This window comes from Erwinia sp. B116 (assembly GCF_002865965.1).
Classification (GTDB): Bacteria; Pseudomonadota; Gammaproteobacteria; order Enterobacterales; family Enterobacteriaceae; genus Erwinia.
Genome location: NZ_JRZZ01000013.1, coordinates 1 through 45,281, shown reverse-complemented (window position 1 = coordinate 45,281; position 45,281 = coordinate 1). Strand labels below are relative to the sequence as shown.

The following is a 45,281-nucleotide window of genomic DNA, read 5'->3' as shown; positions in this document are numbered from 1 at the left end:
GCTGGAACACCTGCCGATCGGCTGCCGGCTGGGGCCGCGCTGCCCCTATGCGCAGAAAACCTGCATCGCCACGCCGCGGCTCAGCGGGCCGAAGGCCCACCTGTTTGCCTGCCACTTCCCGCTGAATATGGAGAGCCAGCCATGAGTGAAACGCTGCTGGAAGTGCGCGGGCTGAGTAAAACCTGGCGCTACCGCACCGGCCTGTTCCATCGTCAGCACGTTGAGGCGGTGAAGGCGGTCAGCTTTACGCTGCGCGAGCGGCAAACGCTGGCGATTATCGGCGAAAACGGCTCCGGTAAGTCGACGCTGGCGAAGATGCTCAGCGGCATGGTCGCCCCGAGCACCGGACAGATCCTGATCGACGGGCACCCGCTGGAGTTCGGCGACTATGGCTATCGCAGCCAGCGCATCCGCATGATTTTTCAGGACCCGTCCACCTCGCTGAACCCGCGTCAGCGCATCAGTCAGATCCTTGACTTACCCCTGCGGCTGAACACCGAGCTGGACGCCGACGCGCGGGAGAAACGCATTATCGCCACCCTGCGCCAGGTCGGGCTGCTGCGCGACCACGCCGCCTATTATCCGCATATGCTGGCACCGGGTCAGCAGCAACGCGTTGGCCTGGCGCGTGCGCTGATCCTGCAGCCGCAGGTGATCGTGGCCGATGAGGCGCTGGCGTCGCTGGATATGTCGATGCGCTCACAGCTGATTAACCTGATGCTTGAGCTGCAGCAGAAACACGGCATCGCCTATATCTACGTTACCCAGCATCTGGGGATGATGAAGCATATCAGCGACCAGCTGCTGGTGATGCATCAGGGGGAGGTGGTGGAGCGCGGCAGCACCGCCGACGTGCTGGCCTGCCCGATGCACGAACAAACCAAACGCCTGATCTCCAGCCACTTTGGTGAAGCGTTAACCGCTGACGCCTGGCGTAAAGACCGCTGATCTGACGGGCGGTCGCCGCTGGCTGCCCGACTTACTGTACCGCCTGTACCTCGCCTTCCCCACTTTCCGTCCTTCTGTCTGCCTGCATGCGTCTGCCTTATAGCTATCCGCTATTTGTTAGCACCGATCATTATTTCGTTCGCCAGCCGGCTTAGGTCAGGATACTGAAGCCATTCAGACCCGCCGCCGCGTCGTGCCCTTCACCACCACGGCAGCGGGTCAGTTAACTCAACAAGGACTGATCATGGAACAACGCCGCCTTCCCGGCAACAGCCAGTGGTATCATGAAACCCAGACCAGCCTGCCCACACAGCGCGCGCCGCTGGTGCCTGAAGCTGCCAACGTTGAAGACCGTTTTCTGCTTGGTCTTGGGCAGCAGGCGAACGGCGAACTGCATACCCTTCTGCAACGGGCAGAACCGGTGATGCACGCCTCACGGGATCTTTACCCGCTGCTGTTCCCCGACCAGCTGAACACCAGCCTGACCCATACGCTCACCCTCTATGACCGGTTATGTACCGCGCTGACCGTGGCGCAGGTTGCCGGTGTGCAGCGTTTGTGCAACCACTATGCGGCGCGGCTGAACCCACTGCCGGGCCCGGACTCCTCACGCGAAAGCAACCGCCGTCTGACACAGATCACCGAGTATGCCCGCCAGCTGGCCGGGCAGCCGACGCTGATCGATGTCGCCGCGCTGCAGCGGCTGGACGACGCGGGGCTGACCGCGCCGGATATCGTTACCTTCAACCAGATTATCGGCTTTGTCTGCTGGCAGGCGCGGGTGGTGGCTGGCATTCATGCATTCATGGCGCTGCCGGTGCGCTGGATCCCGGGCGTTGCCGTGCCGCCAGATGCCGATGCGTCCTGCCTGCAACCCGGCGACTGGCAGCCTGCCCTGCCGCCGCTGGAGCCACGCTATGCGGCGGCGGATCAGCTGGTGGCCATTAACAGCAGCGTGCCGCTGGGGCTGCCGGAGGCCGCCTGCTGGCTGTTTGCACATGACGGCAGGGTGCTTTCCGGCTGGAGCGCGCTGCTGGCGGCGCTGGCGGCGTCACAGCAAACGGCAGAAACACGGTTGGCGGCAGCCGTGGCCTCACGCATCAACGGCAGCGCCGGCTGCTTTTACCGCTACCCTGAAGGCGCGTTGCGCGATGCGCTGGCCGAAGGCGTGGATCGGGCGCTGCACTTAGCCACACCGGTTGAACAGGCGGTGATTAACCTGGCCGCCCAGCTAACACGTTCCCCGGAGCGCTTCAGCGCTGCACATTTGCAGCCGCTGCGCGACGCCGGATTAAGCGATGATCTGGTGTTAGCGGCGGTATTAAGCGCGGCGGCAGCCAGCTGGGGCAACCGGCTGATGCAGGGGTTAGGGGCGCTGACTTCGCATTAACAACTTTCAGCGGGTCGGAGAATAAGCCGCCCGCACCACCAGCACCAGCACCAGCACCAGAGGTTCCTGCCTGCTGAGGGCTGCGCGCCAGCCCTTACCGCGGTGTATCAACAGATTCGTTCAATTCATTCCCTTCGAACGCCACAGATCTTACGGCCAGCGCGCGTAGCGCAGGAAGATCGGCCTCTTCAGGCGTGATATTTTCAGATCAAAGACAGCACCCATCTCTCCGGGATTTTATATAATATCGCAAATAATAAATCTGCGAGTTTTAATTTCAAAATGAAGATACTTTATTCATTTAACATCGCAAAAAACACAAATAAAACAGTTAACTTCAAAAACCGTTCATCTATTCCGTCCCTGTCAGACTTTCGTTAAAATACGCTATCCCAGTACGATATGTTCAGATGGTCAAAAAAACAAAGCTGAAGCCCCTTTAACGACTGAAAAGTGGAAAATCCCAATGCATTACCGAGCATACAAAAAATCTAAATTTCTTTTTAGTGTTTTTATACTGGGCATGCTGTTAGCCAGCTATACTGCTAACAGCACAGATTTGACATCAGAATACAATGTAAGTTTACAAATAACAGCGAACAGTGACGACACCTACAACATAAAAATAACTTCCGCTACAAACCCCAGGCAAATGCCCATAAGGAACTGTTACGGTGGCTGTTACATCAACCTCCGGGAGGACACTTTAGGCGTTATTGGTAAAGAGAAGATAAAGGGTACATTCCTGAATTCGTTATTCCCCTACGAAATAGCTAAAAAATAACCGGAAAAACGTTTAGTAAAATAAACTTCAAAGGCGAATCCAGATATAATCTTCACGTCGAGTTCTTATCAGACGAAGATACTGACATCCTGAAAAACGCCACGGGCCTTCTTCCTCCCCTGACCGCCAGATGCACACTGGATCAAGGCAGCTATCTGCTTCAGCATAATTAACTGGTCGCCAATGCGCTCAATGGCAACGTCAGTTCACTGCCGGTTAACATCAGCTGTAACCGGCCTTCAACGGTTAAGGTGACCGCCCTTAATGGCCTGGGTACCAGCAGTGATATTTCACTCGACCAGGGATTGATATCCTCACTTAAGATTGATGGCAGCGATGGTAAAACGGGTGTCACCATAAATAATCAAAAGAAAATAAGTTTCAACCTCTCCTCCACTTTGAAAAGTCAGGGTCTGGTTAAAACAGGAGACTATCAGGGTTCCGGTATTCTGAAAATAGATTTTCAGTAAAGCGTTATTGATACCAGGGGTATCCCGATTGCGGACTGCCGCGATATCGGCGACACGATGAGTATTAAATCTGATTAAGCTGCCACCCGCACCGCATCAAAAAAGTGCTGCGCCAGCGGCGTAGCGCGTCCGGGTTCAGCAATAACAATGGCGGCCTGCCGTGACATCGGCGGTACGTTTATAACCCGGCGCTGCAGTTCTCCGGTCATACCTGGCAGCAATTGCCCCACCGGAGAGAGCAGGCAGCCCAACCCGACCTGGGTTGCCTGCAACAGCTGAAACACCGAGGTGGTTTCCAGTACCACCCTTGGCGTTACACCGGCCTCGCGGAAGTGTCCATCAAGATAGCGGCGGAAATAGCGCGTAGGTTCGGCCAGGCACAGCGGTACACCAGCCAGTTCACCCAGCGTCAGCGGCTCGTTCCCCATCAGCTGTGGAAACTGCTGTGGGTGGTACAGCAACTCTACGCCCTTATCCGCCACCCGCTCCGCCTGAAAATGCAGTTCACGTAACGTCGCCAGCTCGAAGAAACCGATGCCTGCATCTACGGTGTGGCTGTTCAGCGCTTCCAGCAGCTGATCGGCGCTGAGCACCGCCACGCGATAATCCAGCTGCGGGTAGCGGCCGCTGACCGCCTTCAGCAGTTCCGGCAGCGAAATGCTGCACTGCGGCACCACGCCAATGCGCAGCGTGCCGCTGACGCCGTGCTTCAGTGATTCCACCTCCAGCTTCAGCCCCTGATAGACGGAAACCATCTCACGCGCCCAGGCCAGCACCCGCTCCCCCTCCGGCGTAAATCCGTCAAAGTTGTTGCTGCGGTTAATCAGCGACAGCCCCAGCTCGCGCTCCAGATTTTTCAGGCGCATGGAGAGCGTAGGCTGGCTGACAAAGCTGGCCTCGGCGGCGCGGCCAAAGTGGCGCTCGCGCTCAAGATTGACAAGGTAGGTTAATTGCTTGATGTCCAATGCGTCGGGCTTCCTGAATAATTCATCGGGCTTACGGACTTTAACGGCTGGTGGGCGAAGTTATCGCCAGCTGACGACAATTTTGCGGGACGGATAAATACGTTGCTATAGTTAACCAACATTTTATCGGTTTTTTAAGGAGAGAGACATGTTTAAAGCGGGTGATTTCGTTCAAGGCAAAACCGGCGGCCCGAAAATGGTGGTGCTGGCCGTTCACGGCGACACGCTTAGCTGCGCGCGCGCCGGCGACGCAGAAAAAAAACCGTTCGATGTCGCGGTGGATAGCGTTAATCTTTACCACGAAGACGGCGATTTCGGCGTTTGCTGATCGCCAGACCAGTCGGCGCAGGCCCCACAGACCGGCGCACTCAGTGAACTGCCTGTGAGTCGCGTTCGATAACCGCCGATAGCCGATAGCGTAAAGACCTCTACCGACAGGCGGTGTAATGGATCAGCCGATCCCCAGCGCCGCCTTCACCTCCGCCGCAATTTTCTCCACCTGTGGGCCATAAATCACCTGCACATCGTGCTCACTGACATGCCTGACGCCGTTGGCCCCGGTTGTCATCAGCGTTTCATCAGCCACCTGCTGCATATCGTTTACCCTAACCCGTAGCCGGGTGAAGCAGCAGTCCACGTCACTAATGTTCTCCGCACCGCCCAGCCCGCTGATAATGGTTTTAATCCGCTCGTCGGCTGACACCGTTGCCGCCGGCTCCTGATCCGCTGACTCTCGCCCCGGTGTCTCTACCCGCATACGCCTGATGATAAAGGTAAAGCTGTAGTAATAGACCGGCAGGTAGACCAGCCCCAGAACAATGCTCCACCACCAGGCGGTCTTACTGCCACCGAGAATACCGAACACCACCAGGTCGATCGCCCCGCCCTGTATGTTGCCGATCATCAGGTGCATCAGCGACATCAGCATAAACGACAGGCCACTCAGCACGGCATGCAGGATGTAGAGCACCGGCGAAACGAAGATAAAACAGAACTCCAGCGGTTCGGTAATGCCGGTGGTGAAAGAGGTCAGCGCCCCGGCCAGCATGAGTGCCTTGACCCGCTGCTTTTCTGCAGGGCGTGCGCAGCGGTAAATCGCCAGTGCGGCGGCGGGCAGGCCAAACATCATCACCGGAATTTTTCCCTGCGCCAGAAAACGTGTGGCCTCACGCACCGTGTCATCCGGCACGCTGCCCGGGTGGGTCAGCGAGGCATTGAAGATATTCAGTGCGCCGACCAGCGTTTGTCCGTCTACCGTGGCCACACCACCAATAGGGGTAAAGCGCACGGTTTCATTGAGGATATGATGCAGGCCGGTGGGGATCAGCAGCCGCTCGCTGCTGCCATAAAGAAAGGCACCATACTGGCCGCTTTTGCCAATCAGTTCGCCGACCCAGGCAATGCCGTTGCCGATGGTCGGCCAGATCAGCGCCAGCAGAACGCCGGCCAGCGGCAGCACCAGCACGGTAACGATCGGTACAAAGCGACGCCCGCCGAAGAAGGCGATCGCCGTTGGCAACTGCACGGTGTAGCAATGGTTGTGAATGGCCACGGTCAGCAGGCCAGCTATCACCCCACCCAGCACACTCATGTTATAGGTAAAGATACCAAGCATCTGGATATATTCCGCCGCCTGCATCATTGCGGCAGTTTGCTCCATCCCCTGCTGCTGCTGCAGCGCCGCCGGGGTGGTGGTGGCTGCGGTCAGCCCCTGTGCTGCCAGAGTGGCGCTTACGCCGACGTGCATAACGATAAAACCAATCGCCGCAGCAAAAGCGGCGGTGGGCTTTTCCGCCTTTGCCAGACCAATGGCACTGGCCACGGCGAAGAACAGTGGCAGATTGGCAAACAGTGCGCCAGCCACCTTGCGAATAAAGCCAATAATCAGCTGCGGCAGCGGCAGGCCAGCAAAGGCTTCGCCGGTAATGGCCGGGTTTTGTAGCGCGGCGGCCACACCAAGAAAGATACCGGCGGCGGCGATCACCGAAATCGGCATCATAAGTGCTTTTCCAAAGGCATGAACGTTACTGGCGAACTGTTTCATCTGGCCCCCTGCGCTGACGTTGAGCGTTAAGTATTAGCCTGGGTGGCGCTTCTGGCGCGTTTCCGGCGGCTAAACGGCAGCCATTTTTTGAGGAGCATCACATTTTTAGCCTATGACGATAAACATCAGCTATCGCTTCATCGCCCTAATCAATTAGACAAGCCGGTTACCGGCTCGCAAAATTCAGGCAAACAAACCATAACTTCATAACAACTATTCAACAAAAGCCTGCCATCATGAAATTTAAAGAAGCGATTAAGCCCTATCAGGCCGCAGCCGGCGGCTGGGGTTCACTGGAAGCCACCACCCGTTTTGTCTTTGACAGTAAGCAGGTGATCAAGAACATGCGTAACCTGATGCGCATGAACAAAGCCAAAGGTTTTGACTGCCCGGGCTGTGCCTGGGGCGATGACAATAAAAGCACCTTCAGCTTCTGCGAAAACGGCGCCAAGGCGGTGACCTGGGAAGCAACCCGCCGCCATATCGGTGCAGAGTTCTTCGCCCGTTACAGCGTCAGCCAGCTCTCTCAGCAGAGTGACTATTTTCTTGAGTACCAGGGGCGTCTGACCGAACCGCTGCGCTACAACCGTGAAACCGACCATTACGAGCCCATCAGCTGGGATAACGCCTTCGCGCTGATCGCCCGCCATGTCCACGCGATGGATAATCCCCATCAGATGGAGCTGTACACTTCCGGCCGCGCCAGTAACGAAGCCTCCTGGCTCTATCAGCTGTTTGGTCGCCTGAACGGCAGCAATAACTTCCCCGACTGTTCGAACATGTGCCATGAGGCCAGCGGCACCGGTCTGAAGCGCAGCATCGGCGTCGGTAAGGGCACCATTCGTCTGGATGATTTTGACCACGCCAGTGCGATCTTCGTTTTCGGACAGAACCCGGGCACCAACCACCCGCGTATGCTGCACAGCCTGCGCCACGCCGCCGACAACGGCGCGACCATCGTCACCTTCAATACCCTGCGCGAACGCGGCCTTGAGCGCTTTGCCGACCCGCAGAAGCCGCTGGAAGTGGTCACCAGCATGGCCGGCCAGATCAGCTCCAGCTACTATCAGCCCAACCTCGGCGGTGATATGGCCGCGGTGCGCGGCATGGTCAAGGTGCTGGCCGAGACCCATCGCGCCCGCCTCGCCGCAGGGGAAAGCGGCCTGTTTGACCAGGCCTTTATCAGCGCCAATACCGAGGGCGTGGAGGCATACCTGGCCACCGTTGATGCCACTCCGTGGTCGCATATTGTGAGCCAGTCCGGCCTGAGCGAGCAGCAGATCCGCGAAGCGGCCACCCTCTACCAGAACGCCGAACGGGTGATCTGTACCTGGGCGATGGGCATCACCCAGCATAAGCATTCGGTAGATACGGTCCGCGAAATCGTTAACCTGCAGCTGCTGTTTGGTCAGCTGGGCAAAAAAGGTGCCGGCCTGTGCCCGGTGCGCGGCCACAGCAACGTGCAGGGCAACCGTACCATGGGCATCGATGAGAAGCCCTCAAAGGCATTCCTTGACAGCCTCGGCAGCCATTTTGACTTTGAGCCGCCGCGCGAACCCGGCCACAACACCGTTGAAGCGCTGGAAGCGATGCTGCGCGATGAGATTAAGGTGCTGATCGCCCTCGGCGGCAATCTGGCGGCAGCCGCGCCGGACAGTCCGCGTACCGAGCAGGCGCTGAAGCGCTGCGGTTTAACGGTGCAGATCAGTACCAAGCTGAACCGCAGCCACCTGTGCCCCGGCGCGGTGGACGCGCTGATCCTGCCGACCCTTGGCCGTACCGAGCAGGATCTGCAGGCCAGCGGCCCGCAGTTTATTACCGTCGAGGACTCGTTCAGCATGGTGCACGCCTCGGAAGGGGTGGGTAAACCGATCGCCGACACCCAGCGCTCGGAAACCTGGATCGTCGCTGGTATCGCCAACGCGGTGCTGGGCAGTGCGAAGGTCGACTGGCAGGGGCTGGCCGATGATTATGGCAGGATCCGTGAACATATTGCGGCGACCATTCCCGGCTTCAGCGACTTTAACGCCAAATGCGATCTGAAGGGCGGCTTCTACCTTGGCAACGCCGCCGCCGAACTGCGCTTTAATACCCTGCATGAGAAGGCGCAGTTTAGCGCCGCCGCCCTGCCCGACTCGCTGTTCCCGCCGCTGGCCGAGGCGGTGCCTTATACGCTGCAGACGTTACGCTCCCACGATCAGTACAATACCACTATCTATGGACTCGATGACCGTTACCGCGGCGTGTATGGCCAGCGCGAGGTGCTGTTTATCAACGCGGAAGATATGCAGCGCCAGGGGCTGGCCGCAGGCGACCTGGTGGATATTGAAACGCTGTGGAATGACGGCATTACCCGTAAAGTCAGCGGCTTTAAGCTGGTGCCTTACGCCATCCCGCGCGGCAACCTCGCCGCCTACTATCCGGAAACCAATCCGCTGGTGCCGCTCTCAAGCTTTGGCGACGGTAGCGGTACGCCAACCTCTAAGTCGGTGCCGGTGAAAATCAGCCTGTCGCCGCAGGTGCCGGGGCTGCGCATCGCCTGACGTAAAGCCGGGATTTCCCGGCTTTTTACTTGCCGCTGCGCGGTTAATCGCGTAAAACTGTCTGCCGCACTTAGGCCACGAAAACTGTTGAGATTATGTTCCAGGATAACCCGCTGCTCGCGCAGCTCAAAGAGAAACTCCACTCCCAGACGCCGCGTGTTGAGGGTGTGGTAAAAGGCACTGAGAAAGGCTTTGGCTTCCTGGAAGTCGACGCACAGAAAAGCTACTTTATTCCGCCGCCGTTTATGAAAAAAGTCATGCACGGTGACCGCGTCTCCGCGGTGCTGCAGACCGATAAGGATCGTGAAGTTGCCGATCCGGAAACGCTGATTGAGCCGTTCCTGACGCGCTTTGTTGGCCGGGTGCAGAAGAAAGATGACCGCCTGTCGATCGTTCCCGATCATCCGCTGCTGAAAGATGCCATCCAGTGCCGCGCCGAGCGTGACGTGAAGCATGACTTCCAGACCGGTGACTGGGCGGTGGCCGAGATGCGCCGCCATCCGCTGAAGGGCGACCGCACCTTCTACGCTGAACTGACCGAATTTATCACCACCGGTGACGATCACCTGGCACCGTGGTGGGTGACACTGTCACGCCATACGCTGGAGCGTGAAGCTCCGGACGTCGCTACCCCGGAAGAGATGCTTGACGAGGGCCTGCCGCGCGAAGACCTTACCGGCCTGGACTTCGTAACCATCGACAGCGCCAGCACCGAAGATATGGACGATGCGCTGTATGTGGAAGAAACGGCAGAAGGCAACCTGCTGCTGACCATCGCCATTGCCGACCCGACCGCCTATGTGCCGGTGGGCAGCAAGCTGGATGCGATCGCCGCCGGACGCGCCTTTACCAACTATCTGCCGGGCTTCAATATCCCGATGCTGCCGCGCCAGCTGTCTGACGACATCTGCTCGCTGCGCCCGAACGTGCGCCGCCCGGTGCTGGCCTGCCGCGTGACGCTGGCCGCCGACGGTACGCCGCAGGGTGAACCACACTTCTTCGCCGCCTGGATCGAATCGAAAGCCAAACTGGCCTATGACAACGTCTCAGACTGGCTGGAGAACAGCGGCGACTGGCAGCCGGAATCAGAAGCCATCGCGCAGCAGATCCGCCTGCTGCATAAGGTGTGCCTGGCACGCTGCGAATGGCGCCAGACCCACGCGCTGGTGTTCAAGGACCGCCCTGACTTCCGCTTCCTGCTGGGCGAAAAAGGCGAAGTGCTGGACATCATTGCCGAGCACCGCCGCATCGCCAACCGCATCGTGGAAGAGTCGATGATCCTTGCCAACGTCTGCGCCGCCAGCGTGCTGCGCGACAAGCTGGGCTTCGGCATCTACAACGTTCACCTCGGCTTTGACGCGCTGAACGCCGAACAGGCCGCCGCCGTGCTGGCCAACCACGGCGTCACCGCTGACCCGCAGGCGATCGCCACGCTGGAAGGCTTCCGCGTACTGCGCCGCGAGCTGGACACCCATCCGACCCAGTTCCTCGACAGCCGCATCCGTCGTTTCCAGTCGTTTGCCGAAGTCAGCACCACGCCGGGTCCGCACTTTGGCCTTGGTCTGGACGCGTACGCCACCTGGACCTCACCGATCCGTAAGTATGGCGATATGGTCAACCATCGTCTGTTGAAAGCCATAATCAAAGGCGAGCCGGCGGAAAAACCTGCCGACGAGCTGACGGTGAAGATGGCTGAGCGCCGCCGCCAGAACCGCATGGCCGAGCGTGACGTGGGCGACTGGCTCTACTCGCGCTTCCTGCAGAATGCGGCCGGCAGCGACCAGCGTTTCAGCGCCGAAGTGATCGACGTTTCACGCGGTGGCATGCGCGTGCGCCTGCAGGATAACGGCGCGGTGGCCTTTATCCCGGCGCCGTTCATTCACGCGGTGCGTGATGAGCTGGTGTGCAGCAACGAAAACGGTACGGTGATGGTGAAAGGTGAAGTCGCCTACCGCGTTACCGACCTGATTGAGGTCACCATCGCCGAAGTGCGTATGGAGACCCGCAGCATCGTGGCCCGCCCGGCTGCCTGATGACGTTTAGCAGCGGGCCGGCTCTGGCTGGCCCGCTGCCTTTCATGCCGTGATGTTGTCATCCACTTCTGCTGCCGTGTCATCCTGCTCTGCTCTCCCGGATTCATTCCCTCCTTCTTAGTACGCGGCCCGAACCTGCGACCCTGACCGATGCACCTTTAGCCATTGTCGGTTGCGCGCAGCGCGAGAAAAATTGCAGATAACTGTCATAAACTATTAAGCTATTCCGATGTTAACAGTGCTGTTATCGGACCAGCACCACGCTGGCCGCTGGCGTCCGGCCACCCCGACATAAAATAATTGCTGTTCCCTGCCCCCTCGACAGAAAGCCTGGAGTGAATAAGGCTAATAGGTTCTGATGAGTCGGGCCAGCGGCATGCTGATGAAATATTCTTGTTAACCTATTGAATAAAAAGAACACTAACGGTATTTTCAGTTAACTGAATTCAGACACACCCCGTGGCGACCTTCCTTAATGATTGATCCGGTGCCTTATCCGCGCGATCTCCCTCCCGATCGTTGTCGCGATCGGAAAGTTTTATTTCAGTATAAAATTGAGTATGGCGGCAACGGACGCAGCCGCTTTCGGCAGAATAATGTCGTTAATCCAGTATGATATCCGTTGCTACCTAGCACGAAGGAGAATCTGAATGACCGATGAACAGGGGCAGTCGCTGATGTATGCCTGGTTTGGCACCCACAGCCCTCATTGGCGTTTAACTTCTGACAGCGATGCCCTGCAGTTTGCCAAAGATGAAGGCGGCGTCACCAGTATCGCCGTGGCGCTGAGCCCCGGTCAGGCCAGCATGCTGCGCGCGATGACGGTGATCACCTCCAGCGTTAACCTCAGCCTGGCGATCTACGGCAACGACCTGTCGCTGCACCTGGTTGGCCGCAAGGTCAGCCAGTCGGCGTGGGCCGGTTCGGCGTCTGCCTGGGGCGATACCTCATCGGTCGCGCGTGACCTGGTGCACGGCCTCTCCTTTGCCGAGCAGGTGGTATCCGAAGCCAACTCGGTGATCGTCATCCTCGATCAGCACGGGCATATCCAGCGTTTTAACCGTCTGAGCGAAGAGTACACCGGTCTGAAGGAGCAGGAGGTGATCGGGCGCAACGTGTTCAAACTGTTTATGACCCGCGAAGAAGCGATCGCCTCGCGCCGCAACGTGGCGCACTTTTTTCGTGAAGGCAGCTCGTATGAGGTAGAGCGCTGGGTCAAAACCAAAAAAGGCCAGCGCCTGTTCCTGTTCCGCAATAAATTTGTCCACAGCGGCAGCGGCAAAAACGAAATCTTCCTGATCTGCTCCGGCACCGATATTACCGAAGAGCGCCGTGCTCAGGAACGGCTGCGGGTGATGGCCAATACGGACACGGTGACCGGCCTGCCGAACCGCAACTCGATCAACCAGGATATCAGCGCCGCACTGGAAAAACGTGTTAATGGCCAGGTCGGGGTGGTGTATCTCGATCTCGACAACTTCAAGAAGGTGAACGACGCCTACGGCCATATGTTTGGCGACCGGCTGCTGCAGGCGGTGTCGCTGGCGATCCTTAGTTGTCTTGAAGAACAGCAGACCCTCGCCCGCCTCGGCGGCGATGAGTTTATTATCCTGGCGGAGCAGACCAGCCAGCTGGCGCTGGAGGCGCTGGCGTCACGCATTCTCGACCGCCTGAAGCAGCCGTTCCGCATTGGCCTGATCGAGGTCTACTCCGGCTGCTCGATCGGCATCGCCTTCGCCCCGCAGCACGGTGAGGATCGCGACAGCCTGATCCGCAATGCCGATACCGCGATGTATACCGCCAAAGAGGGCGGACGCGGCCGCTTCAGCATGTTCTGCTCCGAGATGAACCAGCGGGTGTTTGAGTATATCTGGCTGGACACCAACCTGCGCAAAGCGCTGGAGCTGAGCCAGCTGGTGATCCACTATCAGCCGAAGCTCAACGCCGACAACAGCGTGACCAGCGTTGAGGCGCTGGTGCGCTGGATGTCGCCGGAACGTGGACTGGTGCGACCGGACAGCTTTATCTCCTACGCCGAGGAGTCCGGGCTGATCGTGCCGCTTGGCCGCTGGGTAATGCTGTCGGTGCTGGAGCAGATTAAACGCTGGCGTGCGATGGGGATTGACCTACGGGTGGCGGTGAACGTGTCGCCGCGTCAGCTGATCGACCAGAGCATCTATTCCGATTTGAAGCATGCGCTGAACGAGGCGGGGATTGTCGGCTGCCCGATTGATATCGAGCTGACCGAGAGCTGCCTGATTGAGAATGAGCAACAGGCGCTGGACCTGATGCAGCAGTTCCAGAAACTGGGGGCGGCGGTGCATCTGGATGATTTTGGCACCGGCTATTCGTCGCTGTCGCAGCTGGCACGGGTGCCGATTGACGCGATTAAGCTCGACCAGAGCTTTATCCGCGGGGTGGATTCGCAAAAAGTCTCGCAGTCGCTGGTGCGGGCGATTGTAGCGGTGGCGCGCGCGCTGGATCTGCAGGTGATTGCCGAAGGGGTGGAAACCCCGGAGGAGGAGGCGTTTGCCATCGCCAGCGGCGTTGACCTGCGCCAGGGGTATCTGTATGCAAAGCCAATGCCCGCCGGGGAGCTCGAGCACTGGCTTAAACAACGTGCCGCTAAGGATTAACTAGCGCACGGCGACTCAGCCAGCGTGGCGTAACGCCTGCTGGCTGTGTCGATTCTGCAACGTCACCAGCCGTTCCATATAGGCGATATCCTTCGGCTCCAGCTGAAATGCCGCATCCACCCAGTCTTCCGTAATATCCATCAGCTCACCCCGGCTCAGCTGTAGCACCCGCTGACGCGCGCGCAGCATGGCGCGCACGCCGTTCAGCTTCGGCCGCAGCGTATCGATAAAGGTGCGCGTGCAGCGATAGCCGTCACCCGGCTGGAACAGACGATCCACCAGCCCGCGGGTTTCAAACCACTCCGCGGTGTGCGACTCCCCTTCACAGATCAGCTCTTCGGCCAGCTTCATGCCGGAACGCCGTGCCACCAGTGAATAGCCGCCCATGCCCGGGAACAGGTTAAAGGCGATCTCCGGGAAGCCCATGCGGGCGGTGTTCTGCGCGAGGATAAAGTGGTGCGCCAGCGCGGCTTCAAAGCCGCCGCCCAGCGCGCTGCCCTCAATCATCGCAATGCTCACCGCCCCGCAGTCGAAACCGCGCGCAGCGGCGTGGATGCAGTCCACACAGGCGCGGGCATAGGCACGCAGGGCTTCCCGCCGGCCATTTTTGATCGACTCGACAAAGAAGCGCAGGTCGCCGCCCGCGTTAAACATGGTCGGTACCAGCGAGCCGGTAACCCAGAAATCAATCTCCAGCCCGCTGCGCTGGGCGGCATAGCTGAGGTTCATGATCTCTTCAATCAGCTGATGATTGAAGCTCGGGCGCGGCTGGGCACGCAATAACATCCACAGGGTGCGCCGCTCTTCTTCATAGTAAGCCGACAGCTGGGTGGTAGAGCCGACTTCATTGAACAGACGGCAGGTAGCCTGATTAATAACGGTCATAGTTTCATCCTCTGTTAGTTGGCGCGATAATCGCTTAACCAGCCTAATAGAGAGTGAGTAAAGCCAGAACAGGTGCCTGATATAACGGATAAAAATTTTTATCGTCAGACTATTTTTGCCCGTAATATGCCTGGGCGCCGTGCTTACGCAACCAGTGTTTGTCCAGCAGCGCCTGATCCAGCGGCGGCAGCTCCGGGGTTAGCTGACGGCTGAAAATGCCCATATAGGCTACCTCTTCCAGCACGACGGCGCTGTGCACTGCTTCTTCCGCGCTGCGCCCCCAGGCGAACGGCCCGTGCGAATTGACCAGTACCGCCGGTACCGCCAGCGGATCGATCTCGCGCTGCTGCAGCGTTTCAATAATCACCTGGCCGGTGTGCCATTCGTAGCGGTCGCTAATTTCGTCGGCGTGCATCGCGCGCGTGCAGGGGATCGCGCCGTAAAAGTCATCGGCGTGGGTGGTGCCCCAGGCGGGGAGATCGCAGCCGGCCTGGGCCCAGATGGTGGCATGGCGTGAGTGGGTGTGGACAATTCCCCCTATCTGCGGCCAGGCAAGATAGAGCGCGCGATGGGTGTCGGTGTCGGACGACGGCCGTTTGCTGCCTTCGACCACCTCGCCACTGCTGAGGCTGACCACCACCATATCGTCGGCCTGCATCTCTTCGTAGCTTACCCCGGACGGTTTAATCACCACCAGCCCCTGCTCACGATCGATGGCGCTGACGTTGCCCCAGGTAAAGGTCACCAGGCCATAGCGCGGCAGCGCCAGGTTGGCCGCCAGTACCTGCTGTTTCAGTTGTTCCAGCATAATCTCGTCTCCCGATGCATGTCGGAATATTGTCATGCCAGCACGGCCGCGACGGTATGGAAGCATTGGCTGAATAGCGGGCAGTTTCTGACTGAGGCAGGAGAAGTGTGTACAGAGATGTCTAAAAATTAGGAATTTTCACCTGAGCGTATAATCAGTAAACCCTTCTATACTTAGAGGGTATCCAGACAATTAACGCTATCTGGTCGACGAAAATCAGGAGAATAATGATGTCAACTACTGCAAAACGCGTTACCGCCGCCGTATTGGCTGCAACTTTAGTTCTTTCACTCAGCGCCTGTTCAAACATGTCGAAACGCGATCGTAACACCGCCATTGGTGCCGGCGCCGGTGCTATCGGCGGCTCAATTCTGACCAACGGCAGCGGCCTTGGCACCCTCGGCGGCGCGGCCGTCGGCGGTATAATCGGCCACCAGGTCGATTAAGCTGACGACGGTATAGCCCGGCAGGCTGCCTGCAGCAGCGCTTAGCAAAAAGGCCACGATCGCTCGTGGCCTTTCTCTTATCCGCCGGCCAGTTTGACCCTGTGCCCTTTGGCCTCCAGCAGCGTTTTCAGCAGGTCGCGCTGGTCGCCCTGAATCTCAATCACGCCATCCTTGAGTGCGCCACCGCAGCCGCACTTCTTTTTCAGCTCGGCGGTCAGCTTGCTCAGCTCGGCGTCGTCCGCGTCGATACCGCTAATCAGGCACACGCCCTTGCCCTTTCGCCCGCTGGTCTGGCGCGCAATACGTACAATACCATCGCCCTTCGGGCGCACCGCTACCGCTTTCGGCTCGTCAATGCGTCCGCCGGCCGTCGAGTAGACCAGGCGGCTGTTGTTATCGGCCATTACGCCTCCTGCAGTGAGCTGAGGATTGCGGCAAGCGTAGCGGCCGGATCGGCAGACTGGGTAATCGGACGCCCGATCACCATATAGTCAACGCCGGCCTGCTGCGCCTGCTCAGGCGTCATGATGCGGCGCTGATCGCCGGCATCGCTGCCCGCCGGGCGGATACCCGGCGTTACCAGCCTGAAGTCCTGGCCAATGTGCTGTTTAAAACGCACCGCTTCGTGTGCGGAACAGACCACACCGTCGAGGCCACACTGGCGGGTCAGCCGCGCCAGCCGTTCCGCCTGCTCTGCCGGGGTCAGGGTAATGCCCAGCCCGCGCAGGTCTTCAGCGTCCATGCTGGTGAGTACCGTCACAGCGATCAGCAACGGCGCATCGTTGCCAAACGGCACCAGCGCTTCGCGCGCCGCGCTCATCATCCGCGCCCCACCGCTGGCGTGAACGTTGACCATCCATACGCCGAGATCGGCCGCTGCCGCCACCGCGTGGGCGGTGGTGTTGGGAATATCGTGGAATTTCAGATCGAGAAACACCTCGAAGCCGCGCTGCTGCAGGTCACGGACGATCTGCGGCCCGAACAGCGTGAACATCTCTTTGCCCACCTTCAGACGGCAGCTGCCGGGTTCAATCTGGTCGACAAACGCCAGCGCGCGATCGCGATCGGCGTAATCTAAAGCGACCACAATCGGTGAACCGCTAACCTGAGTGTCATGCATGGAAGTCTCCTCGTGGGTGGCAAACGGCTGGCATTCTACCTGTGTCGGGAGGAAATTCACAGGCAAGGTATTGAGAAAATGGCCCGTGCTGTAAAAAACTCCCTCGCCCTGCATGACCGCCCTGCACCGGCGTTACTGCAACCATGTTGGGAGAGGGATAAAAAGTATGTTGTAACTAATTGACGATACCGGTTTAATCGCCCCCGGTTACTGACCGTCGAGGCCACGGATCGGTTTAACCGAAGACCAGGTGCGGCATGACGGGCAGTGCCAGTAGAGCGCATGGGCGGTGAAACCACACTTGTGGCAGCGGTAACGCGGCTTGGTGCGGATCTGCTCGCCAACCATATCGCGCAGCACCATCAGGCTCTCTTTCGCGCGGCCCGCTTCGGCCTCCTGCAGGTTAAAGTCCATCAGGCGATGGAACACGCGCATGGTAGGATGACGCTGCAGCTGGCGGGTAATATAGGTTTGCGCCACCTCAGCCCCTTCATCGCGATCGAGGATCGCCGCCAGGTGCAGCTCCGCCGCCGCGCCGGTGTTCTCTTCCACGCAGCGCTGCAGATAGTCGCGCCACGCCTGCGGCTGGTTGAGGTGCTGATAGCAGGTTTCCAGCATATCGAGTGTTTCACTGACCAGCTCGTGATCCTGTTCGATCACCCGCTGCAGATGGCTGACCGCGCGGGCATACTCCCCTTTCGCCAGCTGAATGCGCCCCATCATAATCGATACGCGGGCGCTGTTGCGGTCCGCGGACTCACCCCGTTTCAGCAGGCTCATTGCCCGGTCGAGATCGTCGCTGCCCATCGCCTGCAGCGCCAGCTCGCAGTAGAAGTGGGCGATCTCCATCTTCTGCCGCTCTTTGCCCAGCTTAACCAGCCGCTCCGCCACCTCAATGGCGTTGGTCCAGTCGCTGGTCGCTTGGTGGATCAGCAGCAGCTGCTGCAGCGCGCTGACGCGGAAGTCGGTTTCATCCACCAGCTGACCAAACATCTGCTCGGCGCGATCGTAGAAGCCGGCGGCCATATAGTCGCGCCCCAGCTGCTGGATCGCCAGCAGGCGCTGGTCGTAGGTCAGCGACGCGCTCTCCATCAGCGCCTGGTGAATGCGGATCGCGCGGTCGACTTCGCCGCGCGAACGGAACAGGTTGCCCAGCGTCAGGTGCGCTTCCACGGCCCCGCTGTCCTCTTTCAGCATCTCAAGGAACAGGTCAACCGCTTTGTCCTGTTGATTGGAAAGCAGGAAGTTAACCCCGGCTACGTAATCCCGTGACAGGCGGCTGGCCTCCTGTTGCTTATCCTGTTGCGCGCTGCGCCGGCCCATATACCAGCCGTAGGCGGCAGCGACGGGCAGCAACAGAAACAGCAGTTCCAACATAAAGTATTATTCCCTGACTGCCGCAGGCTGGGCGCTGGCCGCAGTGGTATCGCTCTGCCCCAGCTGCTGCTGCAGACGTTTCAGCTTACGCTGGCTGTTGGCCAGCGACAGGCGCAGCCGCAGCCAGAACAGCCCGCAGATAGCCCAGCCAAGTATAAATCCGCTGGCAAACAGGGTCGCCAGCAGCGTTGAAATACGGAACTCGCCCTGCGCCAGCAGGTAGTTAAAGTTCACCACCTGGTCGTTGTGCGCGCCGAGGGTGACAGAAACGACGAATATCGCCAGCACAACCAAAAAAATCAGCAAATATTTCACAGTGCATCCCGTTATCTGGAGTTAACCAGATGAATTATGCCAAAAAAATCGCCCCGATGCTTGCTTAGATGCAGCGGATGCGGCCGCCACGGACGCTGCACGCGATCCCCCTGCGGCGGTTCCGCGCGTCCCGCATCCGCTAAGAAATGGGGGCAGCTCGTCAGTTTACAATCATTAAGGCTGATTTTCCCGTTCGGCTATCTCCTGCTGCTCCTGCAGCGGCACGCCGAGCGGGCCGCAGAAGCGCTGCGCCAGCCAGGTGGCGAGGCTGACAAACAGCCAGCTGAACAGGGTGGCAACGATCAGGTCACGCGGCCAGTGCATGCCGAGCGCCAGCCGGCTGCCCATCACCAGCGACGCCCACACCAGCAGCACGATGATGGTCACGTAGCGCCGGCGCGGCCACAGCAGGCCAACGCCGAGCAGCGCCCAGCTGGCCGCAAACATCGTATGACCGGACGGGAAGGCAAAACCGGTTTCAAACGCCCAGTGGCGCTTCAGCCAGCCGGGGATCTGCTTATCTTCCGCTACCGCCTCGCTGACCAGTTGGCTGCGCTGCTTTCGGTGCTGCTGGTAAAAGGTCTCCGGGTTAACGCCGCGCTGCTGCTCCAGCCACAGCACGTAGGGGCGCGGCTCTCTCACCTGCTCTTTAATCACCCCTTTGGTGTACTGCCCGAGCAGGATCGCGCCGACGATAATCGCCAGCAGAAACACCGCCGGTTTCAGGCGAAAGCGCAGGCACCAGAGAAACCAGCCGCAGAGGATGGCGCTGGTCAGCGTGCCCCACGGCCGGGTCACCGTTTCGGTAAACCAGAACAGAATCTGATGCCCCAGCCCCATCTCCACCGGCTGCCAGCGCCAGCCCGATACCATTACCGCCAACGGCAACAGCAGCAACAGCAGCGCCCCCAGCGTGGTACGTTTCAGAATATCCTTCATCTACTCTCCCTGGTCCGTTCAAATCACGTCAGTCACTAACAATAGGATAAAAAATAATAACCTGGAGCCTGGCGATGCGCTTATTGTACGGTATCGCAGCAATCGCTCTAAGCTGTTAACCCTCGCGAGACGGGTTGTGGCAAAATAGCGGGTATTGTACCGGTCAGCAAGCTGACCCTGCCGCTTTCGCCGCGCGAAAGCGGCAGTATCTGACGTTTACGGAGAACGCATGCAGCTTAAACGAGTGGCGGAAGCCAATCTGCCCACCCCCTGGGGTGATTTCCTGATGGTGGGGTTTGAAGAGGTGGCCACCGGGCACGACCACGTGGCGCTGGTGTATGGCGACGTCTCGGACCATGAGCCAGTCCTGTCCCGCATCCACTCTGAGTGCCTGACCGGCGACGCGCTGTTCAGCCTGCGCTGCGACTGCGGCTTTCAGCTGGAAGCGGCGCTGAGCCAGATCGCGGAACAGGGGCGCGGGATTTTGCTCTATCACCGCCAGGAGGGGCGTAATATTGGCCTGCTGAATAAAATCCGCGCCTATGCGCTGCAGGATCAGGGCTACGACACCGTAGAAGCCAACCACCAGCTGGGTTTTGCCGCCGACGAACGTGATTTTACGCTGTGCGCCGATATGTATAAGCTGCTGGGCGTCAACGAAGTTCGCCTGCTGACCAATAACCCGCGTAAGGTCGAAATCCTCAGCGAGGCCGGCATCAATATCGTTGAACGGGTACCGCTGATCGTCGGCCGCAACCCGAGCAATACCCATTACCTGGATACTAAAGCCGCCAAAATGGGCCACCTGTTGTCTAAAGGCTAACCGCCGCAGCGGGCAAGGGATCTCCCTTGCCCGATCCCTGCTCTGCCCCTCAGTCGTTCAGCATATTGCGGATCACGTAGTGCAGAATGCCGTCATTCTGGTAGTAGGTCAGTTCGTTGCCGGTATCGATGCGGCAGCGGGTCTCCAGCACCTGCTTACTGCCATCGTTGCGCGTTAACGTCACCCTCACCGTTCCCCCCGGCCGCAGCTGGTCCAGGTTGCTGATGTCGATCTGCTCGTCACCGGTCAGTCCCAGGGTTTTGCGCGTTTCACCCTGCGGGAACTCCAGCGGCAGAATGCCCATACCGATCAGGTTTGAACGGTGGATGCGTTCGAAGGACTCGGCAATCACCACCCTTACCCCCTGCAGACGTGGCCCTTTTGCCGCCCAGTCGCGGCTGGAGCCGGAGCCGTACTCTTTACCGGCAATCACCGCCAGCGGCACCCCTGCCTGCTGGTAGCGCATCGCCGCGTCATAAATCGCCATCTGCTCATTGCCCGGTACGTAACGGGTGATGCCACCCTCTACCCCCGGCACCATTTCGTTGCGGATGCGGATGTTGGCGAAGGTGCCGCGCATCATCACCTCGTGGTTGCCGCGACGCGAGCCGTAGGAGTTAAAGTCGGTTCGCTCCACGCCGCGCTCCAGCAGATAGCGCCCGGCCGGGCTGTCGGCCTTGATACTGCCGGCGGGCGAAATATGGTCAGTGGTGACCGAGTCGCCAAGCATCGCCAGAATGCGCGCGCCGTGGATATCGCTGACCGGTTCCGGTTCGCGCTGCATGGTGTCGAAGAAAGGCGACAGGCGGATGTAGGTGGAGTCCTGATCCCAGCCGTAGGTGGCAGCCTCGCTGACGTCAATCTGCTGCCACTCCGGCGTGCCGGCAAACACCGCCGCATACTCTTTGTGGAACATATCGGTGGAGACCTGCTGCACCGCTGCGGCGATCTCCTCCGGCGACGGCCAGATATCACGCAGATATACCGGCCCGCTGGCGTTAAAGCCGAGCGGTTCGGTCTGCAGGTTAAGCGTCATGTTGCCGGCCAGCGCATAGGCCACCACCAGCGGCGGCGAGGCCAGCCAGTTAGTTTTGATTAACGGATGGATGCGCCCCTCAAAGTTACGATTGCCGGAGAGCACCGCGCCGACGGTCAGGTCGCCCTGCTTAATCGCCGTTTCAATGGCGTCCGGAAGCGGCCCGGAGTTGCCGATGCAGGTGGTACAGCCGTAACCCACCAGGTTAAAGCCCAGCGCGTCAAGGCTGGCGGTCAGCCCGGCTTTATCCAGATAGTCAGAGACCACTTTGGAACCCGGCGCCAGCGACGCTTTCACCCAGGGTTTCGGCCGCAGGCCGGCCGCTACGGCTTTTTGCGCCAGCAGGCCGGCGGCCATCAGCACGCTGGGGTTAGAGGTATTGGTACAGGAGGTGATCGCCGCGATGACCACCGCGCCGTCATCAAGCGCGGTCTGCTGACCGCTCTTCTCGTCCAGGTAGCTGACCGCCCGCCCGTCTTTCTGCGCGTGGTTGACCTCCAGCTCGTGACTGGCCTTAAACGCCGCCGGTACGTCGCCCAGCGCCACGCGATCCTGCGGGCGTTTCGGCCCGGCGAGGCTTGATTCCACCTCCGACATGTCCAGCGCCAGGGTGCTGGTGAACACCGGCTCATCGCCGGGTTCGCGCCACAGGCCCTGAGCCTTAGCGTAGGCTTCCACCAGCGCCACCTGCTGCGCGCTGCGCCCGGTAAGGGTCATATAGCCCAGCGTCACCGCATCAATCGGGAAGAATCCGCAGGTGGCGCCATATTCCGGGGCCATATTGGCGATGGTGGCGCGGTCAGCCAACGGCAGGTCGTTGAGGCCGTCGCCGTAGAACTCAACAAATTTGCCGACCACGCCGTGCTTACGCAGCATCTGGGTGACGGTCAGCACCAGGTCGGTGGCGGTGATTCCCGGTTTCAGCTTGCCGCTGAGCTTAAAGCCGACGACGTCGGGGATCAGCATCGATACCGGCTGTCCAAGCATCGCCGCTTCCGCCTCAATCCCGCCCACGCCCCAGCCGAGCACCCCCAGCGCGTTGATCATGGTGGTGTGGGAGTCGGTGCCAACCAGCGTATCGGGGTAAGCCACCTCTTCGCCCTGCTGCTCTTCGTGCCACACCGCCTGCCCGAGGTACTCCAGGTTCACCTGATGGCAGATGCCGGTGCCGGGCGGCACCACGCTGAACCGGTTAAAAGCCTTCTGCCCCCAGCGCAGGAAGACATAGCGCTCATGGTTGCGCTCCATCTCCAGCCGTACGTTCTCATCAAAAGCCGCGTCGCTGCCGAAGCGGTCTACCGTTACCGAATGGTCGATCACCAGATCGACCGGCGACAGCGGGTTAACCTTCGCCACGTCGCCGCCGAGGCGTTTCACCGCCTCACGCATTGCGGCCAGGTCGACCACCGCCGGCACGCCGGTAAAGTCCTGCATAAGCACCCGCGCCGGGCGGTAAGCGATTTCACGATCGGCGTGGGCCGTCTGCAGCCAGCCGGCCAGCGCGCGGATATCTTCATCGGTGACCGAGTCGTCATCCTGCCAGCGCAGCAGGTTTTCCAGCAGCACCTTCATCGATTTCGGCAGGCGGGAAATATCCCCCAGTTCAGCCGCCACACGGGCCAGGCTGAAAAAACGATAGTGCTGTTGCTGTACTGCCAGCGTGTCCTGGCTTATTTCTCGTAGGGTTTGCGACATGGCTCCTCCGTTTTGACGCATGCAGTTCATACCCTGACAAACTACAGGGCTGATATAAACATAGTACAGAATGGAGGTAAGATTTTGATAACATGAGGTGTGAGCACAGGCGGATACAAAAACGCCCCGTCGGCTGTCGACAGGGCGTGATGAGAATAAGGTAAGAAAAAATAGATTATGGTGTGTTTACAGTGACATACCCAGCCACACCACGCCGCTCCAGAACAAAGTGCAGAAGGTCAGCACCCCTAACCACGTCAATTGCGTAATATTCACAGAAACCCTCGCTAACAAAACAGGTATTAATCGCAGCTGCCCTTGTAAAGCATTCTGACCGCTGCGCGATTATCGGGTTTCAGACACACTGATTGAGATCAGTCCCGGTATAAATATCAGTAACGAAAAATAAGGCTTTTTTTATAATAATAACCGTTGTGGCGTTATTAATCTGACCCGCCTGCCCGGCTCAATCCATTTCCAGCATTGACTCAATAAAACGATGCTGAGACTCGTTAAACATCCAACCTTCCAGTATCGCCTGCTCAGTCTTGGTATCGGCAGCCATTGTCGATTCTTTAACCTTTTTTTCCGTTTCTTTTCGCAGCTGACCGGCAAGCTCTGGTGTGCAACGGTTCAACTCATCAACCGCCATACCACCAGCGCAACCATCAGCCAGAACAGCGATGAACCGGCAAACACCGCCAGCCAGGCCTTACGTTTAAGATCGCTCGATCCTTCGGCGTCAGCGGCATCCTCTGCAAACTCTGCATGTACAGACAGTCTTGTAGCCATAATGCGACTCCTGGTTTGATTGGTGCTGGTGATGTTATCCACCACTATTAGGATTAATCCTAAGGCATTCCGGGGGATAAAATCCAGCAATATTTATGCGAGAAAACGATTAATTCATTTTATCAACTAAGCCAAATTAATATTTAGATAGCCATCTTGTTTGCATCAACAAATTAATCGCCAGAGGAAACAGTTGCTAGCGATTGTCGGCTGCCGGTTCGAGGTTGCACAGGCGCTGCCGCCGCCCTTTACTGTCTAAACTTTCCACTAATTATGGAAATCTTCATATTGGTGATCAAAGTTATCGGCGTAAAAGTGTGTTCAGATTCTCATTTAATAAATGAATTAGCTTTAAGCTGTGACGCAGGTGTCATTTAATGAAATTTATTTCAGGCAGGGGGCTATTGCAGAAACAGGCGGTGCCGATAATGCAGATTCAGGGCAGGCGGTGCTGCCCTGAGGCGTTCAGTCTGCGTATTGGTTAGCGGGCGGGCAGTTTGATGTCTTTAAACATCGCTTCAATATCGTCGTTCGAGCGCAGGCCAACGGCGGTGTCTACCACGTCGCGCGTCAGGTGTGGCGCGAAACGCTGAATGAAATCATACATATAACTGCGCAGGAAGGTGCTGCGGCGGAAACCGATCTTGGTGGTGCTGTAGGTAAACACGTCCGTCGCTTCAATTCTCACCAGGTCCGGGTCAGAAACCGGGTCCACCGCCATGCTGGCAATCACCCCGACGCCGAGCCCCAGACGCACGTAGGTTTTTATCACGTCGGCATCGGTGGCGGTAAAAACGATGCGCGGGGTCAGACCGGCGCGGTTGAAGGCGGTGTCCAGCTCAGAGCGTCCGGTAAAGCCGAAGGTGTAGGTGACCAGCGGGTACTCCGCCAGTTCCTCAATCGATACCTTGCTTTTGCCGGCCAGCGGGTGATCCGGGGTTACCACAATCGCCCGGTTCCAGTGGTAGCAAGGCAGCATGATCAGATCGTCATACAGGTGCAGCGCTTCGGTAGCGATAGCAAAGTCGGCATTGCCCTTCGACACCGCTTCGGCGATCTGCGTCGGCGATCCCTGGTGCATGTGGAGCGACACGCGCGGATAACGTTCAATAAAACCTTTGATCACCCCCGGCAACGCGTAGCGCGCCTGGGTATGGGTGGTGGCCACGAACAGGGAGCCTTTATCCGGCCAGGTGTGCTCACCGGCCACCGACTTAATCGCGTCAACCTTGGACAGCACCTCGCGGGCGATGCGGATAATCTCCTGCCCGGCGGGGGTGACCTGAGTCAGATGTTTGCCGCTGCGGGCAAAAATCTGGATGCCCAGCTCATCTTCCAGCATGCGCACCTGCTTACTGATGCCGGGCTGAGAGGTGTAGAGCCCTTCGGCCGTAGAGGAGACGTTAAGATTGTGGTTTACCACTTCCACGATGTAGCGCAGCTGCTGCAATTTCATTTTTCATTCCATCCTGGGTTTGAAGCACGACGCCAGAGACCAGACTAAGACGTCCGCCAGGAAAATGACCGGATGCAGACTGCGGGTCTAATGCGATTTGATAATAAGAGAAGCCATTTCTATAACAACTATATCAAAAATGTGGGATATGTATAGCATCGGTTTGGGAACAATCTTAGGGGTTTCTGGCGGGATCGGGCAACAGCGGGGGCTCAAAAAAAGCGGGGAGATCGGGCGATCTCCCCCTCATGGGCAGTTACTTCTTGGTCACCTGCCACTCGCCGTCAACGAAGAAGGCTGTCCAGCCGGTGGCTTTACCCTCTTTGTCGGTGCTGACGTACTGCTGTTTGGTTTTACGGCTGAAGCGAACCACCGCCTTGTTGCCTTCGTCATCCGCCGCTGGCGCATCGGCCAGGTAGCGCAGTTTCTCCGGCAGACGGTCGCGGAAACGCTGCAGCTCCTCCACCTGCGGCGCGCGGGTTTCGCGCGATTTCGGGAAGGTGTTGGCGGCGAGGAACACGCCGGCCGCACCGTCACGCAGCACGAAGTAGGCGTCTGACTTCTCGCACGGCAGTTCCGGCAGCGGCACCGGATCTTCCTTCGGCGGCGCGACTTCACCGTTACGCAGGATCTTTCGGGTGTTCTTGCAGTCGTCGTTAGTGCAGGACATGTACTTACCGAAACGGCCCATTTTCAGGTGCATCTCAGAACCACACTTCTCACACTCAACGATCGGGCCGTCATAACCCTTGATGCGGAACTCACCCTGTTCGATTTCGTAGCCGTCACACTCCGGGTTGTTACCGCAGACGTGCAGCTTGCGCTGGTTGTCGATCAGGTAGCTGTCCATCGCCGTGCCGCACTTCTGGCAGCGGCGACGGGCGCGCAGGGCGTTGGTTTCCGCATCATCCCCTTCCAGAACGTTCAGCACTTCATTTTCCGGAATCAGGTTGATGGTCTGCTTACAGCGCTCTTTCGGCGGCAGCGCATAGCCGGAACAGCCGAGGAACACCCCGGTGCTGGCGGTGCGGATGCCCATCTGGCGGTTACAGGTCGGGCAGTCAATCGAGGTAATCACCATCTGATTGGGCTGCATACCGCCCTCTTCCGGATCTTTCTCGGCCTGCTGCAGCTGCTGGGTGAAATCACCGAAGAAGGCATCCAGCACCCCTTTCCACTGCGCCTGGTTGTTGGCTACCTTGTCGAGGTTGTCTTCCATATGCGCGGTGAAGTCATAGTTCATCAGCTCGCGGAAGTTCTGCTCCAGACGATCGGTGACGATTTCACCCATCTTCTCGGCGTAGAAACGGCGGCTCTCGACCTTAACGTAGCCGCGATCCTGAATGGTCGAAATGATCGATGCATAGGTGGACGGGCGGCCGATGCCGCGTTTTTCCAGCTCGCGCACCAGCGAGGCTTCGCTGAAGCGCGCCGGCGGCTTGGTGAAGTGCTGGCTCGGCAGCAGTTCCTGCAGCGACAGTTCGCTGCCGACGTCCACCGGCGGCAGGGTACGATCTTCATCGCCCTTGCGCAACGCGGGCATCACCCGCGTCCAGCCGTCAAAGCGCAGCGTACGCCCTTTGGCTTTCAGCTTAAAGCCGGCCGCTTCGACGGTCAGCGTGGTTGAGTCATACTGCGCCGGCATCATCTGGCAGGCCACGAACTGACGCCAGATCAGCTGATAAAGCTTCTGCGCGTCGTTTTCCATATCCTTCAGCTGCTCAGACTGGATCTTCACGTCGGACGGACGGATCGCCTCGTGCGCTTCCTGCGAGTTTTCTTTGCTGCTGTAGGTGTTGGCATCCTTCGGCAGATACTTTTTACCGAATTCATCTTCGATGTAGCCGCGCACCATGCTCACCGCATCCTGACTCAGGTTGGTGGAGTCGGTACGCATATAGGTGATATGACCCGCTTCGTACAGCCGCTGCGCCATCATCATGGTTTTCTTGACGCCAAACCCAAGCCGGGTGCTGGCCGCCTGCTGCAGCGTGGAGGTAATAAAAGGTGCACCCGGCTTGCTGCTGGTCGGTTTATCTTCCCGCTCAGAGACGAGATAGCGCGCCTTTTCCAGCAGGCTGACGGCCGCCTCGGTCTGCTCACGGTTAACCGGACGGAACGGCTTATCGCCCTGATGGGTGACCTGCACCGGCAGCGCAACCCCTTTTGGCGTCTGCAGATCGGCCGCCAGCTCCCAGTACTCTTCCGGGACGAAGGCTTTGATCTCGCGCTCACGCTCCACCACCAGCCGCACGGCAACCGACTGTACGCGCCCTGCGGAGAGGCCACGGGCCACTTTCTTCCACAGCAGCGGCGACACCATATAGCCCACCACGCGGTCCATAAAGCGGCGCGCCTGCTGGGCGTTAACGCGGTCGATATTCAGTTCGCCCGGCTTGTCAAACGCCTGACGAATCGCATTCTTAGTAATTTCGTTAAACACCACGCGGCTGTAGCGTGACTCATCGCCACCGATCACTTCCCGCAGGTGCCAGGCAATGGCTTCCCCTTCGCGGTCAAGGTCGGTTGCGAGATAGATATGGTCAGCTTTTTCTGCCAGCGCCTTCAGCTCCGCCACCACTTTCTCTTTACCGGGCAGGATCTGATAGTTCGCCTCCCAGTCGTGGTACGGGTCGATGCCCATGCGGCTGACCAGCGCCGCTTTCTCATCTTTCTTAACTTTTTTGGTTGTTTTACTGGTTGTAGAGTCAGCGCTCTTTTTAACCGTTGATCCGCTGGTCGGCAAATCGCGGATATGGCCCACGCTGGATTTCACCACGTAGTCATTGCCGAGATATTTATTGATCGTTTTGGCTTTTGCCGGGGATTCAACTATTACGAGAGCTTTTCCCATAGTTACCTTTACCTGATTAAAACATCCGAGAGTAAGTCGTTCCGTTAGGCGATCGCTGCGAGTGACGCCGATGGCTCTACCGACGTGGGGAATGCTGGAGCAAACACACCGTACAACATCCCTAATGCAGCTGATAACACCCTGATTAACGGGACTTTTTACCACCTGTTAAACGCATCGCTAACAAAGCGTAAAGTCTGTTTTACGCCCGGAACCCGAAACGCCCACACTGTACCTGATAAAATTCGTTACGCAACTTAATTAGCATTTAGCAAGACATTTCGCCAGAAAAGGCAGCAAAAAGAGGCTGTTTTTTCAATCGCCTGGCCAGTGCGTCACCTCAACGCAGCACTGCCGGGGGCAAAAAAGGACCACCGACATAAAAACAGACGCCCGCAAGCGGCGGGCGTCATCAGAGCAGAACGGCAGCGGCACCGGAGACGTTGCCCCGGTAAGGCCGAGGATTACACCAGTGGTTTAGTCCCGCGCTGCCACAGGCGCAGCAGCACGCCCTCCGCGCTGCGCGCGGCGCTGTGGGTAAAGCGGTCCATCAGGCGTTTGCGTCGCGCGTAGCGCACGCCGATCACCTGATGATTTTTCAACTGACCGATAATCAGATCGTCGCTGGTACTGATAGCGTCGATCAAACCTTTCTCCTGTGCCTGGCTGCCGTACCAGTACTCACCGGTCGCCACGCTGTCGATGTCCAGCGCGGGACGCATCTGATGCACGTACTGTTTGAACAGCAGGTGGGTCTCATTAAGGTGTTCACGGAACTTCTCCCGCCCCTGCTCGGTGTTCTCGCCAAACAGGGTCAGGGTCCGCTTGTACTCGCCGGCGGTGTGCAGCTCCACGTCAATCTCATTGCGCTTCAGCAGGCGGTTGAAATTAGGGATCTGCGCGACCACGCCAATCGAACCGATAATGGCAAACGGCGCGGCGACGATGCGGTCCGCCACGCAGGCCATCATATAGCCGCCGCTGGCGGCGACTTTATCCACCGCCACGGTCAGCGGAATGCCGCCGTCGCGCAGGCGCTGCAGTTGCGAAGAGGCCAGGCCGTAACCGTGAACCACCCCGCCCGGGCTCTCCAGACGCAGCAGCACTTCATCGCCAGGCGTCGCCACCGCCAGCACGGCGGAGACCTCTTCGCGCAGCGAACTGACCTCACCCGCGTCCATGCTGCCTTTAAAGTCGAGCACGTAGAGGGTGCTTTGCGCTGCCGGCTGCGGCAGACCGCTTTTCGCCTGCTGTTTCGCCTGCTTCGCTTCCAGCTTGCTCTTCTTCTTATGCTCCTTCTGCCACAGCTTCTGCTGCAGCGGCTTCAGCTTCGCCAGCCGCATCTGATCCTGCAGCTCGGTATAGCGTTCACCCAGGTCACTGAGCTTCAGTTCACCGCCGGCCGCACGCTTGCGCAGGGCCAGCGCGGTGATGGCGACGGCAATCGCCACGATCGCTACCACGACGGTAACGGTTTTAGCCAGGAAAAGTCCGTAATATGTCAGGAAATCCACTCATTCCGCCTTATTTAACATTATGTTAGAGATAAGCCTAGTGTAGCCGACTCGCGCCGTCCCGTCGCCTGAAAGCGGGTAACATAAGATGAATTGCTGCAGGCCGGGATTGAACTGCGGGCGGTTTTCAGGCATAAACCCTTTTATTCAATCCAGGCAAAGGGTTAGCCCCGACTGCCTGACCGGAAGCCGCCATCGCCCTGCTGCACTGAGGAAGTTTGTATGCATTATCAACCGAAAAGTGACCTGCTGGTCAACCGCATTATCGCCGTCACCGGTGCCAGCGACGGCATTGGCCGTGAAGCCGCCCTGACCTACGCCCGCTATGGTGCGCGGGTGGTGTTGCTCGGGCGCAATGCCGAAAAACTGCAGCAGGTGTGTGACCAGATCAACCTGACCAGCCGTGCCCCTGCGCAGTGGCTGCTGATTGACCTTGAAACCGCAACACCGGAGAGCTGTCAGCAGCTGGCCAGCGCGCTGGCAGAACAGGTGCCGCGCCTTGACGGGCTGCTGCACAACGCCGGGCTGCTCGGCGAAGTGCTGCCGATGGCCGAGCAGTCGCCCGCCGTCTGGCAGCAGGTGATGCGGGTGAATATCGATGGCACCTTCCTGCTGACCCAGGCGCTGCTGCCGCTGCTGCTGCGGGCCGGCGCTGCCTCGCTGGTGTTCACCTCCTCCAGCGTTGGCCGCCAGGGCCGCGCCGGCTGGGGGGCTTACTCGGTCTCCAAGTTCGCCACCGAAGGCATGATGCAGGTACTGGCCGACGAGTACGACAGCCGCCAGCTGCGGGTCAACTGCATTAATCCCGGCGGCACCCGCACCGCGATGCGCGCCAGCGCCTTCCCACAGGAGGATGCCGCTAAGCTGAAAACCCCCGCCGACATCATGCCGCTCTACCTGTGGCTGATGGGCGATGACAGCCAGCGTAAATCCGGCCAGACCTTTGACGCGCAGCCGGGGCGCAAGCCGGGGGCCGCAGAATAATGGCCGATAACGAACGTCATCAGCAGCGGCAGCAGCGGCTGAAGGAGCAGGTCGATGCGCGCGTCGCCGCGGCCACTGAGGTGCGCGGTATCCTGATGGTCTTTACCGGCAACGGTAAGGGCAAAACCACCGCCGCCTTCGGCACCGCCACCCGTGCGGTGGGCCACGGCAGGCGCGTCGGGGTGATCCAGTTTATCAAGGGCGAGTGGCCCAACGGCGAGCGCAACCTGCTGGAGCCGCACGGTGTGGAATTTCAGGTGATGGCCACCGGTTTTACCTGGGACACGCAGAACCGTGACACCGATACCGCCGCCTGCCTCGGCGTCTGGCAGCATGCCCGGCGCATGCTGCAGGATCCGGCGCTGGACCTGGTGGTGCTGGATGAGCTGACCTACATGGTCAGCCTGGGCTATCTGCCGCTGGAAGAGGTGCTGCAGGCGCTGCGGCAGCGGCCTGCGCAGCAGAGCGTGATTATCACCGGGCGCGGCTGCCACCGTGAGTTGCTGGAGCTGGCCGATACGGTCAGTGAGATGCGGCCGGTTAAGCACGCCTTTGACGCCGGCATTCAGGCGCAGCAGGGCATTGACTGGTAGACCGTTAACATAATAAAGAGGCCACACGGGTCCCTGTTATGGCTCATCCGCTTTAATACCATGGGTTGTCCTGCAGGATCCGGCGGATTTTACGTGCCAGTAAAAAGGGGCGACGATAGCCCCTGTTACGGGTCATCCGCTTTACAAAGAGGGGTTGTTCTGCAGGTTCCGGCGCACATTACGTACTAATAAAAAAGGGGACCCTATGGCCCCCTCTTAATACTCAACGCTTGCAGGATTTGCAGCGGCGTCAGATAACGCCCGCCCGCCGTAGCATATTACCCCTGCTGGCGGCGCGATGAGCGACGGTTGCCGCCCGGCCTGGCCGTTTTGCTGGTGGTGGTGTGGCGCTTAACGGCACGACGGATCTGGCTGGCCTTGGTGCGACGGCGATCCTTCTCTACCGCCACCTTGCTGACGGTTTCCGGCTGCAGGCCCACCAGCTCACGCAGGTAGTTGGTGGGTGCCAGTTCCAGCTCGGTCCAGCCGCCGCGCGGCAGGCCTTTCGGCAGGTCGATATCACCGTAACGCACGCGGATCAGGCGGCTCACCTGCACGCCCACCGCTTCCCACAGGCGACGCACTTCGCGGTTGCGCCCTTCGGTCAGGGTGACGTTGTACCACTGGTTGATGCCTTCACCGCCGGAGAACTTCAGCGTTTTAAAAGCGGCCGGGCCGTCTTCAAGCTGCACGCCACGGCTCAGCTGTTTGATCTTCTCATCATCGACCTGACCAAACACGCGCACGGCGTATTCGCGCTCAACTTCACGGCTCGGGTGCATCAGGCGGTTGGCCAGCTCACCGTCGGTAGTGAACAGCATCAGCCCGCAGGTGTTGACGTCAAGACGGCCAACGGCGATCCAGCGCGCGCCGCGCAGCTTAGGTAAACGGTCAAACACCGTTGGACGCCCTTCCGGGTCGTTACGGGTACACAGCTCGCCTTCCGGCTTGTAATAGGCCAGAACGCGGCACACTTCGGTAATGGATTCGCTGACCGGCACCACGTGACCGTCGATACGGATCTTCAGTGATGCGCTGGGCACCACGCGATCGCCCAGCGTCGCCAGCTTGCCGTCAACGCTGACGCGCCCGGCAGAGATCATGGTTTCGATTTCACGACGGGAACCGTGCCCGGCGCGTGCTAAAACTTTTTGTAACTTCTCGCTCATGGAGCACCCTCTTTGTCGCCTTCCCAGGCGTCATGAAGAAAATAAAAAATTCTTTTATTTTCAATAACTTAAATAGAAACTCGCGGGCTATTATACAGGGTTTTACCGGTGCTGTAACCCGTTTTATAGCGCGTATAAGCATAGTTCAGATTGAGTCAGGCTGGCAGCCCCTGTTTGCTCCTCTGTGCCAGCGTGACGCCTCCCCGTTGATCTTAACCGCACTCCCCCATCACAGCCCTTTGGCAAATGATTTATCTGACTGAGGGTCGCTGACTTAGCGGACTGCCTCAACCAATCATCAACGGGTCCTGAACAGGCTCCGGAGCCGGGAACTTATCACTTTTCATACGAACAATTTTTATTATCATCCTGGGACGCATTATCATTTACAGTGAATAAGAGGAAAATCTCATGGAAATTAGTAAATTATCCATTTTATGTAGCCCGGCACTGACCGGTGTGCTGTGCATTTCCGCCCCCGTGCAGGCCGCCGACGATACGATGGTGGTACAACAACAGCGATGGCCAGCTCGGCCCGGTTGGCGTAGCCGGCGGTGGCTACCGCGACTCGCTAGGCTTTGAAAAGAATAAGGTGATGGCCGGCCATAATACCGACCTGAGCTTCGGCCGCTGGAGCTCGACGCTGACCTTCGACAGCACCGAAAACAGAGGCCGCGTGCTGACCGCCAAAACCCTCAGCCCCGCCAACGCTGGCCGCGTCGGCGACGATCGCCAGCTGAAGAACACCAACGCCATTTTTGACACCTCGCTGGTGGCGCCGATCGGCGACGACCACCTGCTGACCGTCGGCGGCCAGTACTGGCAGGCGAAGCTGAAGGACGGCATCGTGCTGGCCAACAGCGGCGACACTTTTGAACAGAAAACCTGGTCACTGTACAGCGAAGACGAATGGCAGATCATCGATCCGCTGAGCCTCACCTGGGGGGCGCGCTACGAAAAGCACGACAGCTTCGGCGGCCACGTCAGCCCGCGCGCCTACCTGGTGTGGAACGCGCTGGATAACTGGACGGTTAAAGGCGGCGTCAGCACCGGTTACAAAGCGCCGTCGCTGGCACAGCTGCATAACGGCGTCAGCGGCGTGGGGGGCAACGGCACCACCAGCACCCTCGGCAACCCGAACCTGAAGCCGGAGACCAGCACCAATATCGAAACCGGCGTCTACTACGATAACGGCGACGGTACGAACTTTAACGTCACCGGCTTTATTAACCATTTCCGCAATGCGATTCAGTCGGTGGATCTGACCAGCACTACCTCCAGCTACGTTAACGTCGGTAAAGCCCGCACCCAGGGCGTCGAAATCGCCGGCGGCGTGCCGCTGGGCCTGCCGGAGCTGACCCTCAACGCCAACTATACCTATACCGATACCGCGCAGATCGGCGGCAAAAATCCGGGCGCACCGCTGACCAGTACGCCGCACCAGGCCGCTAACGCGCGCCTGAACTGGCGTGCTACCCCGGCGCTGAATACCTGGCTGGCGGTGGAGTATCACGGCAGGACGCCGCGCTTTACCAACAACTATGCCAACCTTACCCCGGTGCAAAAAACGCTCTATAACGATAAAGGTGGTGATCTGAAGGCCTGGACGGTGGTCAACCTGGGAGCCACCTACCAGCTGACCAAAGCGCTGAAGGTGAACGGATCGGTGAATAACCTGCTGGATAAGGATTTCTCCGAGGTGAACACCTATAAGGTGGGCAAAAGCTCGCTGTACGGCGGTGATTACTTTAATACCTCCGCTTCCACCAGCGGCTACGTGATGCCAGGCCGTAACTACTGGGTGTCGCTGAACTACAGCTTCTGACGGCCAGACCTGCCCGGCTGAGCTGCGCATCCTGCTACAGTCGCACCAGCGGGCCGGTCAGCCCCTCACTGTTCTTCTGATGGCATTCGCACGGTATGGATTAGCCGAAAGAGGAATACCGTGGGAGAACAGCGTGGAGAAAAAACAGCATATCCGGCCCGGTAAATAACCGTTAACCCAAATTAACATCCGCAGTGTGACCTTCGCGTTTAACAGGAAGGGTTACTTACTGAGTTTATTATTATAAATCGCGCCGTACGGATTATTTCCCTCGTAAACCTGGAGAGGTAAGCATTAGTTGTATTGATACTATTGCTGTTTTAGTGTTCATCATTAGCAGGTGACGCCAGCTTTGCAGGTCAGCTCAGCGGTTAACGCCAGCCCGAAACCTTATCGCAGCACCAATATCCAACTTAAATCAAATTCATCATCATAAAGTTAATGCAATATCAAATGACCAGGCTATTCGGACAGTGGTTTGCTTAGTGGCAGATTATTAACGCTTTTTCTCTGTTCGGGCCAATAAGCTGTTTTAACCACCGTTAAGGTTGTGTAAACTTCGCACGGCGTACAGATAACGATCGACGCACTGTTAAATATAAATAATAAGTCGCATCCCGACGACTACAAATAATTTACAACATTGTTTCTTTAAATAAACAGAGGTCACGGGGAGGAAGTGTGTCTCCCGAACAAGCGCTGAGTGACTCTCAGCACCCATTTTGCACGCAGAACTCCTCACCAGGGAAACTTCATTGCGTGTCAGGACAAAACGAAAATGATGAAATTTAACGCGATTGCGGCACTGGCCGCGCTGACGCTGACCGGCTGTTCCGTCGGCAAATATAATTACAGCAGCACAGCGATGGAACGCGTCGATATGAGTTTTACCGGCATCCCGACGGTGCTCGGCATCGGCTCATTAGGTACCAGCATTCCCCTTACCCCCGAGTACAGTCTGACCGCCGCCCACGTGGCGCGTTTTGCGGTGCAGCGCGTCAAGGCGTACCACCCTTATTGCGACCTGGCGATCATCTACCACAAAAATGACCTGAAGACCCTGCCAAAATTCCGCAGCAGTGAGGTTGGCGAACCGGTGAAGATGTACGGTTACAGCTTTGTCTCAGCGATGCCGGTGGAGTCGTCAGGCGTCAACCTGGCGCTGACCGGCATCCGCAACGGTTTTAACAAAAAACCCTGCGTGGCGATGGCTTCTAACGCCGGCGTGGTGCAGGGGATGTCCGGCGGCGCGGTGTATAACGCGGATGATACCATCAGCGGGGTGATCGTCGGCTATACCAGCAAGGTACGCCAGAGGCTGAAGCCCAACGAGCCGCTGAAGGACGTCTCGCTGTATATCCCTTATCAGGGCTTTAAAGAGTGGCTGGCGGCGTCAACCTCCTGACGCCTGAATAAGAGACGGGCCGCATCACGCGGCCCGTTTGCGTTGGACAGATCAACGAGCTCAGCGCGCCGCATCAGGCCACTGAACGGGATCAGAGGAACGGCGCGGTGTCACCCACCCCTTCACGTACCACCTGCGGGCTGTCATCGGTCAGATCGATTACCGTGGTCGGCTGCTGGCCGAGATAGCCACCGTGGATAATCAGATCCACCAGCTTGCCGATCTCATCCTGGATCGCTTCCGGATCGGATTCGGTAAAATCGTTGCCCGGCAGCATCAGCGAGGTGGACATCATCGGCTCATCCAGCGCTTCCAGCAGCGCCAGCGCGATCGGGTTTGACGGCACGCGCAGGCCGATGGTTTTACGCTTGTCGTTCATCAGCCGGCGCGGTACTTCTTTGGTGGCCTTCAGAATAAAGGTGTAGTTGCCCGGCGTGTTATTTTTGATTAAGCGGAACGCGCTGTTGCCAACCTGCGCATAGGTCGACAGCTCCGACAAATCGCGGCACATCAGCGTAAAGTTGTGGTTGCCGTCAAGCTGGCGGATGCGGCAGATGCGCTCCATCGCGCCTTTATCTTCCAGCTTACAGCCCAGCGCATAGCCGGAATCGGTCGGATAGACCACCACGCTGCCCTTGTTCAGCAGCTCAATCGCCTGCTTAATGAGCCGCGGCTGCGGATTCTCGGGGTGAATATAGAAAAACTGACTCATAAAAACCTCTCGTTTACCCGGTGCGGGTGAACTTATTGCAGGATGTCAGGAAAACGTTGCCACACGGCCTCAACGCCGCCGGGCAGCCATAATTTTTTGCCCAGTTCGATCCACGGGCAGGGCTGATGAAAATCAGATCCCTGGGAGGCGGCCAGCCCGTAGTCACGGGCGTACTGCGCCAGCTGTGTGCGCTCGTTCGGTGCCTGCTGGCACTGCGCCACCTCCATAGCTTCGCCGCCCTGTTCGGCAAAATGGGCCAGCAGCCGCTTCAGCCACTTGGCCGACAGCCCGTAGCGGGCCGGGTGCGCCAGCACCGCACGGCCGCCGGATTGCTGAATCACATCAACGGCTTGTTTAATTGTACACCACTGTGGCGGCGCGTAGCCGGTTTTGCCCCGCGCCAGGTAATTTTTGAACACCTGTTGCATGTTGCTGGCCTTGCCCTGGGCGATCAGGAAACGGGCAAAATGGCCGCGCCCAACCGCACCGCCGGCGGCCAGCGCCAGCGCGCCCTCCAGCGCACCGGGGATCAGCGCCTTCTCCAGCCGCTCCGCCATCAGCCGCGCCCGCGCCAGCCGCCGTTCCGCCTGCTCAGCCAGAAACGCGGTCAGCGCCGGATGGTCAATATCCACGCCGAGGCCGACGATATGGATCTCATGATTTTCCCACAGCGAGGAGATCTCCACCCCGGCAATCAGCTGCAGCGGCAGCTGGTGCCGGGCGATCGCCTCACGCGCCGGGCGTACGCCGTCGGTGCTGTCGTGATCGGTGATGGCCAGCACGGTAACGCGCTGCTCCACCGCGCGCAGCACCAGGGCTTCCGGGCTGAGCAGGCCGTCGGAGGCCTGGCTGTGGCTGTGCAGGTCAAACAGGGAATAGACTGAGGTTGAAGGGCTGTCTGCGGTCAAAACGACTCCGGCGCTACATTAAAATTGGCTGCATAATACCGCCATTCCGTGCTAAGAGAAAAAGAGTATTGACTTTTTTCCTGCGAACCAGTTAACTAGTACACAAGTTCACAAACACAGGGGTCACGATCATGTTCAACCTTATTCGCGTTAATACCGGTTGGTGGCACACTTCTCCCTGAACGGGCGGAGTTGTTCTGCACAGATGAGTCGTGCAAACCCCAGGCCCGCTGAATGCGGGCTTTTTTTTGAGCAAAATATCGGGAACCTCTTATGCAAAACGCCAGACCTGGAGTGAAGTTAATCACCGGCAGCGCCCCTTACCGTGAAGATCCGGCGGCGGTGTTTCATCAGCTGTGCGGCGCTCGCAGCGAAACGCTGCTGCTGGAGTCGGCAGACGTCGACAGCAAGCGCAACCTGAAGAGCCTGCTGATCGTCGACAGCGCGCTGCGCATTACCGCGCTGGATAAGACGGTGACCATTCAGGCGCTGTCGGAAAACGGCCGTGCGCTGCTGCCGCTGCTGGACGCCGCCCTGCCCGCTTCGGTGCAGAACAGCGTGCGCCCGGACGGCCGTGAGCTGCTGTTCCCGGTCAATACGGCGGTGCAGGATGAGGACGCTAATCTGAAGGCGCTGTCGGTGTTTGACGCGCTGCGCCTGCTGCCAACCCTGGTCAGCGCCCCGGAGGAAGAGCGCGAAGCGATGCTGCTCGGCGGCCTGTTTGCCTACGACCTGGTGGCCGGCTTTGAGACGCTGCCCGAGCTGCACAACCAGCAGCGCTGCCCCGATTACTGCTTCTACCTGGCCGAAACGCTGCTGGTGATTGACCATCAGACCCGCAGCGCCCGCCTGCAGGCCAGCCTGTTTACCCACTCGCCGGCCGAGTTCCTGCGTCTGCAGAGCCGCATTGAGCAGCTGCACAGCCAGATGATGCAGCCGGCACCTGCGCTGCCGGTGCAGCCGGTGGCGCAGATGACGCTGACGGTCAGCCAGAGCGATGAGGATTACTGCCGGGTGGTGCGCGAGATGCAGCAGGCGATCCGCGTCGGCGAAATTTTCCAGGTGGTGCCGTCGCGCCGCTTCTCGCTGCCGTGCCCGTCACCGCTGGCCGCCTATGAGACGCTGAAAAACAGCAATCCCAGCCCGTATATGTTCTTTATGCAGGATCGCGATTTCAGCCTGTTTGGTGCCTCGCCGGAGAGCTCGCTGAAGTATGACGCCAGCAGCCGCCAGATTGAGATCTACCCGATTGCCGGCACCCGCCCGCGCGGCCGCCACGCCGACGGTTCGCTGGATCGCGACCTCGACAGCCGCATTGAGCTGGAGATGCGCACCGACCATAAAGAGCTGGCCGAGCACCTGATGCTGGTCGACCTGGCGCGCAACGACCTGGCGCGCATCTGCGAGGCGGGCAGCCGCTACGTCGCCGACCTGACCAAAGTCGACCGTTACACCTTTGTGATGCACCTGGTTTCCCGCGTGGTCGGCCAGCTGCGCGGCGATATCGACGTGCTGCACGCCTACCGCGCCTGCATGAATATGGGCACCCTGAGCGGCGCGCCGAAGGTACGGGCGATGCAGCTGATCGCCCGCGCAGAGGGCACCCGCCGCGGCAGCTACGGCGGCGCGGTGGGCTACTTCACCGCCAGCGGCGACCTCGATACCTGCATAGTCATCCGCTCGGCTTACGTGGAAGACGGCGTGGCCACCGTACAGGCCGGTGCCGGCGTGGTGCTTGACTCTGACCCGCAGGCCGAAGCCGACGAAAGCCGTAATAAAGCGCGCGCCGTGCTGCGCGCCATCGCCACCGCCCACCACTGCCAGGAGATTTTCTGATGGCCGATATTCTGCTGCTCGATAACGTCGACTCCTTTACCTATAACCTCGTCGACCAGTTACGCACCTTTGGCCATAACGTGGTGATTTACCGTAACAGCGTCCCGGCGGACACCCTGATCGCCCGCCTGCAGGAGATGGAAAACCCGGTGCTGATGCTCTCCCCCGGCCCCGGCGCACCCTCTGAGGCGGGCTGCATGCCGGAGCTGCTGCAGCGCCTGCGCGGCCAGCTGCCGATTATCGGCATCTGCCTCGGCCATCAGGCGATCGTCGAGGCCTGGGGCGGCCACGTCGGCCAGGCGGGCGAGATCCTGCACGGCAAAGCTTCGGCGATTCAGCACGACGGCGAAGGCATGTTTGCCGGCCTGAGCAACCCGCTGCCGGTAGCCCGCTACCACTCGCTGGTCGGCAGCAACCTGCCGGAAGGGCTGACGGTCAACGCCACCTATAACGGCATGGTGATGGCGGTTCGCGACGACGCACGCCGCGTGTGCGGCTTCCAGTTCCACCCCGAATCCATTCTCACCTCCCAGGGGGCACGTCTGCTGGAACAAACTCTCGCCTGGGCGCTGGCGTAATTATGGAGATATCAATGAATAGCATTCTTGAACGACTTTACCAGGGTGAGACACTGACGCAGGCCGAGAGCCACCAGCTGTTTGCCGCAATTATTACCGGCCAGCTGGAACCCACCCAGCTGGCGGGCGCACTCATTGCCATGAAGCTGCGCGGTGAGAAGCCGGCGGAGATTGCGGGTGCGGCCAGCGCGCTGCTGGAAGATGCCCGGCCCTTCCCGCGCCCGGACTATCCGTTTGCCGATATCGTTGGCACCGGCGGCGACGGCAGCAACAGCATTAATATCTCCACCGCCAGCGCCTTTGTGGCGGCGGCCTGCGGGCTGAAGGTGGCCAAACACGGCAACCGCAGCGTCTCCAGCAAGTCCGGCTCGTCCGATCTGCTGGCGGCCTTCGGCATCAGCCTTGACCTGCCCGCCGACCAGGCGCGCCAGGCGCTGGACGATCTGAACGTCTGCTTCCTGTTTGCGCCGCAGTACCACAGCGGTTTCCGCCACGCGATGCCGGTGCGCCAGCAGCTGAAAACCCGCACCATCTTTAACGTGCTCGGGCCGCTGATTAACCCGGCGCGGCCGCCGCTCGCGGTAATCGGCGTCTACAGCGCGGATCTGGTGCAGCCGATTGCCGAAACGCTGAGGGTGCTGGGCTACAAGCGCGCGGCGGTGGTGCACGGCGGCGGCATGGACGAAGTGGCGCTGCACAGCGTCACCCATGTGGCCGAGTTGCGCGAAGGCGAGATCACCCGCTACCAGCTGACGCCGGACGATTTTGGCCTGAACAGCCACCCGCAGGAGGCGCTGGCCGGCGGCACGCCGGAAGAAAACCGTGACATTCTGACGCGTTTACTCCAGGGTAATGGCGAGCTGGCGCACGAAGAAGCCGTAGCGGCTAACGTCGCGCTGTTACTGAAGATTTTTGGCCACGAAGATCTGCGGCAGAACGCGCAGCAGGCGCTGGAAGTGATCCGCAGCGGCCGCGCTTATCAACACGTGACCGCACTGGCGGCGAGAGGATAATGATGCAGCAGGAAACCGTACTGAATAATATCGTCCGCGATAAAGCTGACTGGCTGGCAGAGCGCCAGCAGCAGCAGCCGCTGGCGTCATTTAAGGATCAGATCGTCCCCGCCACGCGCAGTTTTTACGACGCGCTGCAGGGTGCCCGCACGGTGTTTATCCTCGAGTGCAAGAAAGCTTCGCCCTCGAAAGGATTAATCCGCAACGACTTCGACCCGGTGGCGATCGCCGGCGTCTATAAACATTACGCCTCGGCGATTTCGGTACTGACCGACGAAAAATATTTCCAGGGGAGCTTTGATTTTCTGCCGCTGGTCAGCGCCGCGGTCACCCAGCCGGTGCTGTGCAAAGACTTTATTATCGATCCCTATCAGATCTACCTGGCACGCCACTACCAGGCGGACGCCATCCTGCTGATGCTGTCGGTGCTGAACGATGAGCAGTACCGCCAGCTGGCCGAGGTGGCGCACGGCCTGAATATGGGCGTGCTGACCGAAGTGATCAGCGATGACGAGCTGGAGCGCGCCACCGCGCTGGGCGCGAAGGTGGTCGGCATCAACAACCGCGACCTGCGTGACCTGTCGATCGACCTCGACCGCACCCGCCGCCTGGCACCGAAAGTGGCGCACGGCGTGACGGTGATCAGCGAGTCCGGCATCAGCAGCTATGCGCAGGTGCGCCAGCTCAGCCACTACGCCAACGGTTTCCTGATCGGCTCCGCACTGATGGGCGAGGACGATCTCAACGCCGCCGTGCGCCGGGTGATCCTCGGGGCCAATAAGGTCTGCGGCCTGACCCGGGCGGAAGACGCCCGCAGCGCGCGGGAGAGCGGCACAATTTATGGCGGGCTGATCTTCGCTGACGGCTCACCGCGCCGGGTGGACGTGGCGCAGGCGCAGCAGGTGATGGCCGGTGCAGCGTTGAAATACGTTGGCGTGTTCCGCAACAACCCATTAAGTGACGTTGTCACTACCGCGCGACAGCTAAGCCTGGCAGCGGTACAGCTGCACGGCGATGAAGACCGCGAATTTGTCAGCCAGCTGCGTGCTCAGCTGCCTGAAGAGGTGCAAATCTGGAAGGCGTTCAGCATCAGCGATCGCCTTCCCGCCCGCGACTGGCCGTTTGTTGATCGCTACGTGTTTGATAACGGTAACGGCGGCAGCGGCAAGACCTTTGACTGGTCGCTGCTGCAGGGGCAGAACCTCGACAACGTGCTGCTGGCCGGTGGCCTGAGCGCGGACAACTGTGTTGAGGCCGCCCGCCTCGGCAGCAGCGGCCTCGACTTCAACTCCGGCGTGGAAAGCGCCCCGGGTATTAAAGACCCGGCAAAAGTCGCCGCCGTATTTGCCACGCTGAAAGCTTACTGATTGCAGGCCGGGTGCTGCACCCGGCCCACCTATTGAAGAGAGACGGTCATGACTAAGTTAAATCCCTATTTTGGTGAGTTCGGCGGCATGTACGTGCCGCAGATCCTGATGCCCGCGCTGCTGCAGCTGGAAGAGGCGTTTATCAGCGCCCAGAGCAACCCGGCCTTCCAGGCAGAGTTTACCGACCTGCTGAAAAACTACGCCGGCCGCCCGACCGCGCTGACCCTGTGTAACAACCTGACCCGCGGTACCAAAACCCGCCTGTACCTGAAGCGTGAAGACCTGCTGCACGGCGGCGCACACAAAACCAACCAGGTGCTGGGCCAGGCGCTGCTGGCGAAGCGGATGGGTAAAAAAGAGATTATTGCCGAGACCGGTGCCGGTCAGCACGGCGTGGCGTCGGCGCTGGCCAGCGCCCTGCTCGGCCTCAAGTGCCGCATCTATATGGGTGCCAAGGATATTGAACGCCAGTCGCCGAACGTGTTCCGCATGAAGCTGATGGGCGCCGAGGTGATCCCGGTGCACAGCGGTTCGTCGACGCTGAAAGACGCCTGTAACGAGGCGCTGCGCGACTGGTCCGGCAGCTACGACACCGCGCACTATATGCTTGGCACCGCCGCCGGCCCGCACCCGTTCCCGACCATCGTGCGCGAGTTCCAGCGGATGATCGGCGAAGAGACCAAAGCGCAGATCCTCGAAAAAGAGGGCCGACTGCCGGATGCGGTGATCGCCTGCGTCGGCGGCGGTTCGAACGCCATCGGCATGTTTGCCGACTTTATTGATAACGAAAGCGTCGGGCTGATCGGCGTCGAGCCGGCCGGCCACGGCATCGAGTCCGGCGAGCACGGCGCGCCGCTGAAGCACGGCCGCGTCGGCATCTACTTCGGCATGAAAGCGCCGATGATGCAGACCGAAGACGGCCAGATCGAAGAGTCTTACTCGATCTCCGCCGGGCTGGACTTCCCGTCTGTCGGGCCGCAGCACGCCCACCTGAACAGCATCGGCCGCGCCGAATATGTCTCAATTACCGATGACGAGGCGCTGGACGCGTTTAAAACCCTGTGCCGCAGCGAGGGGATTATTCCGGCGCTGGAGTCCTCCCACGCGCTGGCCCACGCGCTGAAGATGGCGCGTGAGAACCCGGAAAAAGAGCAGCTGCTGGTGGTCAACCTCTCCGGCCGCGGCGATAAAGATATTTTCACCGTGCACGACATTTTCACCGCGAAGGGAGAGCTGTGATGGAACGTTACGAACGCTGTTTTAAACGTCTGGCAGACCGCAACGAAGGTGCCTTTGTGCCCTTCGTCACCCTCGGCGACCCGACGCCCGAGCTGTCGCTGAAAATTATCGACGCGCTGGTGGCCGGCGGCGCCGACGCGCTGGAGCTGGGCATCCCCTTCTCCGATCCGCTGGCCGACGGCCCGACCATCCAGAACGCCGCGCTGCGCGCCTTCGCCGCAGGCACCACCCCGGCGGTCTGCTTTGAGATGCTGTCGGCCATCCGTCAGAAGTATCCGGAGATGCCGATCGGCCTGCTGATGTACGCCAACCTGGTGTTCTCCAACGGCATCGACAACTTTTACGCCCGCTGCCAGCAGGCCGGCGTGGATTCGGTGCTGATCGCCGACGTGCCGGTGGAAGAGTCGGCCCCGTTCCGCCAGGCGGCGCTGCGCCACAACGTGGCACCGATCTTTATCTGCCCGCCGAACGCCGATGACGATTTGCTGCGCGAGATCGCCTCGCACGGGCGCGGTTACACTTATCTGCTCTCCCGCGCCGGGGTGACCGGTTCAGAGACCCGCGCCAGCCTGCCGCTGAAGCACCTGGTGGATAAGCTGGCCGAGTATCACGCCGCGCCGCCGCTGCAGGGCTTTGGTATCTCGGAAGCGTCGCAGGTGGCGGAAGCCATCGCCGCCGGCGCGGCCGGGGCGATCTCCGGTTCGGCGATTGTGAAAATCATCGAGCAGCATCACCAGACGCCGGACGTGATGCTCAGCGAGCTGACGGCGTTTGTCAGTAAACTGAAGGCCGGCACCCGCCATTAACCGTGGGCCGGGCGCGAAAACAGAAAGAGGACGCTGGTGACAGCGTCCTCTTTTTTTATCTGCTTAACTGATGCGTTTCGTGCCACAAAGCCAGGGTGAACCTTGCTCGCGGGGACGCACTGGCAGGTACACCGCGGCAGGTCAGGCTGGTCGGTCAGGCCGGACTGCGCATGCCGCTCACTTTCATTTGGCTTAACCGGCTAAATCCAGTCTGGCCATCTGCGCCGGGGTGGCGTCCAGCGGCGGCAAAATCTGCTCACAGTAGCCGCGCAGGTGCCCGAACAGCACCGGCCAGGTCGGTTTATCGATATTGTCGGCCATAAAGCCGGCGTCCAGGCGCGCCGCTTCAAACATGCCGTCCTGCAGGGCCTTGAGGGTGGTGTGCCCTGCCCCGAGGTTGCCCAGCCACAGCTTGCAGTAGCCGGAGAGATCGCGCAGCAGCGGGTTATCGAGACCGTCGTGCAGGTTGGGAAAATCTTCGGAGATCACCAGACGCATAAAGTCCGGTAACGGCTTTCCATTGCTGACAATTTGCACCGCATCGCGGTAAGTAACAGGAAAAGTACTAAGCATATCGACGGGTTCCATGCTGTCATTCATTATGGTTATTGTTTTTATGCGGGGTCTTTATCGCCCCTGGCGAACAGATTTGTGTTCAACTTAACGCACAGACGATTTTGCCGGGTTGCCCGGTAGTTATCTTTAGATTTTGCCTATTGAAATTTTGCGATCAATCGTTGAAAACTGGAAAAAATCCACGTTAAAATTAAGCCTTATATTACAGTCAATTATCTGTAGTGGCTTCGCGCAATGTTTAACACCAGCCGGTGGTTTTTGCATACACCGGTACTGCGATACCGCGCGTTGATCTCAGCCGAGATGCTCCACGTTGCTCTGCTGTAGCGGGCATAAGGAACTATTTCACCGGTCTTCTGATCTCTGACGGTGAAGCGCTCTTCGAATCCTGTTGGTA

Annotated in this window: 36 protein-coding genes, 3 pseudogenes and 1 other annotated feature; of the genes and pseudogenes, 19 read left to right on the top strand and 20 right to left on the bottom strand. The window is 59.4% G+C overall.

Going from position 1 to position 45,281, the window contains the following annotated elements:
* The 4 genes and pseudogenes from NV64_RS24020 to NV64_RS23170 form a co-directional block, all read left to right on the top strand.
* A pseudogene (locus NV64_RS24020) lies at nucleotides 1-145 on the top strand (peptide ABC transporter ATP-binding protein); the annotation flags it as partial.
* Nucleotides 142-948 carry a putrescine export ABC transporter ATP-binding protein SapF gene (gene sapF / locus NV64_RS11375; protein ID WP_056238263.1) on the top strand — a complete coding sequence of 269 codons (807 nt, stop codon included), beginning with the start codon at nucleotides 142-144 and terminating at the stop codon, nucleotides 946-948. The pseudogene NV64_RS24020 and the gene sapF, both read left to right, overlap by 4 nt.
* A gap of 244 nt (nucleotides 949-1,192) precedes the next feature.
* Nucleotides 1,193-2,338: a hypothetical protein gene (locus NV64_RS11370; RefSeq protein WP_056238264.1), complete on the top strand. Its 1,146-nt coding sequence runs from the start codon at nucleotides 1,193-1,195 to the stop codon at nucleotides 2,336-2,338.
* A 1,035-nt stretch (nucleotides 2,339-3,373) separates the two neighbouring features.
* Nucleotides 3,374-3,592, top strand: a complete 219-nt coding sequence (locus NV64_RS23170; RefSeq protein WP_146005478.1) for a hypothetical protein — start codon at nucleotides 3,374-3,376, stop codon at nucleotides 3,590-3,592.
* Nucleotides 3,593-3,666: 74 nt separating this feature from the next.
* Here NV64_RS23170 and NV64_RS11360 read toward each other — a convergent pair whose 3' ends face one another.
* A complete protein-coding gene (locus tag NV64_RS11360) occupies nucleotides 3,667-4,557 on the bottom strand; it encodes a LysR family transcriptional regulator (protein ID WP_056238271.1) in 891 nt (296 codons plus the stop codon).
* 148 nt (nucleotides 4,558-4,705) lie between these two features.
* Between NV64_RS11360 and NV64_RS11355 the strand changes: the two genes are divergently transcribed.
* Nucleotides 4,706-4,885 (top strand): hypothetical protein, encoded by a 180-nt coding sequence (locus NV64_RS11355; RefSeq protein WP_056238274.1) that lies wholly within the window; start codon nucleotides 4,706-4,708, stop codon nucleotides 4,883-4,885.
* 123 nt (nucleotides 4,886-5,008) lie between these two features.
* Here NV64_RS11355 and NV64_RS11350 read toward each other — a convergent pair whose 3' ends face one another.
* Nucleotides 5,009-6,601, bottom strand: coding sequence for a PTS transporter subunit EIIC (locus tag NV64_RS11350; RefSeq protein WP_056238278.1), 1,593 nt, complete (start codon nucleotides 6,599-6,601; stop codon nucleotides 5,009-5,011).
* A gap of 236 nt (nucleotides 6,602-6,837) precedes the next feature.
* Between NV64_RS11350 and NV64_RS11345 the strand changes: the two genes are divergently transcribed.
* The 3 genes from NV64_RS11345 (at nucleotide 6,838) to pdeR (ending at nucleotide 13,813) form a co-directional block, all read left to right on the top strand.
* Entirely contained in the window at nucleotides 6,838-9,144 is a 2,307-nt protein-coding gene (locus NV64_RS11345) for an FdhF/YdeP family oxidoreductase (protein WP_101505950.1), read from the top strand.
* A gap of 95 nt (nucleotides 9,145-9,239) precedes the next feature.
* Complete coding sequence (locus NV64_RS11340) at nucleotides 9,240-11,177, top strand: exoribonuclease II (RefSeq protein WP_056238284.1); 1,938 nt, start codon at nucleotides 9,240-9,242, stop codon at nucleotides 11,175-11,177.
* Nucleotides 11,178-11,827: 650 nt separating this feature from the next.
* A complete protein-coding gene (gene pdeR / locus NV64_RS11335; protein WP_056238286.1) occupies nucleotides 11,828-13,813 on the top strand; it encodes a cyclic di-GMP phosphodiesterase in 1,986 nt (661 codons plus the stop codon).
* A 15-nt stretch (nucleotides 13,814-13,828) separates the two neighbouring features.
* On the opposite strand, the gene NV64_RS11330 is transcribed toward pdeR, so the two are convergent.
* Together NV64_RS11330 and araD are read right to left on the bottom strand one after the other, a co-directional pair.
* Complete coding sequence (locus NV64_RS11330) at nucleotides 13,829-14,698, bottom strand: crotonase/enoyl-CoA hydratase family protein (protein WP_056238289.1); 870 nt, start codon at nucleotides 14,696-14,698, stop codon at nucleotides 13,829-13,831.
* Between the two features lie 109 nt (nucleotides 14,699-14,807).
* A complete protein-coding gene (araD, locus tag NV64_RS11325; protein WP_056238293.1) occupies nucleotides 14,808-15,506 on the bottom strand; it encodes an L-ribulose-5-phosphate 4-epimerase in 699 nt (232 codons plus the stop codon).
* A gap of 230 nt (nucleotides 15,507-15,736) precedes the next feature.
* Between araD and osmB the strand changes: the two genes are divergently transcribed.
* Nucleotides 15,737-15,952, top strand: coding sequence for an osmotically-inducible lipoprotein OsmB (osmB, locus tag NV64_RS11320; protein ID WP_056238294.1), 216 nt, complete (start codon nucleotides 15,737-15,739; stop codon nucleotides 15,950-15,952).
* A 77-nt stretch (nucleotides 15,953-16,029) separates the two neighbouring features.
* Here osmB and yciH read toward each other — a convergent pair whose 3' ends face one another.
* The 5 genes from yciH to pgpB form a co-directional block, all read right to left on the bottom strand.
* On the bottom strand, nucleotides 16,030-16,356 hold the full coding sequence (gene yciH / locus NV64_RS11315; protein ID WP_056238297.1) for a stress response translation initiation inhibitor YciH: 327 nt from the start codon (nucleotides 16,354-16,356) through the stop codon (nucleotides 16,030-16,032).
* Nucleotides 16,356-17,072 carry an orotidine-5'-phosphate decarboxylase gene (gene pyrF, locus NV64_RS11310; RefSeq protein ID WP_056238302.1) on the bottom strand — a complete coding sequence of 239 codons (717 nt, stop codon included), beginning with the start codon at nucleotides 17,070-17,072 and terminating at the stop codon, nucleotides 16,356-16,358. Before pyrF ends, yciH begins: the two co-directional genes overlap by 1 nt.
* 207 nt (nucleotides 17,073-17,279) lie before the next feature.
* Entirely contained in the window at nucleotides 17,280-18,449 is a 1,170-nt protein-coding gene (gene lapB, locus NV64_RS11305) for a lipopolysaccharide assembly protein LapB (RefSeq protein WP_056238306.1), read from the bottom strand.
* 6 nt (nucleotides 18,450-18,455) lie between these two features.
* The gene (locus tag NV64_RS11300; protein ID WP_101505949.1) at nucleotides 18,456-18,764 is read right to left on the bottom strand and encodes a LapA family protein; all 309 of its coding nucleotides are present in this window, start codon (nucleotides 18,762-18,764) and stop codon (nucleotides 18,456-18,458) included.
* 174 nt (nucleotides 18,765-18,938) lie between these two features.
* Nucleotides 18,939-19,703 (bottom strand): phosphatidylglycerophosphatase B, encoded by a 765-nt coding sequence (gene pgpB / locus NV64_RS11295; RefSeq protein WP_101505948.1) that lies wholly within the window; start codon nucleotides 19,701-19,703, stop codon nucleotides 18,939-18,941.
* A 229-nt stretch (nucleotides 19,704-19,932) separates the two neighbouring features.
* On the opposite strand from pgpB, the gene ribA reads away from it, so the two are divergent.
* The gene (ribA, locus tag NV64_RS11290) at nucleotides 19,933-20,526 is read left to right on the top strand and encodes a GTP cyclohydrolase II (RefSeq protein WP_056238315.1); all 594 of its coding nucleotides are present in this window, start codon (nucleotides 19,933-19,935) and stop codon (nucleotides 20,524-20,526) included.
* A gap of 49 nt (nucleotides 20,527-20,575) precedes the next feature.
* Here the strand turns inward: ribA and acnA are convergent, their stop codons facing one another.
* The 6 genes from acnA to sohB all read right to left on the bottom strand — a co-directional run bounded on the left by acnA (nucleotide 20,576) and on the right by sohB (nucleotide 29,873).
* Nucleotides 20,576-23,257 (bottom strand): aconitate hydratase AcnA, encoded by a 2,682-nt coding sequence (acnA, locus tag NV64_RS11285; protein WP_101505947.1) that lies wholly within the window; start codon nucleotides 23,255-23,257, stop codon nucleotides 20,576-20,578.
* A gap of 466 nt (nucleotides 23,258-23,723) precedes the next feature.
* Entirely contained in the window at nucleotides 23,724-23,909 is a 186-nt protein-coding gene (locus NV64_RS23165; RefSeq protein WP_146005477.1) for a hypothetical protein, read from the bottom strand.
* Complete coding sequence (locus tag NV64_RS11280; RefSeq protein ID WP_072166401.1) at nucleotides 23,891-24,049, bottom strand: YmiA family putative membrane protein; 159 nt, start codon at nucleotides 24,047-24,049, stop codon at nucleotides 23,891-23,893. Before NV64_RS11280 ends, NV64_RS23165 begins: the two co-directional genes overlap by 19 nt.
* 481 nt (nucleotides 24,050-24,530) lie before the next feature.
* Complete coding sequence (gene cysB, locus NV64_RS11275; RefSeq protein ID WP_056238322.1) at nucleotides 24,531-25,505, bottom strand: HTH-type transcriptional regulator CysB; 975 nt, start codon at nucleotides 25,503-25,505, stop codon at nucleotides 24,531-24,533.
* Between the two features lie 256 nt (nucleotides 25,506-25,761).
* Nucleotides 25,762-28,359, bottom strand: coding sequence for a type I DNA topoisomerase (gene topA, locus NV64_RS11270; RefSeq protein ID WP_056238324.1), 2,598 nt, complete (start codon nucleotides 28,357-28,359; stop codon nucleotides 25,762-25,764).
* A gap of 464 nt (nucleotides 28,360-28,823) precedes the next feature.
* Nucleotides 28,824-29,873, bottom strand: coding sequence for a protease SohB (gene sohB / locus NV64_RS11265; protein ID WP_056238328.1), 1,050 nt, complete (start codon nucleotides 29,871-29,873; stop codon nucleotides 28,824-28,826).
* A 222-nt stretch (nucleotides 29,874-30,095) separates the two neighbouring features.
* Here sohB and NV64_RS11260 point away from each other — a divergent pair, with 222 nt between their 5' ends.
* Nucleotides 30,096-30,857 carry a YciK family oxidoreductase gene (locus NV64_RS11260; RefSeq protein ID WP_101505946.1) on the top strand — a complete coding sequence of 254 codons (762 nt, stop codon included), beginning with the start codon at nucleotides 30,096-30,098 and terminating at the stop codon, nucleotides 30,855-30,857.
* A complete protein-coding gene (gene cobO, locus NV64_RS11255; RefSeq protein WP_056238335.1) occupies nucleotides 30,857-31,450 on the top strand; it encodes a cob(I)yrinic acid a,c-diamide adenosyltransferase in 594 nt (197 codons plus the stop codon). The genes NV64_RS11260 and cobO overlap by 1 nt, the downstream gene beginning before the upstream one ends.
* Nucleotides 31,451-31,728: 278 nt before the next feature.
* Here the strand turns inward: cobO and rluB are convergent, their stop codons facing one another.
* Nucleotides 31,729-32,619, bottom strand: a complete 891-nt coding sequence (rluB, locus tag NV64_RS11250; protein ID WP_056238337.1) for a 23S rRNA pseudouridine(2605) synthase RluB — start codon at nucleotides 32,617-32,619, stop codon at nucleotides 31,729-31,731.
* A gap of 457 nt (nucleotides 32,620-33,076) precedes the next feature.
* Here rluB and NV64_RS11245 point away from each other — a divergent pair, with 457 nt between their 5' ends.
* Nucleotides 33,077-34,444 carry a TonB-dependent receptor domain-containing protein gene (locus tag NV64_RS11245; protein WP_233208968.1) on the top strand — a complete coding sequence of 456 codons (1,368 nt, stop codon included), beginning with the start codon at nucleotides 33,077-33,079 and terminating at the stop codon, nucleotides 34,442-34,444.
* Nucleotides 34,445-35,222: 778 nt separating this feature from the next.
* Nucleotides 35,223-35,849 (top strand): serine protease, encoded by a 627-nt coding sequence (locus NV64_RS11240; protein WP_369878877.1) that lies wholly within the window; start codon nucleotides 35,223-35,225, stop codon nucleotides 35,847-35,849.
* Between the two features lie 91 nt (nucleotides 35,850-35,940).
* Here the strand turns inward: NV64_RS11240 and NV64_RS11235 are convergent, their stop codons facing one another.
* Together NV64_RS11235 and NV64_RS11230 are read right to left on the bottom strand one after the other, a co-directional pair.
* The gene (locus tag NV64_RS11235; RefSeq protein WP_056238343.1) at nucleotides 35,941-36,561 is read right to left on the bottom strand and encodes an L-threonylcarbamoyladenylate synthase; all 621 of its coding nucleotides are present in this window, start codon (nucleotides 36,559-36,561) and stop codon (nucleotides 35,941-35,943) included.
* Between the two features lie 32 nt (nucleotides 36,562-36,593).
* Nucleotides 36,594-37,469 (bottom strand): PHP domain-containing protein, encoded by an 876-nt coding sequence (locus tag NV64_RS11230; protein WP_056238347.1) that lies wholly within the window; start codon nucleotides 37,467-37,469, stop codon nucleotides 36,594-36,596.
* Nucleotides 37,470-37,624: 155 nt separating this feature from the next.
* Nucleotides 37,625-37,719, top strand: a sequence feature (Trp leader region).
* A 23-nt stretch (nucleotides 37,720-37,742) separates the two neighbouring features.
* Between NV64_RS11230 and NV64_RS11225 the strand changes: the two genes are divergently transcribed.
* The 5 genes and pseudogenes from NV64_RS11225 (at nucleotide 37,743) to trpA (ending at nucleotide 44,308) form a co-directional block, all read left to right on the top strand.
* Nucleotides 37,743-39,305: an anthranilate synthase component 1 gene (locus NV64_RS11225; RefSeq protein ID WP_056238349.1), complete on the top strand. Its 1,563-nt coding sequence runs from the start codon at nucleotides 37,743-37,745 to the stop codon at nucleotides 39,303-39,305.
* Nucleotides 39,305-40,896, top strand: a pseudogene (trpD, locus tag NV64_RS24015) (bifunctional anthranilate synthase glutamate amidotransferase component TrpG/anthranilate phosphoribosyltransferase TrpD). Before NV64_RS11225 ends, trpD begins: the two are co-directional and overlap by 1 nt.
* A gap of 2 nt (nucleotides 40,897-40,898) precedes the next feature.
* Complete coding sequence (gene trpCF / locus NV64_RS11210; RefSeq protein ID WP_369878876.1) at nucleotides 40,899-42,263, top strand: bifunctional indole-3-glycerol-phosphate synthase TrpC/phosphoribosylanthranilate isomerase TrpF; 1,365 nt, start codon at nucleotides 40,899-40,901, stop codon at nucleotides 42,261-42,263.
* Between the two features lie 48 nt (nucleotides 42,264-42,311).
* On the top strand, nucleotides 42,312-43,502 hold the full coding sequence (trpB, locus tag NV64_RS11205) for a tryptophan synthase subunit beta (RefSeq protein ID WP_101505942.1): 1,191 nt from the start codon (nucleotides 42,312-42,314) through the stop codon (nucleotides 43,500-43,502).
* Nucleotides 43,502-44,308, top strand: coding sequence for a tryptophan synthase subunit alpha (gene trpA, locus NV64_RS11200; RefSeq protein ID WP_056238363.1), 807 nt, complete (start codon nucleotides 43,502-43,504; stop codon nucleotides 44,306-44,308). The genes trpB and trpA overlap by 1 nt, the downstream gene beginning before the upstream one ends.
* 192 nt (nucleotides 44,309-44,500) lie before the next feature.
* Here trpA and NV64_RS11195 read toward each other — a convergent pair whose 3' ends face one another.
* Both NV64_RS11195 and NV64_RS24505 read right to left on the bottom strand, forming a co-directional pair.
* Complete coding sequence (locus NV64_RS11195) at nucleotides 44,501-44,881, bottom strand: hypothetical protein (protein WP_146005476.1); 381 nt, start codon at nucleotides 44,879-44,881, stop codon at nucleotides 44,501-44,503.
* Nucleotides 44,882-45,195: 314 nt separating this feature from the next.
* Nucleotides 45,196-45,281: pseudogene (locus NV64_RS24505) on the bottom strand (hypothetical protein); the annotation flags it as partial.

What these genes read in the sequence shown, in the direction of transcription:
- NV64_RS11225 (WP_056238349.1), top strand. Translation starts at nt 37,743, where the DNA reads ATGCAAAACGCCAGACCTGGAGTGAAGTTAATCACCGGCAGCGCCCCT.
- NV64_RS11345 (WP_101505950.1), top strand. Translation starts at nt 6,838, where the DNA reads ATGAAATTTAAAGAAGCGATTAAGCCCTATCAGGCCGCAGCCGGCGGC.
- NV64_RS11240 (WP_369878877.1), top strand. Translation starts at nt 35,223, where the DNA reads ATGATGAAATTTAACGCGATTGCGGCACTGGCCGCGCTGACGCTGACC.
- osmB (WP_056238294.1), top strand. Translation starts at nt 15,737, where the DNA reads ATGTCAACTACTGCAAAACGCGTTACCGCCGCCGTATTGGCTGCAACT.
- NV64_RS11280 (WP_072166401.1), bottom strand. Translation starts at nt 24,049, where the DNA reads ATGGCTACAAGACTGTCTGTACATGCAGAGTTTGCAGAGGATGCCGCT.
- trpB (WP_101505942.1), top strand. Translation starts at nt 42,312, where the DNA reads ATGACTAAGTTAAATCCCTATTTTGGTGAGTTCGGCGGCATGTACGTG.
- ribA (WP_056238315.1), top strand. Translation starts at nt 19,933, where the DNA reads ATGCAGCTTAAACGAGTGGCGGAAGCCAATCTGCCCACCCCCTGGGGT.
- cysB (WP_056238322.1), bottom strand. Translation starts at nt 25,505, where the DNA reads ATGAAATTGCAGCAGCTGCGCTACATCGTGGAAGTGGTAAACCACAAT.
- araD (WP_056238293.1), bottom strand. Translation starts at nt 15,506, where the DNA reads ATGCTGGAACAACTGAAACAGCAGGTACTGGCGGCCAACCTGGCGCTG.
- lapB (WP_056238306.1), bottom strand. Translation starts at nt 18,449, where the DNA reads ATGTTGGAACTGCTGTTTCTGTTGCTGCCCGTCGCTGCCGCCTACGGC.
- NV64_RS11340 (WP_056238284.1), top strand. Translation starts at nt 9,240, where the DNA reads ATGTTCCAGGATAACCCGCTGCTCGCGCAGCTCAAAGAGAAACTCCAC.
- yciH (WP_056238297.1), bottom strand. Translation starts at nt 16,356, where the DNA reads ATGGCCGATAACAACAGCCGCCTGGTCTACTCGACGGCCGGCGGACGC.
- NV64_RS11195 (WP_146005476.1), bottom strand. Translation starts at nt 44,881, where the DNA reads ATGCTTAGTACTTTTCCTGTTACTTACCGCGATGCGGTGCAAATTGTC.
- NV64_RS11355 (WP_056238274.1), top strand. Translation starts at nt 4,706, where the DNA reads ATGTTTAAAGCGGGTGATTTCGTTCAAGGCAAAACCGGCGGCCCGAAA.
- NV64_RS11260 (WP_101505946.1), top strand. Translation starts at nt 30,096, where the DNA reads ATGCATTATCAACCGAAAAGTGACCTGCTGGTCAACCGCATTATCGCC.
- acnA (WP_101505947.1), bottom strand. Translation starts at nt 23,257, where the DNA reads ATGTCGCAAACCCTACGAGAAATAAGCCAGGACACGCTGGCAGTACAG.
- NV64_RS11235 (WP_056238343.1), bottom strand. Translation starts at nt 36,561, where the DNA reads ATGAGTCAGTTTTTCTATATTCACCCCGAGAATCCGCAGCCGCGGCTC.
- trpA (WP_056238363.1), top strand. Translation starts at nt 43,502, where the DNA reads ATGGAACGTTACGAACGCTGTTTTAAACGTCTGGCAGACCGCAACGAA.
- pdeR (WP_056238286.1), top strand. Translation starts at nt 11,828, where the DNA reads ATGACCGATGAACAGGGGCAGTCGCTGATGTATGCCTGGTTTGGCACC.
- pyrF (WP_056238302.1), bottom strand. Translation starts at nt 17,072, where the DNA reads ATGCATGACACTCAGGTTAGCGGTTCACCGATTGTGGTCGCTTTAGAT.
- NV64_RS11350 (WP_056238278.1), bottom strand. Translation starts at nt 6,601, where the DNA reads ATGAAACAGTTCGCCAGTAACGTTCATGCCTTTGGAAAAGCACTTATG.
- NV64_RS23165 (WP_146005477.1), bottom strand. Translation starts at nt 23,909, where the DNA reads ATGGCGGTTGATGAGTTGAACCGTTGCACACCAGAGCTTGCCGGTCAG.
- sapF (WP_056238263.1), top strand. Translation starts at nt 142, where the DNA reads ATGAGTGAAACGCTGCTGGAAGTGCGCGGGCTGAGTAAAACCTGGCGC.
- topA (WP_056238324.1), bottom strand. Translation starts at nt 28,359, where the DNA reads ATGGGAAAAGCTCTCGTAATAGTTGAATCCCCGGCAAAAGCCAAAACG.
- pgpB (WP_101505948.1), bottom strand. Translation starts at nt 19,703, where the DNA reads ATGAAGGATATTCTGAAACGTACCACGCTGGGGGCGCTGCTGTTGCTG.
- NV64_RS11330 (WP_056238289.1), bottom strand. Translation starts at nt 14,698, where the DNA reads ATGACCGTTATTAATCAGGCTACCTGCCGTCTGTTCAATGAAGTCGGC.
- rluB (WP_056238337.1), bottom strand. Translation starts at nt 32,619, where the DNA reads ATGAGCGAGAAGTTACAAAAAGTTTTAGCACGCGCCGGGCACGGTTCC.
- NV64_RS11370 (WP_056238264.1), top strand. Translation starts at nt 1,193, where the DNA reads ATGGAACAACGCCGCCTTCCCGGCAACAGCCAGTGGTATCATGAAACC.
- trpCF (WP_369878876.1), top strand. Translation starts at nt 40,899, where the DNA reads ATGCAGCAGGAAACCGTACTGAATAATATCGTCCGCGATAAAGCTGAC.
- cobO (WP_056238335.1), top strand. Translation starts at nt 30,857, where the DNA reads ATGGCCGATAACGAACGTCATCAGCAGCGGCAGCAGCGGCTGAAGGAG.